Genomic DNA, 57,090 nt, shown 5'->3' with positions numbered 1-57,090 from the left:
AATGGTCGTACGAGTACGACGGACTGCTGCGCAGCATCGCCGATCCCGGGCTGTGCCTGGACTCGCACGCAGACAACGGTGTCGTCCTGCTGCAGCGCTGCGTCGCCGAGAACGCGGCGCGCGGCAAGGACATGCGCTACGACCTCACCGTGCAGGGCGAGTTGCTGCCCCGCCGACGCGACGGACTCGCCGTCACGCCGGCGTCGGACGACCCCGACACCGACGTCGTCGTCAAGGTCCGCGACGGGTCCGACGAGCAGCGCTGGCGCACCGACCCCCCGTCGGACCGCCCCAAGTCGCTGTCGGTCGTGGGCACGTCCGGGCCGTCCGCCCCGCCCGCGAGCGACGGGCCCACGGCCGAGGACACTCCCGCGCGGCCGGGCGAGGAACAAGGCGAGCCGTCCGTCGAGGTGCCGGCCGACCCCGGGCCCACCGCGGCGGAGCCCTACCAGGAGCCGCGCGCCGTGGCCGTCGGCGACGGTGACGGTCTCGACGACGCGAACCCGCAGACCGTGCTGCCCCTCGGCCTGTCCGGACTCGTCGACGACACAGGGCTCCAGGACCGGGAGGCCGTGGCCGCGACCGCACCGTGAGAGCGGCGGCGCGACGGCACCACGAGGGCGCGGCGCGACGCCACGGTGAGGCGCGGCGTGCGCCACGGTGAGGCGCGGCGTGACGCCGACGCCAGGCCGTGGCGCGCCGGCCCCGTGCCGGATCCCGCGCCGCGGCCCCACGGCGCCCGGGCGTCAGCTCTACGAGACGACGTCCCGGGGCGGCTTGCCCGCCACGAAGTCGGCCGCGTTCTGGACGGCCGCCAACGCGATCCGCACCAGCGTCTCGCGCGTGACACCGGCGACGTGCGGGGAGAGCACCACGTTCGGCGCCTTCAGCAGGCGCAGGGCCGGGGTGGGCGGTTCGGGGTCGAACACGTCGAGGCCCGCCCCGGCCAGGGCGCCCGCCTCCAGCGCGTCCGCGAGGGCGTCCTGGTCGATCAGGGCACCCCGCGCGGTGTTCACGACGAACGCCGTCGGCTTGAGCAGCGCCAGCCGCTCGGCGTTGAGCAGGTGCCGGGTCTCGTCGGTCAGGGGCGCGTGCAACGTGACGTAGTCCGAGGTCCGCAGCAGTTCCTCGAGCCCGACGTGGCGGGCCCCGCCGAGCCGGGCCGCGGTCTCCGCGTCGATCGGCCGCGGACCCGCGTACACGATGGTCATGTCGAAGGCGACCGCGCGGCGGGCGACCTCCTCGCCGATGTGCCCGAGCCCGACGATGCCGAGCGTCTTCCCGGACAGCTCGGTGATCGACTGCTGGAGCCGCGGCAGGGCCCAGTCGGCCTCGACGAGGGCGGTGTGCGCGGGGACGAGCTGCTTGGCGAGGGCGAGCATCAGGGCGAAGGTCTGCTCGGCCACGTTCTGCCTCTCGGCACCGCTGGAGCCGATGTTGCAGACCGGGACTCCCTTGGCGCGCGCCGCGTCCAGGTCGACGTAGTCGAAGCCGTGGCTGGCACACTGGATCAGCTCCAGGGCCGGTGCGGCGGCGATGTGCTCGGCGGTCACCGGGGCCAGACCGGTGATGACGACATGTGCCTCGCGCAGCGCGACGGGGTCCTCGTCGGTGGCCTCCACCACGGTCACCCGGGCCTCGCCGGGGAAGACGCCGGCGAGCGCGGCGCCCGCCGTCCGTCCGCCCACGTGCGGCGAGACGACGGCGAGGACGTTCTTCGGGTCGGTCATGGGCTGTCCTCGGTCAGGTCGTCGGGGCCGACGGTGTCCGGGCGGGCGTGCCCGGACAGGGCGAGTGTCAGGTCGAACTCGGCGAGCAGGCAGCGGATGACGTGCTCCACGCCCGCCTGCCCGTCGAGGCCCAGCCCGTAGGCGTACGGGCGGCCGACGAGCACGGCCCGCGCACCGAGCGCGAGCGCCTTGAAGACATCGTCGCCCGTGCGGACGCCGCTGTCGAACAGGACGGTCAGCCGGTCGCCCACCGCTTCCACGACACGGGGCAGCGCGTCGGCGGCGGCCACCGACCCCGCCACCTGCCGGCCGCCGTGGTTGGAGACGACCACGCCGTCCATCCCCGCATCGGCCGCGAGGCGTGCGTCGTCCGGGTGCAGGATGCCCTTGAGGACGATCGGACCGTCCCAGTTCTCACGCAGGAAGGCCAGGTCGGGCCAGGTCTTGCCGGGGTCCGCGAACATGCCCACGAAGTGCATCACGGCCGCGTTCGGATCCTCGTGGACCGGCTTCGCCAGACCCGCCCGGAACGCCGGGTCGGAGAAGTAGTTGGCGGTGCCCACGCCGTGCAGGAACGGCAGGTAGGCCTGATCGAGGTCGCGCGGCCGCCAGGCCAGCAGGGGGGTGTCGAGGGTGACGAGCAGCGCGGTGAACCCCGAGGCCTTGGCCCGGTCCAGGAAGCTGCGGGTGACCTCCCGGTCCTTCGCCCAGTACAGCTGGAACCACCGCTCCCCGTCGCCCATCGCCTCCGCGACCTGCTCCATGGGCGTGCTGGAGGCCGACGACAGGATGTACGGGACGCCCTGCGCCGCGGCGGCACGCGCGGCGGCCGGCTCGGCGCCCGGATGCATGATCGACAGGACGCCCACCGGCGCGAGCGCCAGCGGCGCGGGCAGCGCGCGGCCCAGCACCTCCACGGACAGGTCGCGCTCGTGCACGTCACGCAGCATGCGCGGCACGATCCGGCGCCGGTCCAGGGCCTCCCGGTTGGCGCGTGCGGTACTGCCGCTGCCCGCGCTGCCCGCCACGTAGCCGACCGGACCGGGACCGAGGCGCTGCTCGGTGAGCTCCTCCAGCCGGGTCAGATCGGTGGGCAGCCGGGGTACGGCACCCGTCATTCCGTTCAGATAGATCTCGTACTGGAAGTCGGCCCAATGCTTCGCCATCCGTACGTCCCGCCTCTCGTCCCTGAGACCGCGCTGTACGCCGACGATCCTTGCGACTGTGACAAGGTCCGTCCACCATGGTGCGCACATCGTGCGACTGGGATTATCACCAGGTGACAAACAGCAGGGCGAACCCCGGCTCCGGTCCCGTGCCGAGGGCCGGGTCCGAAGGGCGGCCGGACGCCGCGACGGGCGGGTCCCCCGCGGCCCGGGCCCGGGTCCGGCGCGACATGGTCGCCGATCCGAAGGTCGTGGAGGCGGTCGTCGCGGCCGTCCACGCGCAGGTCCCGGTGTACGCGGCGCTGGACGACAGCCGGCTTCCGGAGGTCCGCGCCATCGCGGCCTGGGGCGTGGACAGACTGCTCCACCTGTGGGTGACCGAAGGCGCCCTGGAACCCGCCGACCTGCGGCGCTTTCGCGGCATCGCGGCGGCCCGCGCGGCGGACGGGCGTCCCGTCCAGGCGGTGCTGCGTGCCTACCGCGTCGCGGCGACGGTTCTCACGGACGAGATCGCGGCCCGCGCTCCGGGGCTGGCGGCGGCCGACGCGTTCGCGCTCGCCCGCATGCTGCTGACCGCTCTGGACACACTCTCCGAGGAGATGGCCACGGCCTACGCCGTGACCAGCGAGGACCTCGCGGGGGACCGCGACCGGGCCCTGCGGCTGCTGCTCGACGACCTGATCGCCGGACGGCACGCCTCGGCGGGCGCGCTGACGGACCGGTCGGCCCGGCTCGGCGTCCAGCTCCCCGAGCCCTACTGCCTGCTGGTCGCGGAGACACAGGACCCGGGCGGCCCGGACCTGTCCTACGAGGCGGCGACGGGACTGCTCGACGAACTCGGTGACACGGGCACCTCACTGTCCACGATCCGCGGCTCCCGCGCCGTACTGATGTTCTCCGCCGCGGCCGTCGGCCGGGCGGGGGCCCTGCTGGCGCGCCGGGCCTGGCGCGGCTGCGCCGTCACCGGCGAGGGCCTGGACCGGGTCGCCGTCGCCCACCGTCTGGCCGCCGACGCCCTGGACACCGCGCCCGCCCACGCCCACCGTCCCGGCGGCCTCCTCACGGACGCCGACGCACAGGTCCTGGCCCTACTCGCCGGCCATCCCGCGGCCGCCCCCGACCACATCGCCCGCCTGGTCCTCGGTCCGCTCACGGACCCGGACCAGCGGCACCTCCTGGTGGCGCTCACCGCGTACATCGACGCGGGTTCGGCGAGCGCCGCGGCCCGCGCCCTGCACCTGCATCCGCAGTCCCTGCGCTACCGCCTGCGGCGCATCCGGGAACTGACGGCCCGTGACCCCCGGGATCCCTGGCACCGGCTGACCCTCGACGTCGCGCGCACCGTCGTGGCGCCGCGGACCTGAGCCGGGGAGCGGCGCGCGCCGGCGAGCAGGGCCGGCGCGCGGGGCGGTGCGGTCAGCCGACGCGGGCGACCGCTCGCACCGGAGCCCCGTCGGCCGCGGGCAGCCGCAGCGGAAAGAGGAAGACCTCGACCTCCCGCGCGCCCACCAGCCGCTCCAGGCCGGTGAGGTTCTCCGCGATGACCCCTCCCGCACCGCACAGGACGCGATGGGCCGGGAGCCCGAAGTCCGCGGGGGGATCGCCGGGCCGGGGTGTGGCGTCGACGCTGAGCGCGTCGACGGCCACGGTGCGGACGCCCGCCTCCACCATCGCCTCGGCCGCCGCCGGGGTCAGCCACGGATGGTCCAGATATCCGGCCGTGCCCCAGTGCGCCGACCATCCGGTGACGAGCAGCAGGATCGAGCCGGGCTCCAGGCGTAGCCGGCTGAGTGCGGGCGTGAGCAGCTCCGGGGTGATCGGTGACCGGGCCGGAAGGCGCCGGACGTCGGCCACGACGGCGCGGCCGCCGAACCGGTCCAGCGGCAGCGCGTCGAGCGTGGGCCACGCGTCGTCGACGTGGTACGGCGCGTCCACGTGCGTCCCGGACTGCGACCCCATGTGCAGGCGCTGGACGTTGACGCCGTCCCGCGAGGCGTGCAGGGCCTGCGAGACCTCGACCTCCGGGTCACCGGGATACACGGGCATCCCGGTGACCAGAGGGACGGACAGGTCCAGCCAGCTCCCCATCAGCGGCTCTCGCCGGCGAGGGCAGGCGCCGGGTCGGCCGCCTCCGCGCCGGGCCCGGTGATCGGCGGCACCGGGGCGTCGACGGTACGGGCGAACCGCGCACCCTCGGGTCCGTACACGGCCCTGGGCTCGGGGAAGATCCGCAGCAGGGCCAGGAAGAGCACCGCGGCCACGGCCAGGGACAGCGGCAGGCTGATGTCGACGCCGTTCGCCAGGTCGCCGAGCGGGCCGACGAACTGGCCGGGGATGTTGGTGAAGAGCACGCCGACCACCGCGGCGACCCACCAGGCCGTCATGCCACGCCAGTTCCAGCCGTGCGCGAACCAGTAGCGGCCGCCGCGCTGACGGCGGTTGAAGACCTGGAGCGCGTCGGGGTCGTACCAGCCCCGCCGGGTGTGGAAGCCGAGGATCATCACGACCATCCACGGGGTGGTGCACGTGATGATCATCGTGGCGAAGGTCGAGATCGACTGCACCAGGTCGAACCCGAAGCGGCCGATGAAGATGAAGGCGATGGAGAGCGCGCCGACCAGGAACGTCGCCTGGACCCGCGACAGCCGCGGGAACACCGACGAGAAGTCGAGCCCGGTGCCGTACAGGGACGTCGTGCCCGTCGACATGCCGCCGATCAGCGCGAGCAGACAGACCGGCAGGAAGAACCAGCTCGGTGAGATGGCGAGCAGTCCGCCCACGAAGTCCGGGGCTGCCGGGTCGACGTACTTCGGCGCCTTGGTCGCGATGATGGAGGCGGTGGCGAGTCCGAAGACGAACGGCAGCAGGGTAGCGAGCTGGGAGAGGAAGGCGGCACCTATGACCTTGCGGCGCGGGGTGTCCGCCGGGATGTAGCGCGACCAGTCGCCGAGGAAGGCGCCGAACGACACCGGGTTCGACAGCACGATCAGCGCCGCACCGATGAAGGAGGGCCAGAACAGCGCCTGCGTCGCCGAGTCGGCCGAGGACGTGAACACACCCGCGTACGACGGATCGAAGTCACCGGCGAAGGCGATCGCGCCGACCAGGAACAGCACGGTCGCCGAGGTCACCGCGATCTTGTTGACGAACAGCATGAAGCGGAAGCCGTACACGCACACCGCGAGCACCAGACCGCCGAAGAGCGCGTAGGCGACGGAGTACGAGAGCGTGCTGCGCTCCAGGCCGAACAGCCGGTGCGCGCCGCCGACCAGGGCGTCGCCGGAGCTCCACACGGAGATGGAGAAGAACGCGACGGCCGTCAGCAGCGACAGGAACGAGCCGACGACGCGCCCGTGCACGCCGAGGTGGGCGGACGAGGCGACCGCGTTGTTCGTGCCGTTCGCCGGCCCGAACACCGCCATCGGGCAGAGGATCAGCGCACCGACGACCACGCCGAGGAGCGTCGCGGCGAGCCCTTGCCAGAAGGAGAGCCCGAAGAGGATGGGGAAGGCCCCGAGGACGCAGGTGGAGAAGGTGTTCGCACCGCCGAAGGCGACCCGGAACAGGTCGAGCGGCGTCGCGGTGCGGTCCGCGTCGGGGATGCGCTCGACACCGTAGGTCTCGACCTCGGTGAGGGACGGCGGGGGAGTGGTCGGGGAGTTGTCGGACAAGAGTGCTCCAGCGAAGTGCCTGTACCCGGACGGGCGGTGGAGCGCGTTGTGGCGCGGTGGGAGGAAGGCCGGTGGCCGCCGCTGGGGTGTGCGGCGTGAGGGGACGCCTTCCTTGAAGGGGTGTGCCGACGCTACGGCGGCCTGTCAAGTGCACACCAGTGGGCGAACCATCCATCCCCCACGGACGCCGTGGATCATTCGTCCACGCCGTGCCGGCCGCCGCCGGGAGGGGGAGAGGCATGGGGTCCGGATCGGCCGGGCGGGTCCTCGCCGTGCGCGGCGAGCCATCCGTGCCAGTGGTGGACGGCGACCGTGATCACCGGGCCGTCCGGCGGCCGGCCGCGGTACTGGGCGTACTTCTCCCGCAGCGCGGCGACCGCCGTTGCGTACGTCTCCCGCGCACCGCCCTGCGGTGCGGCGGGCGGCACGACGCGCGCCTCGCCGTCAGCCCGGACCCACCAAAGGCGGCTCCAGTCCTCGTCGAACACGTCCACGAGCAGACAGACGGCCGGGTGCGCCGCGATGTTGCGCAGCCGCTTCAGCCGCGGGGACCTCTTGGGCTTCCCGTCGACCGCGGTGACGATCTCGTCGCCCAGTACGGCGAACACGACCGGCACCAGGTGCGGGCGCCCCTCGGCGTCCACGGTGGCCAGCCGTGCCACCCGCGCGGTGAGGAAGCGGCGTCGCGCCTCCGTCTCGTCCATGTCCGGCACGGTGAGCCTCCGGTCCTTCCTGCCGGGCGTGCCGGCGATCCCCGACGTGCGGTCGGCGTCCGGACGAGCCCTCGGCCGGAACGGCCAAAACGGCCGAAACGGCCGGAGCGCTGCCGTCCGGTTGTGTCCGCTCCCAGTGTGGCGCGACGGCCGGGAGGAGAGGCCGTCCGTGCGCCGGAGGAGGGAGAACCGGTCACTCGTCGTCGGTGGTGGTGTCCCCCGGTTCGGCGTCCGGGCCCTGCGCCCGCACGCGCTGCACGTGCTCCAGCGACTCGCGCAGTTCCGTGAGCCAGTCGTCGGTGTGGCGCTGCACCAGGCGCACGCACCAGGCGAGGGCGTCGCTCCGGCTGCGGGCGACCCCGGCGGCGACCAGGGTGTCCAGGACCTGGCGCTCGGGCTGGCGCAGCCGCGTCATGACCGGTGCCGCGACGTGCGTGAACAGGGCGCGCGTGGTGCCGCACTCCACGCCCCAGGACACCTTCTTGCGGAACCGGTGCTCCGCCTCGCGCGCCACCGCGATCCGTTCCTCGCGGGTGCGCTCCCTGAATTCCTGGACGCGTGCCTCGACGGCCGCCTCCTTCTCGGCCTCCGATGCGCCGTCGCCGAGCCGGGGTTCGGGGATGCGGCCGACGACCGTGATCTCCTCGCGGTCGACCGTGACCTCCACGAGGCTCTCGAAGAGATCGTCGGGCAGGCGGCCGGCGAACCAGCCGCGCAGCTTGTCGCGTTGCTCCGATGTAATCATGTAATCACCATTACTCCGCGGGCAAAATCGGGCAAGGGGGTCCGCTCGAAGTCCGCTGTGGGCTGAAGGCGTGCTCGGTACGTGGCTCCGCCGGGGGTGCGCACGGAGGCGCCGCGGGAGCCCGGCGCGGGGTGAAGCGGAATGTTTCAGGCCTATTGCCGAGCCACGGAAATCTGGCCATGAGGGCCCGGCGGACGATCAACGGTGGCTCAATTCCGGGGCCCGGGCGTTCGAATTCCGTAACTTCGCGCCACTGTTTCAATACTCAAAGTTACCGAAACGCATGGGGTCGATGTGTGTTTCTCGTGAGGACTCGGCAGACTCGCGCTCGCCGAACCGGCACCCGACCGAGCCGGTTTCGCATTCGATCGAGCGGAAGGATGCACACAATGCCGAACACCGCGCGTTGGGCAGCGACTCTCACTCTGACGGCCACCGCCGTCTGCGGACCCGTCGTCGGTTCCGCCCACGCCGCCCCCGCCGCCGGCCCGTCCGGGCTCTACGCCCCGTCGGCCCTGGTGCTCACCACGGGCCACGGCACCGCCGCGGCCACCGTCACACCGGAGCGGGCCGTCACCCTGAACTGCGCCCCGACGGCCTCCGGCACCCATCCCGCCGCCGTGCAGGCCTGCGCCGAACTGCGCGGCGCCGGCGGCGATCCGGGCGCGCTGACGCTCAGAGACGGCGTCTTCTGTACCAGGCAGTACGACCCCGTGGTGGTCACGGTCGAGGGTGTCTGGCAGGGCAAGCGCGTCTCCTACGAACGCACCTTCGCCAACGAGTGCGTGAAGAACTCCTACGGGACGACCGTCTTCACGTTCTGAGAGACCGGGATCGCGAAGTCCCCGTGAAGAGCGACCGAGGTCCGTGACTGGGGAGTGCGGGCCACGTCGCGGGGACACCACGCGATTTCGCACCGAGGGTCGGCCGGACGGAGTGGGGCCGTCGGCCGGCCCTCGGCATTTGCATGCCCAGGGTCCTTTTCCCCCATGGCTCGCCGGCCGGACTTCCTCGCATCCGTCCCCCAGACATCCCCTCGCCTCCATGCCTGTGACGCGTGCTCACCCGGGGTCGTGCCACGCACCGGGCCGGGGCCACCAGCCGGGCACCGCCCGCCGGTAGCGCTCGTAGTCCGCGCCGAACCGCGCCGTCAGCGCCGGTTCCTCGTACCACCGGGCGAAAGCCGCCATCACCAGCCATGCGATCGCCCCGTACGTCAGGAGGAGCGGTCGCGCGAGCAGCAGGGCCTGCCCGAGGATCGCGGCGACGACCGCCACGTACATCGGGTTGCGGACGTACCGGTACAGCCCGCCCACGACCAGGTGCTCGGGAGGCGCGACCGGCGCCGGGGTGCCGAGACCCTCGCGGACGAAGCGGCCGAAGGCGGTCAGCAGCACGTACGCGCCCGCGGCCAGCGGCAGCAGGCCGAGCGCGCGCACCGGCGGCCACCAGTGACCGGGCCGCCAACCGGTCAGCCACCAGGGGATCAGGACGGCCACGGTGCCCGGCACGAGTGCCAGGAAGAGCGAACTGCCGGCCGCCGCCGCGGATCTGCGCATGCACCCACCATGGCTCCGCGGCCGCGCCCGGGGAAGCCGCTGCGCCGCACGGCGCAGCCCCGTCACCGGTCCGAGTCGCCCGGGATGCCGGCACGGACGCGACACCGTAGCGGTGGAGCATGCGTGCACTGGGCGAGCTGGACGAGCGGCTGTTCACACGGGTGGCGTGGGCGCGGATGCCGGGAGCCGATCCGGTGCTGCGGCGGCTGAGCCACTCCGCCGACCACGGAGTGCTCTGGTTCGGCACGGCGGCCGGGCTCGCGGCGGCCGGCGGTCGCACCGCCCGGCGTGCGGCCCTGCGGGGCGTCGGCGCGCTCGCGCTCGCCTCGCTCACCGTCAACACGGTCGTGAAGTGGAGCACCCGCCGACCCCGGCCGCTGCTCGATCTGGTGCCGACGGTCCGTCACCTGCGCATCCAGCCGCACACCACGTCCTTCCCGTCCGGGCACTCCGCCTCCGCCGCGGCTTTCGCCACCGGGGTCGCCCTGGAGTCCACGCGGTACGGCGCCCTGGTCGCGCCCTGCGCGGCCGCGGTCGCCTTCTCCCGTGTCTACGTGGGCGTGCACTATCCCGGGGACGTGCTGGCCGGGGTGGCGATCGGCGTCGGCGCCGCGGCGCTCACCTGCCGCTGGTGGCCGCCTCGACAGGTCGTCCCGGGCAGACAGCGGCCCGTCGCCGACGCGCCCGCGCTGCCCCGGGGCGAGGGGCTGGTCGTGTTCGTCAACAGCGGGGCCGGCGCCGCCCCCGCCACCTCCCCGCCCCCGGCCGAACGGCTGCGCGCGCTGCTTCCCGGGGCCGAGCTGATCGAGCGGGGCCCCGACGACGATTTCGCCGCACTGCTCGCCGAGGCCGTCGGCCGGGCCGCGGAGAGCGGGGGAGCCCTCGGCGTCTGCGGCGGGGACGGCAGCGTCAACGCCGCCGCCCGCGCGGCGGCCGAACGGGGCCTCGCGCTCGCGGTGTTCCCCGGCGGAACCCTCAACCACTTCGCCCAGGACCTCGGGGTGCCGGACTACGAGGACACCGCGGACGCCGTGGTCCGGGGCGAGGCGGTGTCCGTGGACATCGGTGTGGCGCGCTCGGCCGACGGCGAGGACGTGCGGTTCCTCAACACCTTCAGCATCGGCCTGTACCCCGAACTCGTCCGGATGCGTGAGCGTGCGCAGGAGCGGTGGGGCAAGTGGCCCGCCGCCGCGTTCGCGCTGGTCAGGGTGTTGCGCACCGCGACCCCCGTCGAGCTGAGCCTCAACGGCCGTCCGCGCCGTCTGTGGCTGCTGTTCGCGGGCAACGGACGCTACGTCCCCGAGGGCTTCGCCCCGTCCTACAGGCCGCGGCTCGACGACGGACTGCTCGACCTGCGCGTGGTGGACGGCGACCACCGTCTCGCCCGCACCCGCGTCGTCGTCTCCGCGCTCGCCGGGGCCCTGCACCGCTCCCGGGTCTACGGCGCGGAGCAGGTCCCCTGGGTGCGACTGGAGAACGTCACGGGTACCGACTCCCTCGCGTACGACGGTGAAATCGCGTCGGCCGAGGCGTCGTTGAGTCTGGAGAAGGAACCCGGCGCGCTCGTGGTGTACCGGCCCGCGGTGTCGCACGACGAAGCGGCGCGGCAGGCGCGGCCCGCCGCCGGGACGGCCGTCCCGGGGCGGACGGGCGAGGGGCCGCCGTCTCCCTGCTGACGGCGGCCCCTCGGACCGGGGGTGATCGGTCCGCGACCGATCACATGTGGACGACCGGTGCGGCGTCCGGGTCTTGTTCCAGCTTGCCGCGCCGGTAGAGCAGGAAGGCGATGACGGCGCCCGCCACGAAGAATCCGGCCGACCACCAGAAAGCGGTGGTGTAGCTCTCGATCGTCGACCTGGCCTGGACCAGCTTGTCGGTGGCGTCCTTGCCGGACAGGTAGTTCGTCGCGGCGCTCGCGGCGAGCGTGTTCAGCAGGGCCGTGCCGATCGAACCACCCACCTGCTGCATGGTGTTGACCGTGGCGGAGGCGACTCCCGCGTCCTCCGGGGCGATCCCGCTGGTGGCCAGCGACATGGCGGGCGGCATCACCATGCCGAGGCCCGCGCCGATCAGCAGCAGCTGAGGCAGGACCGCGGTCGAGAAGGACGAGCCGATGCCGATGCCGGTGAGCCAGGCCATGCCGAGCGCGGCGAGCGCGAAGCCGGCGGGGATGACGGCCTTCGGGCCGATGCGCGGCACCAGCACCGTCGTGGAGACCTGGGCCATGACCATCAGGGCAGCCATCATCGGCAGGAACGCCACACCGGTCTTCGTCGGGCTGAAGCCCAGGTTCAGCTGGAGGTAGTAGGTGAGGAAGAGGAACACGCCGAACATGCCGGCACCGGTGATGAGCACGGTGATGAACGACGCGGCACGGTTGCGGTCGAGCAGGACGCGCATCGGCAGCAGCGGGTGCTCGGCGACGTTCTGCCGGCGGACGAACGCGGCCAGCAGGACCACGCCCGCGGCCAGGAAGCCCCAGGTGGCGGGCGAGCTCCAGTCGTGTGTCTCGGCGTTGGAGAAGCCGTAGACCAGCGAGAAGAGACCGGAGGAGACCAGCAGGGTGCCCGGCAGGTCGAGCTTGGATCCGGCCGCGTCGCGGTGGTTGCCCAGCAGCACCCAGCCGCCGGCGAAGGCGACGACCGCGAAGACGAGGTTGACGAACAGGGTCCAGCGCCAGTCGAGCGTGTCGGTGAGGACACCGCCGAGCAGCAGGCCCACCGCGCCGCCGGCGCCGGCGATGGCGCCGTACACGCTGAACGCCTTGGCGCGTTCCTTGGCGTCGGTGAACGTCGTGTTCAGCAGCGAGAGCGCGGCGGGCGCGAGGAGTGCGCCGAAGACTCCCTGCAGGGCGCGGGCGGTGACGAGCATCCCGAAGCTGGTCGCCGCGCCACCGAGCACGGAGGCGGCGGCGAAGCCGGCGACGCCGATGAGGAAGGCGGGCTTGCGGCCGAAGAGGTCCGCGATGCGTCCGCCGAGCAGCAGCAGGGAGGCGAAGGCCAGGGAGTAGGCGGTGACGATCCACTGCCGGTTGCCGTCCGAGAAGCCGAGGTCGGCCTGGGCCGACGGCAGGGCGATGTTCACGATGGTCGCGTCGAGCACCACCATCAGCTGCGCGATGCCGGTGATCGCGAGGATCCACCAGCGCCGGTTCGAGGAGGGCGCGGGCGGTGCTTCCACGGCACCCGCGCGGGTGCCGTCGGCCACGGTCTGAGACATGGGAGAACACTCCGGGGAAGGTCGCTCAGGGATGAGTGCACTAAACGAAACGGTTTCGTACACATCGACATCCAGAGATTAGACCCCGTCGAGCGAAACGGCAACGTTTCGCTAAGTGACCTGAATCGCCCTCGTATGCCTTGACCGGCATATAACCAAGGGGGCATATTGAGCTCATGTCCGAGGCATCCCTGTGGGCCGCGCTCGCCGACCCGCATCGGCGTGCCATCGTGGCGCTCCTCCTGGAGCGCCCGCGCGCCGTCGGTGAGATCGTCGAGGCCTGCGGTCTGAGCCAGCCCAGCACCTCCAAGCACCTTCGGGTGCTCCGCGACGCCGGGCTCGTGCGGGCGCGCCAGGACGCGCAACGCCGTGTCTACGCCCTCGACCCCGCCCCGATGGCCGAACTCGACGCCTGGCTCGCCCCGTACCGCACCCTGTGGAACGAGCGCCTCGACGCCCTGGGCCGGCGCCTGGACGCCGCGGCGGGGGAGCCACCGGACGACCACGACATCCCCTCCCCGAAGGACTGACCGCCATGTCCGCCGAGCGCACCGGCACCTACCTCACCCTGGACGACGGGCGCCCCGCCGTCCGCTTCAGCAGGACCTACGACCACCCCGTCGACCGGGTCTGGCAGTTCGTGACCGACCCCGACGAACTGGCCCAGTGGTTCCCCTCCCGCGCCGAGTTCGAGCTGTGGCCGGGCGGCACCGTCACCTTCAGCGGCGACCCCAACACGGCGGACTCGCAGGGCCGCGTCCTCGCCGTCGACCCGCCCCGGCACCTCTCCTTCGCCTGGGGCGGCGACGAACTGCGCTTCGACCTCGAAGCCCTGGACGACGAGCGCACCCGCTTCACGCTCACCGACGTCCTCGGAGCCGCTGACACCGCCGCGCGCAACGGGGCCGGCTGGGAGGTGTGTCTCGCCGCCCTCGACACGAAGGCCCGCGGCGAACACCCCGAGGGCCCGCACACCGGGGCCGGAGCACCCTGGAAGGAGTTCTACCGCGGCTACCTCGAGGCCGGGGTCCCCTCCGGCGCACCCGTTCCGGGGCTCGACTGAACAGGCGGGCCGCCACAGCCGCGTCCGTTCCCCGGCCTACTGCATCTGCCGTCGCACCAGTTCGTGCAGGCGCCCGCCGGTGTCCGCCAGCAACTGCGCGGGCGGGCCCTGCTGGGCGACCCGCCCGTCCTCCATCACGATGACGCGGTCGGCGTCCATCACGGTCGACAGACGGTGCGCGATCACGACGCGGGTGGCCCGCAGAGCACGTGTGCTCTCGATGACCGTGCGCTGCGTCTCGTTGTCCAGAGCGCTCGTCGCCTCGTCGAAGAAGAGGATCCTCGGACGCCGGATCAACGCCTGGGCGATCATCAGCCGCTGGCGCTGACCGCCGGAGATCGCACCACCGCCGGAGACGATCGTGTGCAGCCCCATCGGCATCCGCCTGATGTCCTCGGCCAGACCCGCCATCTCGGCCGCCGCCATCGCCTCCTCGGGCGTGTACGGCTCGGTGCCGCAGATGCAGTCCAGGATCGACCCGGTGAACGGCTGCGCGTGCTGGAGCACGACACCGCACTGACGGCGCACGGCCGACTGGTCGAGAGCCGCCAGGTCCTGCCCGTCGTACAGGACGCTGCCCGAGACCGGCCTGTCGAAGCCGATGAGCAGGCGCAGCAGCGTGGACTTGCCACAGCCGCTCGGGCCGACGATCGCCACGAACTCGCCCGGGCGGATCTCGAAGGACACGTCGTCGAGGACCAGCGGACCGTCGTCGGCGTAGCGGAAGGAGAGCCGCCGCGCCTCCAGGCCCCCGGACAGGACGCCCGGGCGCGTGTTCGCCGCGCGCACCTCCGGCGCCGCTTCGAGCACCGGCTTGATCTCCTCGAACATCGGCAGCGCGGCAGCCGCCGAGACGAACGCGCCGGTGATCTGGGTGACCGAGGTCAGCAGCATCGTCACCGACGTGCTGAAGGTGAGGAAGTCCGCCGCCGACAGCGAGCCGCGGGCCGGGCCGGCGAGCAGCATGAACATCAGCAGGGTGCACAGCGGCAGGTAGACCGCGCCCATCACCGTGTTCAGGTTCTTGATGCGGCCCACCTTCTGCTGGAGCTCGCGACTGCGCGCGAACTCGCCCGCCCAGGCGGCGTACGCGTAGTTCTCCGCCGCCGCGACCCGCAGCTTGGGCAGCCCCCGCAGGGTCTGGAACGCCTGGTTGTTGAGCTTGTTGCCGAGCACGACCAGGCGGCGCTGCCAGCGCACCTGCCACAGCCCGAGGCCCAGGAACCCGGCCGCGATGACGACCAGCATGGCGATCGCGGCCAGCGCCATGGGAACGCTGTACCAGAGCAGCAGCCCCAGATTCATCGCGCCGACCGTGCCCGCCTGCATGAGTGTCGGGCCGACACCCGCGAGCAGGCGGCGGATGCCGCTGATCCCCATGGCGGCGCTGGCGAGTTCGCCGGTCGACCGGGATGTGAAGAACTTCGTCGGCAGGCGCAGCAGCCGGTCCCACACCGCCGGCTGGAGCGTCGCCTCGATCCGTCCCTCCAGCCGCAGGATCGTGAGGTTCTGCAGCAGCATGAACGCCGCCGACACGACGCTGGTGAGCATCAGGGCCAGACACACCTGCACGATGAGGTCGTGCTGGGCCTTCGGCACGTACTCGCCGAGCACCTTGCCGGTCGCGATCGGCACCAGGGCACCGATCGCGACAGTGACCAGGCCGCTGATCGCGAGCCCGCGCAGATCCCCGCCGGTCCCGCTGAGACAGAACCGCAACAGCCCGAACGGGCTCGGCGTCCGCTCCGGCAGCGGCCGGTAGAACATCACCGCCCGCGGCTCGAACTCCGCCGCGTTGGCCTTCTCGACGGGGGTCTCCCGCCCGGAGGACGGCTGCACGGCCACATAGCCGCCACGCCGCCACAGCAGGGCGACCGGCGCGCCGGACACGGCCCGGTGGCCCACCAGCGGGCCGATGTTGTCGCGCCACCAGCGCCCGTCCAGGCGCACCGCACGCGTGCGGATCCGCGAGGCGAGGGCGATCCGCTCGACCGGGTCGAGCCGGTCGCTCTCGGTGCCGCTCTGCGCGGGCTCCGCGAGATCGATGCCCGCGGTGCGGGCGACCAGCTTGCACGCCGCGTACGTGGCGTCCGCGTCGGCGGCGGTCGGACGCTTCGCCGACGACTTGCCGATGGAGGCCAGCAGGGTCCGGTCCGCCTGGGCACGGACCGCCTCACCGGCCTTGATGCCGGCCGCCGTACGGTCCTCGTGGCTCGCCTCCAGCTGCTCGATCCAGCGGTCCAGCGTGGCCAGCAGCCGGTACTGCTGGTCGACCATGCCCTGCCACACGCCGGGGTCCATCAGCAGATCGGCCGCGGCCTCGGCGCCGTACAGCGAGCCGTACTGGACGCTGCCGGGCGGCACCTGCATCCAGAAGACGTCCTCGTCCGTGAGCGCGGCGGCGTTCTCCGTGGCCATCGGGGCCTGGAAGAGAATGGACAGACTGCGGCCGACCCCGAGGGCGAGGGCGTACTCCAGCGGGCTGGACGTCGGAGGCACGTACTGCGGGTTGCCGTACTCGTCGTAGGACCAGGTCTCCGTGTTGACGGGCTGGTACAGCTCGCGCAGCACGATCCGGTGCACCACACAGTCGCGCAACGGCCGCCCGACGAGCGTGTGCTGGGGGCCCGCGACCGGGCCGAGCAGCAGCGAGCCCGCTTCGAGCCGGCCCAGATGGTGCCAGTGACCCTGCTGCACCGCGTCGACGGCGAACAGGTCCATGGCGCCCGCGGCGACCAGCCACAGCACCTGCGGACCCTCCAGGTCCAGCCGGTTGAGACCGGAGCAGTCGATCGGCGTGCCCATGCCGCCGAGTGCCCCGAGGACGAGGTCCCCCTCGTGGACGCCCTCGTGAACCGTGGTCATCTCATCGCTCCTTGACCAGCTCGGCGTACGGGCCGCCGGCCGCCACCAGGGCGTCGTGCCGCCCGCGTTCCACGATCGTGCCGTGCTGGAGGACCACGATCTCGTCGCTGTCGCGCACCGTGCTCAGCCGGTGCGCGATCACCACACAGGCGCAGCCGCGCTTGCGCAGGTTGTCGATGACGAGCTGCTCGGTCTCCGCGTCCAGGGCGCTGGTCACCTCGTCGAGCACCAGGATGCTGGGCCTGCGCACCAGCGCCCGCGCGATCTCCAGACGCTGGCGCTGGCCGCCGGAGAAGTTGTGCCCGTCCTGCTCGACCCGGCTGTGGATGCCGCCCGGCCGGCGCGTCACGACGTCGTACAGCGCCGCGTCCTGGAGGGCGGACACCACCGCGTCGTCCGGGATCGACGGGTCCCACAGTGCGATGTTGTCGCGCACGGTGCCCTCGAAGAGGAAGACGTCCTGGTCGACGAAGGAGACGGAGGCGGCGAGCGCGCCGCGCGGGATGTCCTCCAGCCGCTGCCCGTCTATGCGGATCGTGCCCTCCCAGGGGGCGTACAGGCCCGAGATCAGCCGGGAGACCGTCGACTTGCCGCTCCCGGAGCCGCCGACCAGCGCGACCTGCTGGCCCGGCCCCACCGTCAGCGAGAATCCGCTGAGCAGCGGCTTGTCGAGCGGGCTGTAGCCGAACGTGATGTTCTCCAGTTCGACATGGCCGTGCAGCCGGCGGGTGGACTCGCCGGTGCCGGGGCGTGCGTAGAGCGGGTCGGCCTGGAAGTTCTCCACGTCCTTGAGCCGGGCGACGTCGGCCGCGAAGTCCTGGATGCGGCCCGCGACACCGTTGAGCCGGGTGATCGGCGCCGTGAAGCGGGTCACCAGGGCCTGGAAGGCGACGAGCAGGCCGACGGAGATGTGCCCCTCGACGGCGCGCAGCCCGCCGATCCACAGGATCAGCGCGGAGTTCAGCGTCGCGAGCGTCGGCGCGACCACCCCCAGCCACGCGCTCGGCACACCGAGGCGCTGCTGCTCCTCCAGCGTGGTGGCGTGCTGCCCGGCCCACTTGCGGAAGTAGCCGTCCTCGCCGCCGGTCGCCTTCATCGTCTCGATGAGCTGGAGCCCGGTGTAGGCCGTGTTGGTCAGCCGCGCGGTGTCCGCGCGCAGCTTCGCGGTACGCGTCGCGCGCATCCGGACCACCACGCGCATCGCCACCACGTTGAGCAGCGCGACACCGATCCCGACGGCCGTGAGCTGCGGGTCGTACGTGTAGAGCAGCACCGCGTAGAGCACGACCACGATCGCGTCCACGCCCGCCGCGGCGAGGTCGCGGGCCAGTGTCTCGGACACCGCGTCGTTCGACTGGAGCCGCTGCACCAGGTCGGCCGGACTGCGCTGGGAGAAGAAGGTGACGGGCAGTCGCAGCAGGTGCCGCAGGAAGCGGGCGCTGCTCAGTGTCGAGGAGATGATGCGCCCGCGCAGCAGATTCGCCTGTTGCAGCCAGGTCAGCAACACCGTGAGCAGCACCGAGGCGCCCATCGACGCGAACAGCACGCCCAGCAGCGAGGTCTGGCCGCCGATCAGATACGTGTCGATGTAGGTCCGGCTGAGCGCGGGCAACGCCGCGCCGACCGCCACCAGCAGGAGGCTCGCCAGCACGGCCGCCGGCATCGTGCCCGAGGTGCCCCGCAGCCGGGCCGGCATGGCGCCCAGCACCCCGGGCCTGCGCCCGCCCCTGCGGAAGTCCGGCCCCGGCTCCATGACCAGGACGACACCGGTGAAGCTGGTGTCGAAGTCCTCCATGGGGACGAAACGCCGTCCCTTGCCGGGGTCGTTGATGTGCACGCCGCGCCGGCCGAAGCGTCGCCCCATGCCGTCGAACACGACGTAGTGGTTGAACTCCCAGAACAGGATCGCGGGCGCCTTCACCTCGGCGAGGGCGACCGTGTCCATCTGCATGCCCTTGGCCGTGAGGCCGTAACTGCGGGCCGCCTTGAGGAGGTTGCTGGCGCGGGAGCCGTCCCGCGAGACACCGCACGCGATGCGCAGCTCCTCGAGCGGTATGTGCCGGCCGTAATGGCCGAGCACCATGGCGAGGGAGGCCGCGCCGCACTCCACGGCCTCCATCTGGAGCACGGTGGGGGTGCGCACCGTCCTGCGCCGCCCCTTGGGGACCGGCCGCTTGGGCGCGGGCGCGCGGCGTCTGCCCCGCACCGGCGGGGGGAGCGTGTCCTGGGGAGCGGTCACGGCAGGAGCCAATCGACGGGTCGCTGATCGGCCATGCGGATCGAACCCGTGGCCAGGGTCATGGAGGTGAGCGCGTACGGCGGTCCGTCCGCCGAGGACCACTTCAGGCCGCTCTTCGTGGCGGACGAACGGTCGAGGCGCACCAGGACGGCCACCGGGCGGCCCTTCTTGGTGAACTGCTCGCCGAGCTGGCTGTCGCCGAGGTAGGCCGCGATCTGCTGCTGGGTCTGCACCGTCCGGCCGACGGACTTCACATGGCCGCGCAGCACTCCGTACTGCTGGGTCGGCACCGACTGGACGCTGAGGTCGACGGCGGCGTTCGCGGGAATGGTGGCGGCGTTCTCGGCGGGGACGTAGACGGTCGCGTAGAGCGGGTCGTCCGCGTGGGCGACCTTCTCGACGGCCGCGACGTTCGCGCCGGTCGAGATGATGGCGCCGATGGTGGCGACGAGCCCGGTGATCCGGCCCGCGGCGACGGTACGGACGACGGCTGTCTCGCCCTGGGCGGTCCGCACCTTCAGCACGGGGGCGTTCGCGGGGAGCCGTTCGCCCTCCTTGGCGAGGACCGCGGTGACCTGGCCGGCGACGGGGCTCTGCAGCACGTAGCTGCCCTGCCCGTGCGTGAGGACGGCCGGTGCGCCGACCGTGGAGGTGACGGTGCCCGTGACGGCCCAGACGGAGGCCGCCGCCATGGCGACGAGCGTCACGGAAAGGACGAGCCAGCCCTGCGGGCGGGCGAAGCGCACCGGAAGGTCGAGCTCCTCCGGCGACTGCAGCTTGGCGAGGGCCTGTTGGCGGAACTGCACGGGACTTCCCTCACCTGTTCGAGAGGTTCACGGCATCCGAGAGTCCCGGAACCGGGAAGCGGTTCCGGGACTCAACGGTGTGAAACGGGATCAGAGACCCGCGACCAGGCCGGTGACCGGGGCGGTGTTCAGGCCGGTCACGCCCTCGACGGTGCCGACGGCCGTGCCCACGAGGCCGGAGACCGGGGCAACGCCGTCGACCAGGCCGGTCACGGTGCCGACAGCGTTCAGCGCCAGGCCGCCGGAGACGTTGTCGAGGTCGGCGTCCGAGATCTCGGCGGTCTCAACACGGGGGGTGGAGTTCATGATGGAACTTCCCTTCGTATGGATATTTCATAAGGGGGGAGCGGCCCCCTCTGGGGACAGATGACGGCCGCCGCCGCGGGGCTGCGACACCCGTTTCCAGGCGTCGGTCGCGACCTCCGCGGTGCAACGGATCAAAGCACGGTCGCGGGGCACGCTTCCAATCAACCAGGGCTCTCACCTGGGAACTTGAGTGCGTGACAGGTTCAACCGTGCAGGTGTGCGCACGTCTTTGCGGCGACTTCTTCACATGCTGCGCGGCATCCATTCGTGCACGCGCTTGCCGTCCGTGGACCGAATGGGACAGTCCCGTCGCAATGGCGCGGAGGGGGGCGCGCGGCTGTGCAGATCTCTCGCACGCGGTGACTTGGTTGCGTAATGGATGTGCAGATTCGCTGAAGCCGGGATTCCGCTCGTGCGTGAAGACGATCCGTTACTGATCGGTGGCGGAACGTGTCGGCGGGTTCGCGGGCGCGTTCGGCCGGGCGAACGGGCGTGTGCCGCGCGGCCTCGGGACGGTGTGCCGCGCGGCGTTCTGCCGGATGCCGCGCGGCCCTGGGAGGGAGAACGGGGCCGGCTCTGTGGGGGGTGCGCGGCTCCGCGAGGGGGAGCGGCGAGTGGGGTCGGTGAGGGGGAGCGGCGAGTGGGGTCGGTGAGGGGGCGCGCGGCTCTGCAAGGGCGGCCGGGCGGTCCCGTGACGGAGTGTCGGTCGGGGCTCCCGGCCGCCGGCATGCTCAGCCCAGCAGCGCGTACACCGTGCTCGCGCGCGCGGCGACCTCCCCGGACCCCTCGGCGGCCATCGTGATGTCGGCGAAGGCCATACGGCGGCCGAGCTTGGTGAGGACCGCCTCGACCAGGACGTCCGCGTCCGTCACCGCCCGCTGGAAGCTCGTGGACTGCTGCACCGTCGTCATCGGGACGAACGCGCCGCGTGCCGCCGACACCGCGATCACGGTCGCCGTGTCGGCGGCGGCCATCAGCGCCTGCCCCGACAGGGAACCGCCCTCCCGGGACAGTCGCGCGGACCACGGCAGCCGCAGGACGGCGCGGCGGTCGCCCAGCTCCGCCACGGACAGGCCCAGATCCAGGACCCAGGGGGCGAAGTTGTCGTCGAGGATCTTGTCGGCTTCGGCAAGGTTCAGCGTCATACGGGGCATTGTTCCCCGACTCGCTGGCCGAAGTGGCCCTTTGCCTGGCATTCCGCGCCTTCGAGTCGCCTGGATCCTGCCATTTGCAAAGGCAGTTGAACGCCACCGGCGGCACACGCGTATCAACCACCATCCAGGCGCCCCCCAGTCAGCTGCCGGACGGCGGCATCGACCCCGTCCCCAGGAGGTCAAGAGTTGAGTCACAAACGGATACCCAAGCGCAAGGCCGCCATCGCGGCGGGAAGCGTGGCGGCGCTCGGAGCTGCGGCCCTTCTGCTGCCCAACGCCAACGCGTCCCAGTCGAACGGGGACGACGCCACCCCGAGGACGTTCAAGGCGGGGGATGTCGCGGACGTCGCCTCTCAGCTCGCTTCGCAGCTGGGCCAGTCCTTCGCGGGCTCCTACTACGACGCGGGCAAGCAGCAGCTCATCATCAACGTCGTCGGTAACGACAGCAACGTCGTCAACCGGATCGAGAAGGCCGGCGCGGTCGCGAACGAGGTGCAGAACAGCACGGCCGAACTGAAGGCCGCCGCCAGAACGCTCAAGACGGACGCGACGATCCCCGGCACCGCGTGGGCCGTCGACCCGAAGACCAACGAGATCCGCGTCACCGCCGACTCGACCGTCACGGGCGGCAAGTGGGACACCCTGGAGTCGACCGTCAAGGGTCTCGGCTCCGGCGTGGCCACCATCAAGAAGTCCGCCGGCACCTTCAAGACGTTCGTCGACGGCGGCGACGCCATCTTCGGCGGCGGTGCGCGCTGCTCCCTCGGCTTCAACGTCACCGCGGGCGACGGCAGCCCGGCCTTCCTGACCGCGGGCCACTGCGGTGTGGCCGCGGCCCAGTGGTCCGACTCCCAGGACGGCGCGCCGATCGCCACCGTGGACCAGGCCACGTTCCCGGGCGACGGCGACTTCGCCCTCGTCAAGTACGACGACCCCAACACGCAGGCCAACAGCGTGGTCAACGTCGGCAACGGCCAGTCCGTCGAGATCACGCAGGCCGCGGACGCCACCGTCGGGCAGCAGGTCCTCCGGATGGGCAGCACGACCGGTCTCAACGACGGCAACGTCACGGGGCTGGACGCCACCGTCAACTACCCGGAGGGCACGGTCACCGGCCTCATCCAGACCGACGTCTGCGCCGAACCGGGCGACAGCGGCGGCTCCCTGTTCACCCAGGACGGCAGCGCGATCGGTCTGACCTCGGGCGGCAGCGGCGACTGCACCAGCGGCGGCGAGACCTTCTTCCAGCCGGTCACGACCGCGCTCCAGGCGGTCGGCGCCACCCTCGGCGCCGGCGGCGCCGGAGCGGGCGACGCGGGTGCGGGTGATGCGGGTGCGGGTGATGCCGGGGCCGGTGACGCGGGTGCCGGCACGGTGGACCCGAGCGCGGGCGCCGGCGATCAGTCGGGCGCCGGTGACGAGGCCGGTGGCGCGGCCGACCAGACCGGCGGCGGCGAGCAGGCCGGTGCGGGCGACCACGCCGGCGGGGCCGCCGACCAGAGCGGCACCGGCATGGACGACGGCTCGGGTCTGGTGAGCTCGCAGCCCTGACCCGGACGGCGAGCAGCCCCGTCGGTTCGGGAACACGAGAACCCCTGACGGCTGACGGTCGTGGACCACGAGCACCACCGACCCTCCGGGGACACGGGAACCACTGACCGGCGGGGGACACGGGAACCACTGACCGGCCGGGAACAGCCGTCCCGGCCGGCGGTGACAGCGGTCCGGCCCTCCGGCGGGAGGGCCGGACCGCTGCGTGTACGGGTACCCCGCGGAGTCCGCCGCCTCAGTCGTGGTCCCGTGCCCGCAGCAGGAGCAGCGCCACGTCGTCGAGCCGTTCCCGGGACTCCGTCCCGCCGTGCCGTACGAGGCTGTCCGCGAGCGCGTCGAGCGGCTGGTCACCGGTCTCGCCGAGCCGCCGGCCCAGGTCGGCGAGGGAGTCCTCGATGTCGACGCCGGGCGACTCGATCAGTCCGTCGGTGTAGAGCGTGAGCAGCGAGCCGGGTGCGAGGGGGACCTCCGTCGTCGGGTACCTGGCGTCGGCGTCGATCCCGAGCAGGGGCCCGCCGGCCAGGTCCAGCACCCGGACCTTCCCGTCCGGCCGCCGCAGCAGGGGCGGCGGGTGACCCGCGCGCGCCATGACGGCCACCTCGCGCGCGGGGTCGAGGCTCAGGTAGAGACAGCTGGCGAAGAGGTCGACGCCCAGGTCGATCAGCAGCCGGTTGGTGCTGCGCATCACCTCCTCCGGCGGCTGGCCCACGGTCGTGTACGCGCGGACGGCGGTACGGATCTGCCCCATCAGACCCGCCGCGGTCACGTTGTGCCCCTGGACGTCGCCGATCACCGCCGCGGCCCTTCCCTGGGAGGGCACCAGGTCGTAGAAGTCCCCACCGATGTCCATGCCCCGGGCCGCCGGGAGGTAGCGGGCCGCCGCGTCGATCGAGGGCAGCACGGGCAGCGAGTGCGGCAGCAGCGCCTCCTGCAGACCGTGGGCCAACTGGTGCTTGGCGTCGTACAGGAGGGCTCGCTCCAGCGCCTGCGCGACGAGACCGCCCAGACTGGTCAGGACGGCGCGCTCGTCCGCGGGGAAGGGGTGCGGCTGCGCGTACGCCAGGACGCAGGTGCCCACCGGCCGACCCGAGGCCACCAGCGGCAGGTACGCCCACGCGGCCATCCCGTCGGGCGTCTTGCTCCGGGCCGGGTAGAGGCGCTCCAGCTGCGCCCGCGAGCCGAAGAACGCGGGAGCCCCGGTCTTCAGCGCCTGCGTCCCCGGCGTCGGGGCGGTGAGCGGCACCCCGTCGATACGGTCCACGACCCGCGGGTCCGGGTATCCCCGGTGCCCGAGCACGTGCAGCCGCCCGGCCCGTGCGGCGAGGACGATCAGCGCCTGGCTGCCGACCGCGGGCGCGATCTCGTCCGCGACCAGCTGCACCACGTCCTGCACGCCCGCCGCCTGGGTGAGCGCGCTCGCCAGGCTCAGCACGTGGGAGATGGTCACCAACCGCGGCGTGCCGTCGCCGGGCTGCGGGCCGGCCCGGGTCATCTCGGACACCGCGCGGGCCCGTGAGATCCGTACGCTCAGACCGGTCGTGCTCGGATACAGCCGGAACGACAGCCATTCGCCCGGCGGCCGCAGCGCCACGAACGAGGTGACGTGCTGGCTGAGCAGCGCGGCACGGTAACGGTCCTCGTACACCGGGTCGTTGAGCCACGGCACGGACGCCCACAGCTGGGTGCCCAGCAGCCGGTCGACCGGCAGGCCGAGCAGCTCCGCCGTCGCCGGGTTGGCGAAGCTGACCCGCCCGTGCAGGTCGAGCGCGCACAGCCCGTACGGCAGCCGCGCCACCATGCGGGTCGCCTCCAGCGTGCCGAGGGTGTCGGCCATGGTTCCCGCGGACGGTGTCAGCAGGTCCGGTTCGGGGGGCACCGGCCGGCGTTCCTTGGCGGCACGCTCCAGGCGCAGTGCGAGCCGGTCGCAGGCGGCGGTGAGCTGGACGCGTTCACGGTCGGACAGGTCCGGCGGATGCGAGCCGGGCCAGGTCACGAAGACCGCGCCGTACGCCGTGTGCTCGGTGACCACCGGCATCGCCGCGAGCGCGAAGGGATAGGGAAGCACCACGGCGATCCGGGGATAGCGGCGGGCCATCTCCTCCTCGCCGCACACCCAGATCAGCCGCCGGTTCCGCACGGCCTCGGCCACCGGGATCGGCGCGCTCAGCCCCACCCGCTCCCACGGAGCCGCGAATGCCCGGGGCAGCCCCGCCATCACGGCCATCTCCAGCACCGGCTCGTGGTCCGCGAGCAGGTACACCGCTCCGGAGTGCGCGTGGACGTCGTCCATCATCGAGGTCAGCGTCAGCGACAGCAGTGGGCGTCCGACCGGCGCCGGCCTGCTCGCCGGTGCCTGCCTGGCCCCCTGCCAGTCGGACACGCCGACCACCTCCTCGCGGGGCCGTACGACTGCTCAGGTGACCAGGCTCTCTCCTGGCGGCGTATCGCGCACGGCGAGCGTGCCCGGCGGGTGGGCGCGGCTGTACCCACGACGGGCGCGGCCATGCCCCCTGCTTCGAAGCAGGAGGTGGCGCGTGGGTGCTCCCCATGCGCCCCCGCGCACCCTCTTGGCCGGTTCTTCGCGCCCATGAACGGTCGCGAACGCCAACAATGGGCACGCGCTCAGGACGACAACGCCGTCGATCGGTCACCTGGAGGAGCCGACGTGATCCGGGTACTACTCGTGCACGACGCATGTCTGGTGCGGCAGGTACTCGCGGAATGGCTGCGCCGAACGCCCGACCTCGGGGTGTACGACACTCCGTGGCGCAGCGCGCCCGGCCACGTCCGCTCGCTCGGGCCGGACGTCTGCGCCGCCGATCTGGACTGCGCCGACACGTACGGCATACCGCCGCTCGCCGAACTGTGCGGGCGAGGAGCGGGGTCCGCGGCGCCGCGGCTTCTCGTGCTTGCCCGTGCGAACAGGCCCGGCCTGCTCAGGCGGGCCGCCGAGGCGGGCGCCCTCGGCTATGTCGACAAGGAGGGCTCGCCGGAGCGGCTGGTGTCGGGGATACGCCGCGTCGCCGAGGGGGAACGTTTCGTCGACGACTCACTGGGCTTCGGGTTCCTCAAAGCGGCGCAGATGCCGCTGACCCGGCGCGAGCTGAGCGTGCTCTCCCTCGCCGCCGCCGGAGCCTCCATCGCCGAGATTGCGGGAAATCTCCATCTGTCCCACGGGACCGTGCGCAACTACATGGCGGCGATCACGCGCAAGACCGGGGCCCGCAACCGCATCGACGCCATCAGGATCTCGCGGGGCGAGGGGTGGCTGTGAGCCCGCAGGCCCGCCGCCGATCAGGTCGCGGTAGAGCGACGAGCGATCCAGCAGGTCCTCGTGCGACCCGATGTCCACGCGCCGTCCGTCCATGACCAGCACGCACCCGGCACGACGGGCCGAGCCGGCACGGTGGGCGACGACCACGAGCGTGCCACCGGGACGCGCGGCGAAGGCGCGCTCCGCACGTTCCTCCGCCACCGGATCGAGGTGACAGGTCGCCTCGTCCAGCAGCGCGAGCGGTGCGTACGAGAGATACGCCCTGGTCAGCGCGATCAGCTGGCGTTCGCCCGCGGACAGGGCGGCCGGGTCGACCTCGGCCGAGGGACCGCCCAGCCGGTCCAGCAACCCGTCCAGCCCGACGGTCCGGACGGCCGCCCGCAGCTCCGCCTCCGGTACCGGGTCCGGCCGCAGGTACCCCAGGTTCTCGGCCAGCGTTCCCGTGAAGACGTAGGCCTCCTGGGGGATGAGGACGCGTCGCCCGGTGGCCGCCTCGCCCCGCACCGGGTGGCCGTGCACCCGGATCTCGCCGCGCATCGGCTCCAGGAGCCCCGCGACGAGGCCGGTAAGTGTCGACTTGCCGATTCCGCTGGGACCCACGACGGCCAGATGCGTCCCGTGGGGGAGCCGCAGGTCGAGGTTCTCGATGACGGGAGCGCTGCCGGGACCGTAGGCGAAGGTGACCCCGGTGAGGTGGAGGGCGGCCCCGGTGGTGTCCTCCGGCGCGCACCCGGCGCGGCTCGGGCCCTTTCGCGCGGGACCGGTGCGGCTCGGGTGCTGACGCACGGGCCCGGTGGGTTCGGCAGGATCCGGCCGGGGCCCGCGGGCCCCGCGGGGCCGCGGGAGCGACGCCGGGGTGGCCGGAAAGGACGGTGCGGCCGGTGCCTCGGGCTCCGTCGACACGGCGGGCGGGGCCAGGCGCTGGAGGACGACGGCCAGGCGGGAGCCGCTGGTGCCCAGGCCGTGGACCAGATTCTGCAGCGCGGGGAGCAGCGACTGGGCGACACAGGAGAGGGCGCCGACGAGTGCGCCCGCGGTGACACCGTGCGCCAGCAGCCACGGGGCCGTGACCAGCAGCAGGACGAGGGGGAGCTGCCCGCCGACGGTCAGGGACGCCACGCGCAGCACGCCCCAGCGGGCCAGCGAACGGGCCGCCCGCGTCTCGGAGTCGACGCGCGTACCCAGCTCGGCGCCCACCCGGGCCTCCGCGCCGGCCGCGGTGACGTCCCGCAGCCCCGCGCACACGACGCCCAGCCGGGAGGCGAGCTCCTCGTCCGCGAGGAGGAACGTCCGCTGCCGGCGCGCCAGCGGACGCAGCGTCACCACGAACAGGGCCACTCCGGCCGCCAGCGGCGGCGCGACGACCAGCAGGAGCAACGGGTCGAGCGAGCACAGCCCGACCAGCGCCCCCGTGGACGTGAACAGGAACGAGCGCGAGACCATCACCAGACCGGCGAAGGTGTCCCGGGCGATCTCCACCTGCTGGGTCAGCCCCGACAGCGCCGCGCCGTCCCCGTCCCGCACGCCCCGCCCCACGACGTTCCGTACGAGCCCGTCCCGGAGGGGTTCGACCAGCGCGGCGACGGCCCGGTACACCCGGCTCGTGCCGTACGCCCCGGCCAGCACGGCGAGTGCGGCGAGCGTGAGCCAGCCGAGCCCGACGTCCGAACGCCCCGCCAGGTACCCGTCGTCCAGGGCCCGCGCGGGCGCGTATCCCATGAGGAAGGTCTGTCCGGTCTCCACCACCGACCAGGCGGCCAGCCGCACGACCACGGGCCACCGGGCGCCCAGGAACCGCAGCCCGCGCCGGTAGTCGCGGGTCACGGCCGCTCCTCCCCGTCCCGTGCCGCAGGGGAGGTCCGGCGCGCGCCGCCGTCCCGGTGCCGTCCGGCGGCGAACAGGTCGCGGTACCCGGCCAGTCGCCACAGCCGTTCGTGTGGTCCGTACGCGCGGACCCGGCCACCGTCCAGCCACACCACCGCGTCGGCCCGCGCGGCGGTGGACACCCGGTGCGCGACGATCAGCCGGCTGCTCCCGGGAGCGGGCCGGAACAGGGCCTCGGCGATGTGGTGCTCGGTGACCGTGTCGAGGCTCGACAGGGCGTCGTCGAGGATCATCAGGCGGGCGTCCTGGGCGAACACCCGGGCGAGGCCCAGGCGTTGGGCCTCGCCACCGGAGAGCGGGGCATCGGCGCAGCGGGTGGCGTACCCCGCGGGCAGCCGGCGCACGAAGGTGTCCGCGCGGGCCGTGCGGGCCGCCGCCACCACCCGGTCCCGGGACGGCGCGGGCAGGGCGAGGCCGATCGTGTCCGCGACGGTGTCACCGAGCAGGGCGGGGCGTTCGAAGGCGTGGCCGACCGCTCCGCGCAGCTCGTCGCGGGTCAGTTCGCGCAGGGGCACCCCGTCGAGCAGGACCTCACCGTCGTCCGGATCGGCCAGCCGGCCCGCGAGCGCCGCGAGCAGCGACTTGCCGGACCCGGACCGACCGACCACGGCCAGCGTGGACCCGCCCGGGACGACCAGGTCGATCCCGTCGAGCACGACACGCCCGGCACGCCGGACGCTCACCCCGCGCAGCTCCAACCGGCCTTCCCCTGAAGGAAGTTCACTGCTTCCGTACGGGATCGGCGGCTCCTCCAGCAGCTCACCGAGCCGCCGCGCGGCCGCGCGCGCTCGGACCAGCCCGGACAACTGCCCGACCAGCACGCCCACTCCGGTGGCGAGCACCGCGTACCGGGACGCGGCGAGGACGTCACCGACCGACAGTCGGTGGCGTACGAGCAGGACACCGGCGACGGCCAGCACTCCGATCTGCAGGAGCGGGGCGACGGCGACCGCCTGTGCGGCGGCGCGCCCCTGGACCTGCCACATCCGGCGGCCCTCCCGGGCGAGTTCGGGCAGCGGGCGCAGGATCCGTTCCGTCTCCCGGCCGGCGGTCCCGCCGGCGGCGATCGTACGGAACCCGCCGAGCGCCTCGGCCAGACCCGCCGCGATCCGGCCCTGGGCCTCCTGGTAGCGCGCCACGCAGCGCGACGAGTCGCGGGCGAAGGCGCGCAGGAGCAGCGTGAGCACCGGGGCTCCCGCGAGGAACACCGCGGCGAGCAGGGGATCGACGAGCCAGAGCGCCCCGACGGCACCGAGGGGGGCGGCCAGTGCGGCCAGCAGCGCGGCGGCGGTGGCGGGCGCCGTCCCGGCGTGGGCGGCGTTGCCGACCAGGCGTGCCACGAGATCACCCGGTCCGAACCGGCCCGCGGCCCTCGGTCCGACGGCCAGCACGTGCCCTGCGAGCAGTGTGCGCAGCCATGCGGTGCCGCGGGCGTTCGTGGTCGCCGAGAGGACCGTCTCGACGGCGTCGAGCACGGCGAGCAGCAGGACGAGGGCGGCACACGCGAGTACCCAGGGGGTGGCCCGGCCGCCGCCGGGTCCGGTGAGCAGGAGATCGACGGCCCGGCCCAGCGCGGCCGGCAGCAGCAGGCTCGCGGCCGCGGCGGCCGTGGTCGTGAGGAAGAGGGCCGTGCAGCGGGCTCGGCTCTGCCGGGCCGTCGCGCGCGGCAGCCGGGCCGCGGAAGTCGTACGGATGTCGTCCGGAGTGGTCACGCGGCGGAGCCCCTCGCATTCCCGGCGCGGCGAAGGACCCCGGACGGCCCCTCCCCACGGAGGGGAGAGCGCCGCCCGGGGCCGTGCCCGCGCAGTGACGTCAGAGACAGAGCAGCACGCTCGCGGCGGAGATGCAGGAGAGCAGGCTCACCGTGCTCGCGCCGCCGCCGCCCGTGTGCTCGTCGGACTCCATCGTCTGCAGGTCGAGAAGTGCCATCTCGTGTCCTTTCCCTTGGTCGGGGACGGGGTGTCGGGCCACGGCTCCGCCACGTCGCGCAGCCGTGTGTGGTTCACGACTCCGTCGTGTCGCGGAGCCGCGTGCGGGGGCCGCCGTCGAGCGGCGGCAGGAACGGCAGTCCGGAGGGGACCTCGTCGCCCAGGGCCGCGCCCAGTGCGAGCAGGCACCCTGCCGTTCCGGTGCCCAGGTCCATGGAGAGCCGCATCATCTGATGTCCGGGGAAGGCCAGCCGGCCTCGGTACGCCATCGCGAACCAGCCGAGCCCCGCCACCTGTTCGGCGAGCCGCTCGGGGCGGGCCCCCGGCACGTCGGTGCGGCCGAGGTGCAGGATCATCCCGGCGCGGCCCTGGAAGAGACCCGGCTGCGCGTAGAACCGCGAGGTCGCGGCGGTCAGGACGGCGGCGCGCGCCCGCTCGAACTCCGGCGGCGCGCCGTCGGGCGCGAGCGCCGCGTAGTCGTCGAGGACCATGCCCAGCCCGGCGCTGCCGTCCCCGAGATAGGGGAGCGTGCGCCAGCCCTCGTCGACCTCCAGGCCGCCGCCCTTCTGGACGACACAGCGGTCCAGGTCGAGCCGCAGTGCCGCGGCGGCCGCGTCGAGGAGCCCGGGGTCGCCGGTGGCCTCGTACCGCCGCAGCAGGAACAGCGCCGGGCCGCTCGCGCCGCGCAGCAGTCCGGCGCGCCGACGGGGAGCGTCGGGCCGTGCCTCGGCCAGCCGTCCGACGAGCAGGTCCGCGGCCTGCGCGGCGTGCCGTCCGAGCTCCGGTTCGCCGGTCGCGCGGGCCAGATGACCGAGGACCAGGCCGAGTCCGGCGAGTCCGCCGTGCAGGCCGGACGACAGGTTCTGCCATCGTTCCGCGAGGATCCGCTCGACCAGGTCGAGCGCCCGCCGACGGTGGCCCAGCCGGTCGAGGACGTACGCGACGCCCGCGAGCCCGTCGTACAGGCCGAGCGGGGTGCCGACCGGCGGGGGATCGGTGTGGTCGAGCAGCCAGCGCTCGCCCGCCTCGTAGCGGCCCGCCCCTGTCACGGCCAGCGCGTACAGCACGCCGGCGGCTCCGTGCGCGAGTCCCAGCCCGCCGCCGTCGGAGAACTGCGCGATGTCCCCGGGGAAGAGCCGGTCGTCGCGTTCCGGAGTGGCCGACGCCAGGATCGCCGCGGTCATCGAGTCACGGCTGCGGGGCCAGTCACCGGGGTCGGGGAGCGAGGAGACCGGTCCCCGGAGGGAAGCCGCGGACGGAGGCGCGCCCGCCCCTCGCTCCCCGGGGACCGGCGTGGACGGGCCGGCGTGGTCACCGCCGCTCCCCGCGCCCGGCGCGCGCCGGCCACGATCGTCGTCCGTCGTCCCGGAGACGGCCTCCGCGGGGGCCCGACGGCCGCGATCGTCGCCCGTGATCTCGCGGACGGCCTCGGCCAGGAACTCCTCGGGCACGTCCGGGAACTGCCCGGCGATCACCTCCGCCAGATGGGCGGCCTTGTGACGGTCGACCACGAAGAGCGTGGTGACCGGCATGAACAGCGCGAGCCGCAGACAGGCCAGCGCGTACCGGTCCACGGCGGCGCCCGTCCGGTCCGGCGGCGCGAAGAAGCCCGGGTGCGCGACCACCTGACGGCCGTTCTCCTCGACCGGAGCCGCGGCCTCGAAGTCCAGCAGGCACACGGACTCCTCGTCGGGCGCGACCATGATGTTGAAGACGTGCAGGTCGTTGAAGACGATCCCGCGCCCGTGCACCGCCCCGACGGCCGCCTCGACGGCACGGTGGATGCGCAGCGCCCACGCGGTGTACGAGGCGACGGCCGCCGGGTCGGGTTCCGGGGTGAGCAGCGGGTGCCGCTCGGCGAAGTACGCGTTGAGGGGCCGCCCCTCGACGAAGTCCATGACCAGGAAGCGGTGGTCGCCCAGCGTGAACCAGTCCCGTACCTCCGGCACCACGCCCAGCCCGGACACCCGCTCCAGCGCGTACTTCTCCCGCTCCAGGCGGGCGATCGCGTCGGCGCCGTCCGCGGCGAGCCCGGCGTGCGGCCGGCCCTCCTTCAGGACGACCTTGCGCCCGTCACGGACGTCCGTGCCGGCGTACACCCCGCCGCCGTTGGAGAAGTGCAGGGCCTTCTCGATGCGGTACGGCAGTTCGCCGACGGTCGTCGTGTTCCGGGCCGCGAGCTGCGGCTCCAGGAAGGCGGGCAGGGTCACCCACTCCGGTACCTGGAACGAGGGCTGCCGCCGGTCCGGCACGAGCCGTCCCCCGCCGTCGCGCACGGCCGGGACGAGCGTGCCGCGCTCGTCGACGACGAAGGAGCGCGCGAAGGCGCCGTACCGCACGTAGAGCGGCCCCTCGTTCCAGCGCAGGTCGGTCAGGACGTACGGCCCCTCGAAGCCCTCCAGCAGGTCGCCGAGTTCGCGCAGCAGTTGGTGGAGCCGCTCGTCGTCCGCCGGATAGACGGTCACGAACTTCCCGCTCGTGTCGCGGGCGGCGTACTTGGCGTTGCGCAGATGCAGCAGATGCGGACCCGGCACGAACTTGAAGGGGATCTGCCGGGGCACGCAGTAGTCCCACACGATCCGGGCGATCTTCTCCGCGTTGTCCCGGGTGGCCGAGACGTGGACCTTCCAGCCCTGGGCCGGCCCCGGCAGCGGAGCGCCGTCCCGGTCGACGGGCGTCAGCGTCAGCCAGTCGCCGATCCGCGCCGCGCGCCAGCCCGCCGGCACCTCGCGCATCGCCGCCCGGTACGCGGGAGCCGCGCTCCCACCGCCGCCGGACAGCCGGTCCGGAGTCTCGTAGAAGTGTCTGTCGGCCAGCGCGTAGACCTCGTACCGCTTGTCCATGCCATGTCCCCCTCGGCCCTGTGCCACCGAGCCTTCCAGCCGGCCGGGGGCACGGACAGTCACGCCTGTCACCAGACCACCGTGCGGAACGCATGCGTCAAGACCTGTTCGAGCGCGTTCGATCGCCGGGGTCCCGGCGCAGGCCCGACAGGTCCGGAACGGTCACAGGGGCTGCGCGAGCGCTCCGGAAGCGCTGTAATGACGGACGTGGTCAGTGAGGGCGCTACGGGACGCAGAACGCGAACGCCGCGTGCCGAACTTGCCCTCAAGACGCTCGCCGCCGATCTGGACCCGCGGGAGCGGCTGCGCCGCGTCCTCGAACAGGCGCTCGTCTTCACCCCCGCGACCTTCGTCGCCGTCTACGCGCCGGGGCCGGGCGGTGACGAACTGCACCTCGCCGAGTCCGCCGGAGTGCCCAGAACGCTGTACGGACTGCGCGACCGCTACCCCCTGTCCGACGGATCCCCGGCGGCCGAGGCACTGCGCTCCGGCCGGCCCCGTCTCCTCGGGCCCGGGGAACTCGCCCGCTGCGCCGACGCCCCGCGGCTGACGTCCCAGGACATCTCGCTCGCCGCGCACCCCCTGCGGGACGGCGGCTGTCTGATCGCCGTCACCGAGGACCAGGACGGCTTCGGCGGCGAGGACCGCGACTGCCTGGGCCTGGTCGCGGACGCCGCCGTCTGTCCGCCGCCCGCCGAGGCCGAGGGCGCCGAGGAACTGCCGACCAGCCAGTTCAGCCTCTCCATGGACACCGGGCACGTCGAGGTCGACGACGACGTGCTGCACCTGTTCGGACTGGACCCCACCGACTTCGACGGCAAGGTGGAGACGCTGCTGTCGATGACCGTGCCCGAGGACCTGCCCTCACTGATGTCCACAGTGGAGGCGGACCACATGTCCATCGGCGACCGGGAGCTGGAGTTCCGCATCCTCCAGCCCTCCGGCGGGCACAAGTGGCTCCGGATGCGCGCACGACTGCTGCCCGCGGCCGAGGGCGGCTCCGCGCGCCTCGTCGGCACCGTCTCCGACGCCTCGAAACTGCGGGCCGGCGTCAACGACGTGACGCGCGTCCAGCGGCTCGCCGCCGCCCTGGCGACCGCCGGCACCGTCCGGGACGTCGGCAAGGCCGTGGTCGCGGCCCTGCGCAAACCCCTCCAGGCCGACCGGATCGCCCTCGCGGAGCTGGAGGGCGACCGCCTCGTCGTCACCGTCCTGGACCCGCCCGAGCCCGAGTACTGGCCCGAGCTGTGGCGCACCGAATGGCGCACGGAGTGGCCCGACGCCCCGGTCCGCGCGATGCCGACGCTCGCGACCGCCCTCAACGAGGGCCGGCTGGCGGTCTGGCCCGCCGGGGCACCCCTGGAACCCGCGCTCGCCGAGGTCGGCCCCGGCGGCCTCGCCGTGCTGCCGCTCCCCGCGGGCGGACGCATGGCCGGAGCCTGCCTCATCGGCTGGGACACCCCTCACGAGTTCAGCCCCGAGGAGCGCGCCCTGCTCACCGCGTCCGCGGGACTCGCCGGCCAAGCCCTCGTGCGCGCCCACGCCTTCGACGCCGAGCACGAACTGATCGGCATGCTCCAGCGCACCCTGCTCCCGCGCCGTCTGCCACGGCTGCCGGGCGCGGTCGCCGTCGCCCGCTACCTGCCGACCACGGCGGGCCTGGAGGTGGGCGGCGACTGGTACGACGTGATCCCGCTGCCCGACAACCACGTCGCCCTGGTCATCGGCGACGTCCAGGGACACAACGCGTCCGCCGCGACCCTGATGGGCCAGATGCGCACGGCCCTGCGCGCCTACGCCGTCGAGGGCCATCCCCCTGACGTCGTGGTCTCGCACGCCAACCGGCTCCTGATGGACCTGGAGACCGACCTCTTCGCCACCTGCTGCTACGTCGACGTCGACATGGAGGAGGGCTCCGCCTGGTACGTCCGCGCCGGGCACCTCCCGCCGGTGCTGCGTCACCCGGACGGCAGTACCGAGGTCCCCGAATCGGAGACCGGGCCCCCGTTGGGCGTCGTCGCGCAGGCCGACTTCCCGATGAGCCCGCTGCGTTTCCAGCCCGGCACGATCGTCGCGCTGACCACGGACGGGCTCGTGGAGTCCGTCGAGATCGACATCGAGGACGGCCTGGACCGGCTGGCCAGGGGCCTCGCGGCGTCCGACCCCGGCCACCTCGGGCTCGTCGCCGACGGACTGCTGGCCCACGCCAACCGCAGCGACGACGTCGCCCTGCTCCTGATGCGCTACGACGGCATGGCCCGGCGCCCGCTCCGCGAGAGCTGGACCATCTGGCGTGTCCCCGAAGCGGTCCGGCACGCCCGGCGCTTCACCAAGCGGACGATGCGGTCGTGGGGCGTCGACGACGAGATCGACGCCGTGCTCCTCGTCGTCTCCGAACTCGTCACCAACGCGCTCGTCCACACCGGCGGCCAGGTCAGACTCGACCTCACCCTCATCAACCACCGGCTGCGGATCGCCGTCGCCGACAACTCGCCGCGCACCCCGATCAAGCCCACCAGCATCGGCTGGGAGGCCACCGGAGGCCGCGGCATCCTCCTGGTCGAGGCGATGTCGGCGGCGTGGGGGACGGTGCCGGTGAGCGGCGGCAAACAGGTGTGGAGCGAGATCCTGCTCGGTGAGTGACGGGCGCGGAGGGAGTGCGTCTGTCCGACGGCGGGTGGCCCGCGGACGGTGTGCGCATGATTCCTGGTCGGGACACGTGGAGGGCGTGCGCCTGCCTTTCGGTGGGTCCGCCGTCCGCCGTCCGACGCGGGTGCGGTGGCCCGTGGACGATGTGCGCGTGCTTCCCCGCGGGTGACACCCTGGCTGCGTGCGCCTCCTGCTGATGTCCGACACCCACCTCCCGAAGCGGGCGAGACAGCTTCCCGCCGCGCTCCTGGCCGAACTCCCGCGCACCGACGTCGTCGTGCACGCGGGCGACTGGGTGGACACCGCCACCCTGGACCTGCTGGAGGACCGCTCCCGCACCCTCATCGGCGTGTACGGCAACAACGACGGACCCGCCCTGCGCGCCCGCCTCCCCGAGATCGCCCGCGCCGACCTGGGCGGCCTGCGCCTAGGAGTGGTCCACGAGACCGGTGCCGCCAAGGGCCGCGAGCAGCGCTGCGCCGACCGCTTTCCCGACCTCGACGTCCTGGTCTTCGGGCACAGCCACATCCCCTGGGACACGACCGCGGCGACGGGTCTGCGCCTGCTCAACCCGGGCTCCCCGACGGACCGCCGCCGCCAGCCCGACTGCACGTACATGACCGCGACGGTCACGGACGGGCGGCTGGCCGAGGTGACCCTGCACCGGCTGCCGCCGCGCACGCCGGGCTCCGGGAGCTGAGCCGCCCGGCCGACGGCACCGCCCGGGGCGAGCGCGGCAACCGGTCAGTGGCGCCGCGCCCGCCGTCGTATGCGCAGGAGCACCAGGACCGCCACGACGGCCGCGGCGACGGGCGCGAGACGTTTGACGACCGGCACCCCCGCCGTGCCGAACAGGTCGATCGGCTCCGCCTCCGGACGCGCCGTCACCGCCGGCCCGTCGAACCGTCCGGCCCCGGCGGGCGGGGCGGCCCCGGACCCGGCGGCGGAGCCGAGCCCGGCCTCCGATGCCGCCGGCCCCGGGACCGGTGACCGCTCCGCACCGCCCAGCCGTTCCGCGAGACAGTCGGCGAACCGCCCGACCAGCCTGTCGCCCACCTCCGCCAGCACGCCCCGCCCGAACTGCGCAGGCCGTCCCGTCACCGTGAGATCGGTACGGACCGACACGAGCGTGCCGTCCGCCCGTCCGTCGAGCGTGCCCGTGACCCGGGCCCGTGCCGTGCCCTGGCCGCGGGTCTCCTTGCCGGTGGCGACCAGCACCAACCGGTGGGCCTCCTCGTCCTGTTCCTCGAAGACCGCGCTGCCCCGGTACGTCAGGGTGATGGGCCCGACCTTGACCTTCACCGAGCCGGTCACGGTCTTGCCGTCGTACTCCTCCACCGTCGTGCCCGGCATGCAGGGGGCGACGCGCTCGATGTCGAGGAGCGCGTGCCACGCCTCCTCGACCGGAACGGGGACCGTGAACTCGTGGTGCAGCTCCATCATTTCCTCCTGGACCGGAATCGCGCGGAGCCCGCCGGGACCCGGCTACCTCGGATGAATCGCCCCGGCCGTCGCCGTGAGGGGCGTCCCGGTGCCGCCCCAGCGCAGCGCGACGATCTCCGCGGCGACGGACACGGCCACTTCCTCGGGCGTGCGCGCGCCGAGGTCGAGACCGACGGGTGAACGCAGCCGGGCCAGTTCACCCTCGGTCAGGCCGGCCTCGGCCAGCCTTTCCATGCGTTCGTCGTGCGTACGACGGCTGCCCATCGCGCCGATGTACGCGGCCGGCCGGCGCAGGGCCTCCTCCAGCAGGGGCACGTCGAACTTCGGGTCGTGGGTGAGGACGCAGATCACGGTGCGTGCGTCGGTCGTCGTCCCGCCCAGATAGCGGTGCGGCCAGTCGACGACGACCTCGACCCCCGGCGGGAACCGCTTCGGCGTGGCGAAGACCGGGCGCGCGTCGCACACGGTGACGCGGTAGCCGAGGAAGTCGCCGATGCGGGCGACCGCCGCCGCGTAGTCGATCGCGCCGAAGACCAGCATGCGCGGCGGCGGCGCGAAGGAGTGGAGGAAGACGCTCACCGCGTCCTCGCGGCGCTCGCCGTGCGGGCCGTAGTGCCGCTGTCCGGTGGCGCCGAGGGCCAGTTCGCCCCGCGCGTCGGCGGTGACGGCGACGTCCAGGCCGGTCGTGCCGAGCGAGCCGGCCACCCCGGCGGCCCTGGCTGTCTCCGCGTCGGACCGCGCAGCCGCGCCCGTGCCCGCACCCGCGCCCGAGCCCTGCGCCACCGCCGCCCCCGAGTCCGACGCCGGGCTCGGTTCGGATTCGGTGTCCGGCCACACGGCGAGCGTGGCGCCGCGCGGCGCCGGTCCGTCGATCACCGTCGCGACGGTCACGGGGCGGCCCGCGGCCACCGACTCGGCCACCGCCGCGAAGGCCGGGTCGTCGGCCGGCGACACCCGGCGGACGAGCACCGTGATCTCGCCGCCGCAGGTGAGCCCGACGGCGAACGCGTCCTCGTCGCTGTATCCGAAGGTCTCCAGCCGCGCCTCGCCCGACGCGACGACCTCCCGCGCGAGTTCGAAGACCGCGCCCTCCACACAGCCGCCGGACACACTGCCCACGACCTCGTCGCCGGGACCGACCGCCATGGCCGCGCCGGGGTCGCGGGGCGCGCTCCGGCTGACCGCGACCACCGTGGCGAGTCCGAAGGGGGACCCGGCGGCGTACCACTCGTGCAGCGCCGGGAGGATCTCACGCATCGTGCGCTCCCTCCACCGTGGGACACGTCTCCCTCAAGGGTCCGCTCCTCTCACCACCGCCGCCAGACGCTCCAGCGCGGCCAGGCTGTGCCCCTCGACGAACGCGTCCACGCTCGGCAGCGCGGCCGCCATCCCGGCGGCCAGGGGTGCGTAACCGGGGCGGGCCTTGCGCGGATTCGCCCAGATCACCCGGTGCGCGAGCCGGTGCAAGCGTCGCATCTGCCCCGCGAGCAGGGCCGGATCGCCACGCTCCCAGCCGTCCGAGAGCAGCACCACCACCGCCCCGCGCGCCATGCCGCGGCTGCCCCAGCGGTCGAGGAAGCCTCGCAGCAGTTCGCCGAGCCGGGTGCCGCCGCGCCAGTCGGGCACGGCCGCGGCGAGGGCCGCCATCGCCGTGTCGGGATCGCGGTGCCCGAGTTCCCGTGTCACCCGGGTCAGCCGGGTGCCGATCGTGAACACCTCCGTGCGGGTGCCGCGCGAGGCGGCGTGCGCGAACCTCAGCAGCGCGTCCGCGTACGGGCCCATCGAACCGCTGACGTCCACGAGCAGGACGATCCGCCGCGGGCGCTCCACCCGGGTGTGCCGCAGCAGCCGGGCCGGTTCGCCGCCGCGCCGCAGCAGCTCCCGGACCGTGCGCCGCGGGTCGACGTCGCCGAGTCGCGACGGGTGCCGCCGGGCGGAGCGCCGCGTCTCGCCGCGCGGCCGGAACGCGGCCAGCAGCCTGCGCAGTTGCTCCCGCTCGGCCGCCGTCAGCCCGGCGATGTCACGATGGCGCAGTACGTCGGCCGGGTCGGCCCGCACGGGGGTGGGCACGGCGGCGTCCGGGCCGGACCGGGTCGCCCCACGCGGCAGGACCCCGGGGGCCCGGACGACCGTCCTTCGCCGGGGCGGCGGAACGGGGCGTGGGGGCCGGCCGCTCGTGTCCCGCTCGGCGAAGTACGCGGCGAAGACCCGGTCGTAGCGCTCCAGGTCGTCCTGGCTTCCGCAGAGGGTGAGCCGCCCCGCCCAGTACACGTCGAACCGTCCGGCCGGGTCGAGGAGGGCGAGCGCGCCGAGCAGGGCCTGCACACGGTCGGGTCCCGCGTCGACCCCGGCCGCGCCGAGAGCCCGCGCGAAGCCCACGAGCACCGCGGTGGCGTCGACACCGCCGACCGGTGCGCCCGACGGCGGGGCACCGGCACCTCCGGGAGCGTACGGGCGCCATGTGCCGGTGCCGCCGCCCGGCACGGCCTGCCGTCGGGGCCCGGCACGGCCGGCGCGCGGGTCGGTGCCGTCCACGTCGTCTCACCCCTCCCGTGCCGCGAGGATCGCCGAGAGGTCCAGTCCCCGGGCCCGGTCGGCGTCCTCGCGGTACTTGAGGGCGGAGCCCAGCGTGACGACGGCCAGTTCGGCGTCCACCTCGGTCGCGCCCAGCGCGTGCAGGGCCCGTGCCCAGTCGATCGTCTCCGCGACGCCGGGCGGTTTGAGGAGGTCCTCGGAGCGCAGCGCCTGCACCAGCGCGGTGACCTGCTCGGCGAGCCGGTCGGTGACCTCGGGCAGTCTCCTCCTGACGATGGAGAGCTCGCGGGCGAAGCCGGGATGGTCGAACCAGTGGTACAGGCACCGTCGTTTCAGGGCGTCGTGCACCTCGCGGGTGCGGTTGGAGGTCAGAACCACGACGGGCGGCGACTCGGCGCGCAGCGTGCCCAGTTCGGGGATGGTGACCGTGTACTCGGACAGCAGCTCCAGCAGGAACGCCTCGAACTCGTCGTCAGCGCGGTCGACTTCGTCGACGAGCAGCACGGACGGCTGTGTCTCCAGCGCCCGCAGGAGGGGTCGCGCGACGAGGAACCTCCGGTCGTACAGCTCGGCTTCGAGCCGGTCCGCGTCCGTGACGCCCGCCGTCTCGGCGGCCCGCAGATGCAGGAGCTGGCGCGGGAAGTCCCAGTCGTACAGCGCCTGGGACGCGTCGATGCCCTCGTAGCACTGGAGCCGGATCAGCGGCGCGCCGGTCGCCTCGGCGAGGGCGGACGCGAGCGCGGTCTTGCCCACGCCCGCGTCGCCCTCGCAGAACAGCGGCCGGTGCAGCCGCAGTGCCAGGAAGCACGCCACGGCCAGCCCGTCGTCGACGAGGTACCCCGTCTTCTCCAGGCGGGCCCGCACGTCGTCCGGACCGCTCGGGCCGTCCGTGGTCATGGCGGCGATGGGCTCCTCACCCCATCCCGGCGGCGGCGAGCACCGCGCGCCGGGTGAGCACCCGGGCGAGGTGCGTACGGTACTCGGGGGATGCCGACGGGTCGGACGAGGGACGGGTGCCGTCCGCCGCCGTCTCGGCCGCCCGGCGCACCGCCCCCACCGCGGTGGCGCCCTCCAGCGCCTCCTCGGCGGCCTCGGCGCGCAGTGGCGTCGAGCCCATGTTGGTGAGGCCGATCCGTGCCTCGGCGATCCGCCCGTTGTCGCGTCGGACGAGTGCGGCCACCCCGACGACCGCCCACGCCTGCGCGACGCGCTGGAACTTCTCGTAGTGGAAGCCCCAGTCGTCGCGGGCCGGGATCTCCACCTGCACCAGCAGTTCGTCGGGCCGCAGCGCGGTCTGGAGGTAGTCGACGAAGAACTCACGGGCCGGGATGGACCGCCGGCCGCCCGGTCCCACGGCGACGAGGGTCGCGTCCAGCGCGAGGATCACGGCGGGCAGGTCGCCGGCCGGATCGGCGTGCGCGAGGGATCCGCCGAGCGTGCCACGATGGCGCACGGCCGGGTCCGCGACGGTGGCGGTGGCCGCGGCGAGCAGCCCGGCGTGCCGGCGCACCCGCGGGTCGCGGACGACGTCGTGGTGGGTGGTCATCGCTCCGATGACCAGGGTGCCTTCGTCCTCGCGGATCCCGCGCAGTTCCGGTATCCGCCCCACGTCGACGACGAGCTCGGGGAACGCCAGCCGCAGGCGCAGCAGTGGCAGCAGGCTCTGCCCGCCGGCCAGCACCTTCGCGTCCTCGCCAGCGTCGGCGAGCGTGCGCACCGCCTCGTCGACGCTGGTGGGCCTCGTGTACTCGAATGCCGGGGGAATCATGCCGACGCCTCCTTCGCGGACTCCGCGGACGCGGTGGGGCCTCCGGAGGAGTGCCCGTCGGGCCGCGCGGCGCGGAGGGCCTCCCAGACCCGCTGCGGGGTGCAGGGCATCGCCACCTCGCTCACCCCGAGCGGACGCAGCGCGTCCACGATCGCGTTGACGACGGCGGGCGTCGAGGCGATGGTGCCCGCCTCGCCGACTCCCTTGGCTCCCAAGGGATTTGACGTCGCTGGGGTCTCCGTCCGGTCCGTCACGAAGGTGGGCAGGTCGGCCGCGGAGGGCACGAGGTAGTCGGCCATCGTGCCGGAGACGAGGTTGCCCTCGTCGTCGTAGACGGCCTCCTCGTACAGCGCCTGCGCGATGCCCTGCGCGATCCCTCCGTGCACCTGGCCTTCGACGATCATCGGGTTGACGACCCGCCCGACGTCGTCGACGCTGACGTACGAGCGGATGGTGGTCCGCCCGGTCTCGGTGTCGACCTCGACGGCGCACAGGTGTGTGCCGTGCGGGTAGGAGAAGTTGTCCGGGTCGACGAGGTGCTCCGCGTTGATGGTGGGTTCCATGCCGTCGGGCAGGTCGTGCGAGGAGAACGTCTCGAAGGCGATCTCCTGGATGGACCTGCGCGCCTCGGGCGATCCCTTCACCGAGAACACGCCGCGCGTGAAATCCAGGTCGTCCTCGCTCGCTTCGAGCAGGTGCGCGGCCACCTTCCGCGCCTTCTCCACCACCTTCTCGGCGGCGTGGTGGACGGCGGCCCCGCCCACCACGAGCGATCGCGAGCCGTAGGTGTCCATGCCCTGCGGAGCCGCCTTGGTGTCGCCGTGCACCACCTCGACGTCCTCGAAGGGCACCCCCAGCACGTCGGAGGCGATCTGGCTCCAGCAGGTCACATGCCCCTGTCCGTGCGGGCTGGTGCCGGTGACCACCTCGACCTTGCCGGTCGGCAGCATACGGATGCTCGCCGCCTCCCAGCCCCCGGCCGCGTACCGCAGATCGCGGAGCACCCGGCTCGGCGCGAGCCCGCACATCTCGGTGTAGGTGGACACTCCGATGCCCAGACGCACCGTTTCGCCGCTCTCGTTGCGCTTGCGCTGCTCGGCGCGCAGTTCGTCGTACCCGAAGAGCGCGAGCGCCTTGTCCGTGGCCGCTTCGTAGTTGCCGCTGTCGTACGTGAGTCCCGCGATCGCCGTGTAGGGGAACTCCTCGTGGCCGATCCAGTTGCGGCGGCGCAACTCGACCGGGTCCAGGCCGAGTTCCACGGCCAGCTCGTCCATGATCCGTTCGATGGCGTACGTCGCCTCGGGGCGTCCCGCGCCACGGTAGGCGTCCGTCGGCGTGCGGGTGGTGAACACACCGGTGCACGTGAAGTCGTACGCGTCCATCTTGTAGATGGCGGGGTACATGAACGCGCCGAGGATCGGGATGCCCGGGGTGACGAGCATCAGGTAGGCGCCCATGTCGGCGAGCAGGTCGACCTTGAGGCCGAGCAGCCTGCCCTCCCGGGTGGCGGCGATCTCCACGTCCTGGATCATGCCGCGGCCGTGGTGGGTCGCGAGATAGCCCTCGGACCGCGACTCGGTCCACTTCACCGGCCGTCCGAGACGACGGGCGACGGCGAGGGCGAGGGCCTCCTCGCCGTACACCTGGAGTTTGGAGCCGAAGCCGCCGCCCACGTCCGGGGCGATCACGCGCAGCTTGTGCTCGGGGACCCCGGTGACCGTGGCCAGCATGATCCGCAGGATGTGCGGGATCTGGGTCGCGGAGTGGACGGTGTACTCGCCGGACGCGGCGAGCGGTGTGACGACGACCGAGCGCGGTTCCATCGCGTTGGGGATGAGCCGCTGTTGCACGTAGCGCCGGCGCAGGACGACGTCGGCGCGGTGCCGCACCGCCGGGTACTCCTCGCCGGTGGCCAGCGGCCACACGTAGCAGCGGTTGGTGCCCTTGTCGGAGTGGACCAGCGGCGCGTCCTCGGCGAGCGCGGCCTCCAGGTCGAGGACGGGCGGCAGTTGCTCGTAGTCGACCTCGACGGCCTCCAGCGCGTCGGCGGCGGCGTACCGGTCCCGGGCCACGACGACCGCCACCGGGTCACCGGCGTAGCGGACCTCGTCGACCGCGATCGGCGGGTGGTCGGGCAGCACCATGTCCTCGGTGACGGGCCAGGCGCAGGGCAGCGAGCCGAGGCCCGCGGCGAGGTCACGGCCGCTGAACGCGGCGACGACGCCGGGCTGTTCGAGCGCGGGCGATACGTCGATCCGCCGGATACGGGCGTGTGCCATCGGGCTGCGCAGGATCGCCAGATGGAGCAGCCCGTGGACGTCGATGTTGTCGGTCCAGGTGGTCTGGCCGGTGACGAGGTGGGCGTCCTCCTTGCGCGGCCGGGACCGGCCGACCTCGCGTTCGGTGACCTGGTCGCTCATGTCGTGGCCTCCTGTCCGGAGGCGGCGAGGACCGCGCGCACGATGTTCTGGTAGCCGGTGCACCGGCAGAGGTTGCCCTCCAGTGCCTCCCGCACCTCCTGCGGGTCGGGCGCCGGGTTCTCGCGCAGGAGATCGCGGGCAGCCATGATCATCCCAGGGGTGCAGTAGCCGCACTGGAGCGCGTGCCGCTCGTGGAACGCCTTCTGCAGCGGATGCCACTCCCCGTCCCGGGCCAGGCCCTGGACGGTGGTCACCTCGCCCGAGTCGGCCTGGACCGCGAGCACCGAGCAGCTCTTCACCGTCTCCCCGTCGAGGTCCACCGTGCAGGCCCCGCAGTTGGAGGTGTCGCAGCCGATCGGGGTGCCGGTCATGCCCAGCCGGTCACGCAGATAGTGGATCAGCAGGAGACGGGGTTCCACCTCGTCCTCGTACGTCGTGCCGTCCACCTTCACCGAGATACGGGTCATGTGCCCTCCCAGGGAACCGTGCGAGGGAATGGGTGCAGGGCGGCAGCCGCCCGAGCGGACATCGGCCGCCGACGTGATGGGCGTCACTCTAGGACCGTGTTCCGGGTCGGGGGAGTGCCGCGGCAGGCATTTGTTGAGCGTTAATCCGTTGCCGTCGCCCGCTGTCCTCTGCTGCACTGCTCGGGACGCGTCCACAGGATCGAGGAGCAGCAATGCGCACACCGTTCATGTCCACCCAGGAAGGAACCACTCCCACTTCGAAGGACATGACACCCGGTGCACTTGCTGAACCTGGGAATTCTGGCGCACGTAGACGCCGGTAAGACGAGCCTGACCGAGCGGCTGCTGCACTCGGTCGGAGTCATCGACGAGATCGGCAGCGTCGACGACGGCAGCACCCAGACCGATTCCCTCGCGCTGGAGCGACAGCGCGGCATCACCATCAGATCCGCCGTCGTCTCCTTCGCGATCGACGACGTCACCGTCAATCTCATCGACACCCCCGGTCACCCGGACTTCATCGCCGAGGTGGAGCGGGTGCTCGGCGTCCTCGACGGCGCCGTCCTCGTCGTCTCGGCGGTGGAGGGCGTCCAGGCGCAGACCCGCGTCCTGATGAGGACGCTGCGCCGGCTGCGCATCCCGACGCTGATCCTCGTGAACAAGATCGACCGGAGCGGCGCACGGTGCGCGCACGTCCTGGAGCAGATCACCGAGCGGCTCTCACCGGCGATCGTCCCGATGGGCGAGGCCGTCGCCCCGGGCACGCGCGCGGCCCGCTTCACCCCCTTCGGCGACGACCGGCTGCGCACCCCGCTGCTCGACCTGCTGGCGCGGCACGACGACGAACTGCTCGCGGCCTATGTCGAGGGCGACGTCACGGCCGGCCGGTTGCGCGCCGATCTGGTTCGGCAGACCGGGCGGGCCCAGGTCCACCCGGTGTTCTTCGCCTCGGCCGTGACGGGCGCGGGAATCGGCGAACTGATCGGCGGCATCAAGGAGTTGCTGCCCGCCGCCGAAGCCGACGGCGGGGGCCCGGTCTCGGGAACCGTCTTCAAGGTCGAACGCGGAGCGGCCGGGGAGAAGATCGCGTACGCGCGGATGTTCTCCGGGACGCTGCGCACCCGCGACCGGCTGACCATCGGCCGCGGCGAGGAGGCGAAGGTCACCGCCATCAGCGTCTTCGACCGCGGGACCGCCGTCCGTGAGGACGCCGTGGCCGCCGGCCGGATCGGCAAACTGTGGGGGCTCGGCGGCATCCGGATCGGCGACGCCATCGGTGTGCCGCGCACGACCGCGGCCGGACACCACTTCTCGCCGCCGACGCTGGAGACCGTCGTCGTCCCGGCGAGCCCGGCCGACCGCGGCGCACTGCATCTCGCCCTCACCCAGCTGGCCGAACAGGACCCGCTGATCGACGTGCGGCACGACGAGGTGCGGTCGGAGGTCTCCGTGTCGCTCTACGGGGAGGTGCAGAAAGAGGTCGTCCAGGCCACGCTGGCCGACGAGTTCGGTCTCGACGTCACATTCCGTGAGACCACGCCGCTGTGCATCGAACGGCCCGCGGGCTCGGGCACGGCGGTCGAGTTCAACAAGAAGGACCCCAATCCGTTCCTCGCGACCGTCGGACTGCGCATCGACGCCGCGCCGGTCGGTTCCGGCGTCTCGTTCGGGCTGGAGGTCGAACTCGGCGCCATGCCCTACGCGTTCTTCAAGGCGGTCGAGGACACCGTCCGCGAGACGCTGGGGCAGGGACTGCACGGCTGGGAGGTCACCGACTGCACGGTGACCATGACGCACTGCGGGTACTCGCCCCGGCAGAGCCACGCCCACCAGGGCTTCGACAAGAGCATGTCCAGCACGGGCGCCGACTTCCGCGGGGTGACCCCGCTGGTGGTGATGAACGCGCTGCGCCGGGCCGGCAGCCAGGTGTACGAGCCGATGCACCGGTTCGTCCTGGAGGTCCCGGCGGACACGCTCGCGGCGGTGCTGCCGCTGTTGGCGAGCGGGCGTGCCGTGCCGCGGACGACGGAGGTGCGCGGGGTGGCCTGCGTTCTGGAGGGCGTCGTCCCGGCCGCCCGGGTGCATGGACTGGAGCAGCAGCTGCCGGGGCTGACCCGGGGCGAGGGCGAGCTGGAATCGGCCTTCGACCACTACGCGCCCGTCGCTCGCGGCGCGGTCCCGGACCGGCCGCGCACCGACCTCAACCCGCTGGACCGGAAGGAGTACCTGCTGAACCTGACGCGCCGGGTCGGTGGATGAGAGGTGCGGGGCACGGCCGGCCCCGGGGCACGGCCGTACCCCGCACCGGGGCCGGCGGAACGGTCAACCGGCGGACGGTCCCGTCCAGTTCGCCTCCACATGGCCGAGGCGCACGCGCTGCGGGTGGTCGCCGACCGCTACCGACACCCTCTTCTGTCCGGTGGCGAAGTCGATGGCGGTGACCTGATCGGCACCGCTCTCGGAGACGACACAGTCCTTGCCGTCGCCGCTGACGGTCGCCCAGTACGGCTTGGACGCGGTGACGAGCGGGCCCTCCTGGAGGGTGTCGCGGTCGACGACGGTGGCGTAGTCGTCCATCGTGCCCGCGACGCACAGCTTGGTGCCGGAGGGGTTCATCGAGATGCCGTGGTGGCGGGAGTCGTTCACCCACGTCGTACGGTCGGTGCTGGTGGCGGGGTTCTTCGGGAGGGTCTTCACCCGGGTGATCCGGTCGGAGGCGACGTCGTACTCCAGGAAGCCGTTGAAGAACGACACCTGGAAGTAGAGCTTGGACTCGTCGGGCGAGAAGACGGCGGGGCGGACCGCGTCCGAGTAGTCCTTGAGGCCGATCGCGTCGAGCCGCTCGCGCATGTCGATCACCTTGACCTGCCGGAACGTGGTCGCGTCGACGACGGTGATCCGCCGGTCGCCCTTCGTCCAGTCCAGCCACGGGTCGTCGAGAGCGGTGTTGACGTCGCCGATGGCCATGTTCCAGATGTACTTGCCGTCGCGCGTGAAGATGTTCTCGTGCGGCTTGTCCCCGGTGGCGAAGGAACCGAGCTGTCTGCCGGTGGTGATGTCGAGGACGTGCACGGTGTTCGCGGTCGACGCCGAGACCGCCACGCGCGTGCCGTCGGGGGAGACGGCCATGTGGTCGGAGCGGTAACCGGACACGGGGAAACGCCAGTTGATCCGACCGCTGGCCAGGTCGATCGAGACGACGTCGGCGAAGCTCGGGCGGGAGACCACCACGGACCTGCCGTCGGGCGTCGAGTACATGTCGTCGACGAACTGGTCGTGGCCCTCGCCGACGCCGTTGCGGATGGCCATGAAGTAGATCCACTTGATGGGGTCGGCGTTGATCGCCGCGAGCCGCTCGGCCTTGTCCGGGATGACGTCGACACGGCCGATCTTCGCGAAGTCGCCGGTGGAGCGGATGACGTCGGCGGTGCCGTCCCAGTTGTTGCCGACGAACATCACCTCACGCAGGCCGGCTGCCGACGCCTGCGCCGAGTCCGTGCCGGCGGCGGTCGCCGTGCCGCCGAGCGTGAAGGTGAGTGTGAGGGCGGCGGCCAGAGAACAGAGGTGTCCGGGTCTGAGGACAGACATGGGTGGGTCCTTGTCGTTGTGGGGAGTGCGGGTGGCTTGGGCATGACAAGGGAAAATCTGAACACGCCCGCGTTCAGAGTTGACTTACTGGAAAGTAAGGAGGGGGTGGCTCTCTCCACAAGGGTCCGTACACGACAAAATCGTCAAGAGTGAACGACGCGTCGGCGCAGGGGCGCACCTGGGCGCCGGAGAGCGGGGACGCTGCAGCGGTGAGTGCCGGAGCGGCTGGGGAGGCGGGCATGACGGGCAGGCTCAGACAGCCGACCGGCCGGTACGGGGGCAGGACCGCCGCGGAGCGGCAGGCCGATCGGCGCCGCCGCTTCATGGACGCCGCGCTTCAGCTGTTCGGTGACAGTCCCGGCTTCCGGTCCACCACCGTCGCCGCGCTGAGCGAGGCGGCGGGCCTGTCCACGCGCCAGTTCTACGAGGAGTTCCACACGCTGGAGGACGTGCTGGCGGCCCTGCACCTCCAGGTCAACGACTGGGCGGAGGAAGCGGCGCTGGCCGCGCTGGCCGGCGCCGGGGACCTGCCGCTCGCCGAGCGGGCCACCGCGATCTTCCGCGCGTACGCGGCGAACGTGACGGGTGACCCGCGCCGCATCCGCATCACCTTCGTCGAGATCATCGGTGTGAGCCCGCGGCTGGAGGAGCAGCGGCTGGCCCGCCGCGCCCGCTGGGTGGACTTCATCTGCGCGGAGGCCGCCACCGCCGCGGCACGCGGGGAGGCGGCCGCGCGGGACTACCGCATCGCCGCCACCGCCTTCATCGGAAGCGTCAACGGCCTGCTCCACGACTGGCGCGCGGGCTGGGTGGACGCCACGCTCGACGAGGTGGTCGAGGAACTGGTCCGACAACTCCTCGCCATCCTGCGTCCGGCGGGCTGGCCGCCGACCGAAGCCCTCTAGGGGGTCCCTTCCGTGCCGGAGGCCGTTTGCTCGTGGCTCGTCGTTCCCGGGACGCCGGTCCAGGAAGGTGGGACCGTCGCCCACCCGGCGTTCAGCCCGTCAGCCGGCCGATCGCGTCGGCGACCGGCCCCACCCCGTCCTCCGCGCCGATGCGCGCGGCCAGCGCGGTGGCGCGCCGTCGGTACGACGGATCGCCGGTGGCCCGCACCAGCGCCGCCGTGAGCCGTGCCGCGCTGAAACCGCGCAGTGGCAGGGTGCCCGGTGACACACCGAGAGAGACGAGCCGGGTGGCCCAGAACGCCTCGTCGAACTGGATCGGCACGGGCACCGCCGGGACCCCGGCCCGCAGACCGGCAGCCGTCGTGCCCGCCCCGGCGTGATGCACCACCGCGGCCATCCGGGGGAAGAGCCGTGAGTGCGGGACCTCTCCGACGGTGAACATGTCGTCGCCCTCGGCGTGCAGTTCGCCCCAGCCCCGCTGGATCACCCCGCGCAGCCCGGCCGCTCGCAGGGCGCGGACGACCTGTGCGCTCAGCCGGCCGGGGTCGGGCACCGTCGCGCTCCCGAGGCCAACGAAGACCGGGGGAGGGCCGGAGTCAAGGAAATCCACCAGAGCGGCGGGCAGTTGCGCGTCGGCGCCGTCGTACGGCCACCAGTACCCGGCGACGTCGAGCCCGGCCCGCCAGTCGCGCGGGCGGCGCACGACGTGCGGGCTGAAGCCGTGGTGCACGGGCCAGCTCTGCCGTTCGCGGGCGCGGCGCGCGGCACCGGGCCCGAGGCGCGGCAGGCCGAGCCGCCCCCGCAGCGTGCGCACGGTCTCGGCGAAGACCCGTTCCACGGCCATGTTCACCCCGTGTCCCGCGGCCCGGTTCACCGCGGGACCCCACGAGCGGACCCCGGTCACGGGAGGCGCGAAGTCCCCGGTCGGGGCCAGCGGCTGGAGATAGACACCCATGCTCGGCAGAGACAGCCCCTCGGCGACGGTGTGCCCGAGCGGAGCCAGCGAACCGGACAGCAGGAGCACGTCGCCGGCGTGGGCCGCCTCGACGAGGTCGTCGGCCATCCGCCCGACCAGCGCCCGCGCCATCCCGACGAGCCGGATCAGCTTTCCGGCCCCCGTGGCGCTGCGGTGCAGCCCCCGTCCGCGGGTGGATTCCAGTTCGGCGCGGGGATCGACGGGCAGGGCGTGGAAGCCCACGCCCGAGCCGGCCACCAGATACTCGAAGCACCCGTGCGTCACCAAGGTGACCTCGTGTCCGGCGCGCGCCAGTCCGTGCCCGAGGCCGGTGTAGGGCGCCACGTCGCCCCGCGACCCCGCGGTCATGATCGCTACTCGCACGACGGCCAGTATGGCGGGGTCCGAGACCGATGGACCCTCACCTTCCGGCCGCGATGCGGTGTTTCCCGCCCTCCGCGGCACCGTGCGCCCCCCGCCGTGCCCCGGCGCGCCGCTGTCCCGGCGCGACGCACGCCGAACGGGAGGGCCTCGGTGCGGCCCGCCGGCCGGACCGGTCGGCCCATCGCATGATGAATTGATTCGGCCATGGCGCAAAATCGCTCTAGCTCCCCTGTGAACCGGGTGATCGAATCGGTCCTCGATTGAACAGAGTGGTGGGGTGGCTTGCGTGACTGCGGTGTCGTACGTGGATGTGCATCGGCAGATGGCCGCGGAGATCGAGGGGGAGCGGGAGGCCGCGCTCGGGCTGCTCGGCCCGTCCGCCCCGTCCGTCCGGGCCGTCGTGGCCGCGCTCCTGCGGCACCGCACCTTCAAGTACCCCCTGTCGGTGCTGCCGCTGATCGTCCACGCCGCCGAGACCGGCGCGCTGGAACCGGCCCTTCCGCTGGCCGTCGTCCATGACCTGTGGTGGACCTCGGCCTGCTGCCTCGACGACCTCGCCGACGGTCAGGGAACCTTCGCCGTCGGCGACCTCGACGAGAGCGACGCGCTGCTCGCCACCGTGATCGGCGGAACGCCCCTGCCCCTGCTGGTCGTCCAGTCGGAACGGATCCCGGAGCAGGTGCGCGGCGCCCTGTCGGCCGAGGTCGTGCGGTGCTGGATCGGCGCGACCGAGGGCCAGTTGAGAGACCTCCACGGAGACGCGGCCACCGCCACCCGCGCGTCGGTGGCCGCCGTGTACCTGGGGAAGTCCGGCGCCCCGTACAGCATGATCACCACCATGGCCGCGGAGCTGGCCGGCGCCGCGAAGCCGCGTGTGGAGCTGTGGCGCGAATTCGGCGACGTGTTCGGGATCCTCTGGCAGATCTTCAACGACCAGGAGGACATCCTGTCCGGTCGCGACGAGGACCTCCTGAACGGCACCGTGACCTATCTGCTCGCCTGCGCGCTGGAAGAGACCGTCCCGCATTCCACCGCCCGCGTCCTCGCGTTGCACACCGCCGCGCGGAACTCGCCGCAGGCCCGGTCGGAACTGACCCACGTGCTGCTCGCGCCCGCCGTGCTGCGTCGCTTCGCGCGGGACATCGACGAGTTCCGCCACCGGGCCCACCGCATTCTGGACGAACTCGGCGGCGACCAGGCCTTCGTGCCCGTCCTGCGCGACCTCGTGGACCGGTCGTCCGTCATGCGTCTCGAGCCGCGTGCCGTCACGGAGACCGCGATGGCGCTCTAACCCCTCGCCCTCGTCAGCAGCAGGACGGCCGGCGACATCAGGGCGAGGGCCGTGCAGATCAGGACACCGGCGCACCAGCGCCGCCGCAGTCGGCGGTACCTGTCCTCGTACTCGGCCCGCAGCTCGCCACCGCGTCGCGCGACGTGCTGCCAGGAACGCCGGGCGAGGACCAGGTGCTCCGCCGCGTAGCGCTCCTGCACCTCCGCGCGCTGGGTGTCCGACAGCCAGGGCAGTGACCGGGCGAAACGCTCCGCCTCCGCGCGCCCCTCGGCACGGGCGGCCTCGACGAGCAGATGGCCTTCGAGCTCACGTATCAGCGGCGACACGTCGAGCGGCCGGTCGTCCATGGCGGTCACGGGAGTTCCCTTCCGGCGGACGGCAGAGGCAGGTCCGCCACCGCGATGCCGGGATGGTGCAGGTCGAAGGCCGGGGATTCGGAGCGGATCCGCGGCAGGGTGAGGAAGTTGTGCCGCGGCGGCGGGCAGGACGTCGCCCACTCCAGAGAGCGGCCGTAGCCCCACGGGTCGTCGACGCCGACCGGCTTGCCGTACCTGGCGGTCTTCCAGACGTTGTAGAAGAACGGCAGGAACGAGAGTCCGAGGAGGAAGGACGAGAGGGTCGACACCGTGTTCAGTGCCGTGAGCCCTTCCACCGCCAGGTAGTCGGGGATCCGGCGCTGCATGCCATTGGCACCCAGCCAGTGCTGCACCAGGAACGTGCCGTGGAAGCCGGCGAACAGCGTCCAGAAGGTGATTTTCCCGAGGCGCTCGTCGAGCATCTTGCCGGTCATCTTCGGCCACCAGAAGTGGAAGCCGGAGAACATCGCGAAGACGACCGTCCCGAAGATCACGTAGTGGAAGTGCGCCACCACGAAATACGAGTCGGACAGGGGGAAGTCCATCGGCGGCGAGGCGAGCATCACGCCGGTCAGACCCCCGAAGACGAACGTGACGAGGAAACCGGTCGCCCAGAGCATCGGTGTCTCGAAGGACAGGGAGCCCTGCCACATCGTTCCGATCCAGTTGAAGAACTTCACACCCGTCGGAACGGCGATGAGGAACGTCATGAAGGAGAAGAACGGGAGCAATACACCACCTGTGACGTACATGTGGTGGGCCCACACCGTCACGGACAGACCGGCGATCGCGATGGTCGCGCCGATCAGGCCCATGTAACCGAACATCGGCTTGCGCGAGAAGACCGGGACGACCTCGGAGATGATCCCGAAGAACGGCAGCGCGATGATGTACACCTCTGGATGGCCGAAGAACCAGAAGAGGTGTTGCCACAGCAGCGCGCCCCCGTTCGCCGCGTCGAAGACATGCGCACCGAATGCACGGTCCGCCTCCAGCGCGAACAGGGCCGCCGCGAGGACGGGGAACGCCAGCAGCACCAGCACACCGGTCAGCAGCACGTTCCACACGAAGATCGGCATGCGGAACATCGTCATGCCCGGAGCGCGCATGCAGATGATGGTGGTGATGAAGTTGACCGCGCCGAGGATGGTGCCGAAACCGGACAACGCCAGACCCATGATCCACATGTCGGCGCCGATACCCGGCGAGCGGACCGCGTCCGACAGCGGGGAGTAGGCGAACCAGCCGAAGTCCGCCGCGCCCTGCGGGGTGAGGAAACCGCCCACCGCGATCGTCGAGCCGAAGAGGTACAGCCAGTACGCGAACATGTTCAGCCGCGGGAACGCCACGTCGGGCGCGCCGATCTGCAGCGGCATGATCCAGTTCGCGAAGCCGGCGAACAGCGGCGTCGCGAACATCAGCAGCATGATCGTGCCGTGCATCGTGAACGCCTGGTTGAACTGCTCGTTCGACATGATCTGCAGACCGGGCCGGGCCAGTTCGGCGCGCATCAGCAGCGCCATGACACCACCGACGCAGAACAGCGCGAACGACGTCACCAGATACAGCGTGCCGATCGTCTTGTGGTCCGTGGACGTCAGCCACTTCACCGCGGCCCGTCCCGGACGCCGTGCGCGCGGGCCTGCGGATGCGGGCGGCGCCGTCACCGTGTTGCTCTCCATGCCCCGCCTGTGTCCGGGCCTCGCCGCACCGTCACAATGGGACGACGCGACGAGCGTCACACCGAAGGGTGTGACACCCGCCCACCTGCCGGACACAGACGGATCATGAGCAACGACGAGACCTTCGCCGCTGCCTATCGCGAGCACTACTGGGCGGTCACCCGCTACGTGGCGAGGCGACTGGACGGCCGTGGCAGTGATGTCGAGGAGGTGGTGGCGGAGGTCTTCACCGTCGCCTGGCGGCGCCGGTCCGACCTGCCGCCCTCTCCTCTCCCCTGGCTGTACGGGGTGGCACGCCGCTGCCTGGCCAACGCGGTACGCGGATACGGACGCCGCCGCAGGCTGCTCGACCGGCTCGGCAACGACGAGAGCGCGCACGGCGCACAGGTGGTGGCCGGCCCCGGCTCCGACACGCCGGGCGACTGGGTGCACGAGGCGCTGGCCCGGCTCTCCCCGGCCGACCAGGAAGTACTGCGCCTCACCGCCTGGGAGGAACTCGCCGTCGACGAGGTCGCCGTCGTCCTCGGCTGCGGCAGCCGCGCCGCCGCGATGCGCCTGCACCGTGCCCGCCGCCGGCTCAGAGCCGAGATCGACCGTCTGCAGATCACCCCCGTGGCCACCGGCACCGCAACGCCCCGCCGCGACATCCCGAAGGAGCCCGGCCATGGCTGACGAACTCGAACTCCTGCGCCGCGCCGACCCGGTCCCGTCCGCCGACCCCCGCTTCGGCGACCGCCCGCTCGACCAGTACGCCGAACACCGGCTCGACCTGCTCCTGCACGGCGGCGACCGCGGGCTCGACCGCCTCCCGCACGGCGGCGAACGCCGGCCGCGCCCCCGGCACCTGCGCCGCTGGACCTGGGGCCTCGGCTCCCTGGCGGCGGCCTGCGCGGTCGTCCTCGCCCTCACCCTCATGCTCTCGGGCTCGGCCACCGCGCCCGCCGTGGCCGCACCGCGCCCGCTGGTCGTCGACGCCGGCTCCGCCCCCGTGCCGCTCGACCGGATCGCCGGCCGCGCCGCGGCCGCCGGCGACACCCTCCGGCTGGTCCAGGGCACCCATCTCCAGGCATGGAGCCTCGCCATGACGTCCGGCCCCGGCGCCCGGCCGCCCGTCACCCTGCCCGAGGAGCGCCTCGTCCGCTGGAAGGCCGACGGCAGCCACACGGAACTCGTCGTGGCCACCGACCCGCGCCGTCCGGGAAGGCCGGTCGTCACGGACGCCGATCCCGTGCCCCGCACCGTCGAGGACGGGCACGTCCTCAGCAGGCGGACCTATCCGCCGAGTTGGAGCGACGCCCCGCCCGTCGCCCGGCCGCCGCACGACGCCGTACGGCTGCGCGCCTACCTGGACGAGATCGACCGCACCGGCTCCCTGGACACCCCCGGACTCCTCGACGCCGTCGCCGGACTGCTGGACAACTGGACGCTCGGCACCCGGGAGAACGCCGCGCTGGTCCGGATCCTCGCCGACGCGCAGGGCCTGCGCCCGGCCGGTGCGGTCACCGACCGGCTGGGCCGCGGGGGACAGGCGTACGTGTACGACGACCGGGCGCACTCCGTCCGGCGGATGCTGGTGCTCGACCCGGCCACGGGTGCCGTCCTCGGTCTGGAGGAGACCGTCACCCGGGACGATCCCGAGTTCGGGGTGAAGGCCGGGGACGTGCTCTCCTACCGCGCGTGGATGCGCTGACCGTGCCGCTCAGACGCCCGGCCGGCGTTCGGCCGCCGCCACGGTCTGCTCCAGCAGGATCGCGATGGTCATCGGGCCGACGCCGCCCGGCACGGGCGTGATCAGCCCGGCCCGCGTGACGGCCGTGTCGAAGTCGACGTCGCCCACGTTGCCCGGGTTGTACCCCGCGTCGATCACGACGGCACCCGGCTTGACGTCCTCGCCGCGGATCAGCCGGGGCCGGCCCACCGCGGCCACCACGATGTCCGCCTCGCGCACGACCGACGACAGGTCCTTCGTGCGTGAGTGGCAGTACGTCACCGTGGCGTCCCGTCCGAGGAGGAGCATGCCGACCGGCTTGCCCAGGATCGCGCTGCGGCCCACCACGACCGCCCGCTTGCCCGCCGGGTCGACGCCGTACTCGTCGAGGAGCCGCATGATGCCGCCGGGTGTGCAGGACACGAAGCCGGGCAGGCCGAAGCTCATCGCCGAGTACGAGCTCAGCGTCACGCCGTCGACGTCCTTGCGCGGGTCGATGGCCTCGAACGCCGCCCGCTCGTCGATGTGCGGTCCGACGGGGTGCTGGAGCAGGATGCCGTGCACGGTGGGATCCTCGGAGAGCACGCGGAGCGTGCCGACCAGTTCGGCGGTCGTCGTGGCGGCCGGCAGGGCGACGTGCCGGGACTCGATCCCCGCCTTGCGGCAGCGGTTCTGCTTCATGCGCACGTAGGTGACCGAGGCGGGGTCCTCACCGACGAGCACCGTCGCCAGACACGGGGCCGCACCCGTGCGGTCCTTCAGGTCGGCGGCGCGCTTCGCGGTGTCCTCGACGATCCGGCGCGCGAGAGCCGTGCCGTCCATGAGCTGGGCCTGGGACATGAGCTGCTCCTCCTGAGCGCTGCTGACGATCGCCCAGGCGCGCGGCAAAGACCCGTTCGTCAGGCCGCTCCCCGGTGGTACTCCACCTCAGCGCCAGTCACGGCCCGCCGACCAGGGTAGCTCCCGCGGGTGACCTGCCCGCGGCCGGTTCGGCCCGCTGGAGGAGGCGGGCCGCGTCACCCGTACCCACGACGCGGGCGGCCGGCGCCGGGACGGGTGCGGCTCACCGGCGCCGGAGGGGCAGCCTTCGAACGGAGCGCGGTGCCGGAGGACGAGCACGGGACCGGGCCGCGCGTAGCGCCGAGCCCAGCAGCGAGGCGGACAGTCGCAGACCTGCCGCGGAGACGGGTCGCGGCAGTCGAGGGGGGCGCGGGCGCGATCGGCCCATCCCCACACGCGCCGAGAAGGTCCAGGTCAGACGCGAGGTGATCTGGACCTTCGGCCAGTGCCTTTCTACTCGTCCCATGCCTGGAGCAGCGTCTGGTCGACGATCTTGCCGTCACGCAGCGACATCATCGACGTGCTCAGCACCTTCACGCCGTCCGCGTACTCGCAGGACTCGGAGAAGGCGACGTGGTCGCCCTGGACCACGCACTGCTCCAGCTTGTGGGTCATGTCCCGGCTGTAGACGTCGTCGAGCATCTCGGCGATCTCGCCGCGACCGTGTTTCACCATCGGGTGGCTGGGCTGGGTGTTGCGGTCGACGATGCGCAGTTCGGCGTCGTCGGCGTAGAGCGACAGCAGATCCGTCGCACTGTGTCCTTCAATGGCTCGGCGCAGCGCTTCGGTGTCGAAGGCGGGGCCTAGCGAGGTGCCCATGATGACCTCCTTGAAGGCCGCGGCCCGTCGAGGAGCGGGTCGCGAAGGGCCTCATCTCCGAGACTCCTCCGCCGCACGGTCCTCGGCAAGCGCAGCCGCTCCGATGAGCCTCTCGGGTGAGCGGAGCGCGACGGCCGTGTCCGCGGGGGGACCGGCGCCGTTGCAGAAAGCATGATCTCAACACGACGTATGGTCGCCGCCATTGGTCTCGCCGTCGGAGTCACCGGACTCGCCGCGCCGATGGCGAGCGCGGCGGGCTCCGAGGCCGCGGACGCGGGGAAGCTGAACCCCGTCGCCGAACTCGACTCCCTCGCCCTGAGCTCCATCCCTGCCGAGCAGCAGGCCTCCATGCCGCTGCCGTCCCGCCAGCTCGCGGGCCTCAACCGGCTGAACGACCTGAACCAGCTGCACCAGGTGACCGACCTCGCCGCGCCCGTCATGGGTGTCGTTCCGGCCGTCGAGGGCTAGTCCCAATGCCGTGTAGTTAGCGTTGGGCGTTGGGCGTCAAGGGGTGCGGGTGGTCAGGATGTCGATGCTGATGGTGGCCTTGTAGCTGGTCCTGTC

General features: G+C 72.8%; 46 protein-coding genes, 1 pseudogene and 1 riboswitch (1 of these 48 only partly in view). Of the genes and pseudogenes, 16 read left to right on the top strand and 31 right to left on the bottom strand.

Annotation, left to right across the window (positions count from 1 at the left end; all coding sequences use genetic code 11):
• A protein-coding gene (locus ACZ4IF_RS21120; RefSeq protein WP_467564902.1) for an RICIN domain-containing protein crosses the window boundary here: on the top strand, positions 1-593 show its 3' end. 1,369 nt of this gene lie to the left of the window's left edge; only the last 593 of its 1,962 coding nucleotides appear in the window; its start codon lies beyond the left edge, outside the window; it ends in the stop codon at positions 591-593.
• A 159-nt stretch (positions 594-752) separates the two neighbouring features.
• Here the strand turns inward: ACZ4IF_RS21120 and ACZ4IF_RS21115 are convergent, their stop codons facing one another.
• Positions 753-1,730, bottom strand: coding sequence for a 2-hydroxyacid dehydrogenase (locus ACZ4IF_RS21115; protein ID WP_467564900.1), 978 nt, complete (start codon positions 1,728-1,730; stop codon positions 753-755).
• Positions 1,727-2,896, bottom strand: coding sequence for a lactate 2-monooxygenase (locus tag ACZ4IF_RS21110; protein ID WP_467564898.1), 1,170 nt, complete (start codon positions 2,894-2,896; stop codon positions 1,727-1,729). Before ACZ4IF_RS21110 ends, ACZ4IF_RS21115 begins: the two co-directional genes overlap by 4 nt.
• Before the next feature lie 113 nt (positions 2,897-3,009).
• Here ACZ4IF_RS21110 and ACZ4IF_RS21105 point away from each other — a divergent pair, with 113 nt between their 5' ends.
• Positions 3,010-4,260: a PucR family transcriptional regulator gene (locus tag ACZ4IF_RS21105; RefSeq protein ID WP_467564896.1), complete on the top strand. Its 1,251-nt coding sequence runs from the start codon at positions 3,010-3,012 to the stop codon at positions 4,258-4,260.
• 52 nt (positions 4,261-4,312) lie between these two features.
• Here ACZ4IF_RS21105 and ACZ4IF_RS21100 read toward each other — a convergent pair whose 3' ends face one another.
• The 4 genes from ACZ4IF_RS21100 to ACZ4IF_RS21085 all read right to left on the bottom strand — a co-directional run bounded on the left by ACZ4IF_RS21100 (position 4,313) and on the right by ACZ4IF_RS21085 (position 8,025).
• A complete protein-coding gene (locus tag ACZ4IF_RS21100; protein ID WP_467564895.1) occupies positions 4,313-4,984 on the bottom strand; it encodes a cyclase family protein in 672 nt (223 codons plus the stop codon).
• Positions 4,984-6,567, bottom strand: a complete 1,584-nt coding sequence (locus tag ACZ4IF_RS21095) for a purine-cytosine permease family protein (RefSeq protein WP_467564893.1) — start codon at positions 6,565-6,567, stop codon at positions 4,984-4,986. The genes ACZ4IF_RS21100 and ACZ4IF_RS21095 overlap by 1 nt, the downstream gene beginning before the upstream one ends.
• 194 nt (positions 6,568-6,761) lie before the next feature.
• Positions 6,762-7,271: a TIGR03668 family PPOX class F420-dependent oxidoreductase gene (locus ACZ4IF_RS21090; RefSeq protein ID WP_467564891.1), complete on the bottom strand. Its 510-nt coding sequence runs from the start codon at positions 7,269-7,271 to the stop codon at positions 6,762-6,764.
• A gap of 202 nt (positions 7,272-7,473) precedes the next feature.
• Positions 7,474-8,025, bottom strand: coding sequence for a hypothetical protein (locus ACZ4IF_RS21085; RefSeq protein WP_467564889.1), 552 nt, complete (start codon positions 8,023-8,025; stop codon positions 7,474-7,476).
• Positions 8,026-8,414: 389 nt separating this feature from the next.
• Between ACZ4IF_RS21085 and ACZ4IF_RS21080 the strand changes: the two genes are divergently transcribed.
• Complete coding sequence (locus ACZ4IF_RS21080) at positions 8,415-8,849, top strand: protease inhibitor (RefSeq protein ID WP_359499695.1); 435 nt, start codon at positions 8,415-8,417, stop codon at positions 8,847-8,849.
• Positions 8,850-9,086: 237 nt separating this feature from the next.
• Here ACZ4IF_RS21080 and ACZ4IF_RS21075 read toward each other — a convergent pair whose 3' ends face one another.
• On the bottom strand, positions 9,087-9,584 hold the full coding sequence (locus tag ACZ4IF_RS21075; protein ID WP_467564887.1) for a methyltransferase family protein: 498 nt from the start codon (positions 9,582-9,584) through the stop codon (positions 9,087-9,089).
• Between the two features lie 119 nt (positions 9,585-9,703).
• On the opposite strand from ACZ4IF_RS21075, the gene ACZ4IF_RS21070 reads away from it, so the two are divergent.
• Positions 9,704-11,260, top strand: coding sequence for a phosphatase PAP2 family protein (locus tag ACZ4IF_RS21070; protein WP_467564885.1), 1,557 nt, complete (start codon positions 9,704-9,706; stop codon positions 11,258-11,260).
• Positions 11,261-11,300: 40 nt separating this feature from the next.
• On the opposite strand, the gene ACZ4IF_RS21065 is transcribed toward ACZ4IF_RS21070, so the two are convergent.
• Positions 11,301-12,803, bottom strand: a complete 1,503-nt coding sequence (locus ACZ4IF_RS21065) for an MFS transporter (RefSeq protein WP_467564883.1) — start codon at positions 12,801-12,803, stop codon at positions 11,301-11,303.
• 176 nt (positions 12,804-12,979) lie between these two features.
• On the opposite strand from ACZ4IF_RS21065, the gene ACZ4IF_RS21060 reads away from it, so the two are divergent.
• Positions 12,980-13,333, top strand: a complete 354-nt coding sequence (locus ACZ4IF_RS21060; protein WP_467564881.1) for an ArsR/SmtB family transcription factor — start codon at positions 12,980-12,982, stop codon at positions 13,331-13,333.
• 5 nt (positions 13,334-13,338) lie between these two features.
• Complete coding sequence (locus ACZ4IF_RS21055) at positions 13,339-13,866, top strand: SRPBCC family protein (RefSeq protein WP_467564879.1); 528 nt, start codon at positions 13,339-13,341, stop codon at positions 13,864-13,866.
• 36 nt (positions 13,867-13,902) lie between these two features.
• On the opposite strand, the gene ACZ4IF_RS21050 is transcribed toward ACZ4IF_RS21055, so the two are convergent.
• From ACZ4IF_RS21050 to ACZ4IF_RS21030, 5 genes are all read right to left on the bottom strand, one after another.
• Positions 13,903-16,731 carry an NHLP bacteriocin export ABC transporter permease/ATPase subunit gene (locus ACZ4IF_RS21050; RefSeq protein WP_467564877.1) on the bottom strand — a complete coding sequence of 943 codons (2,829 nt, stop codon included), beginning with the start codon at positions 16,729-16,731 and terminating at the stop codon, positions 13,903-13,905.
• A gap of 1 nt (position 16,732) precedes the next feature.
• The gene (locus ACZ4IF_RS21045) at positions 16,733-18,970 is read right to left on the bottom strand and encodes an NHLP family bacteriocin export ABC transporter peptidase/permease/ATPase subunit (protein ID WP_467564875.1); all 2,238 of its coding nucleotides are present in this window, start codon (positions 18,968-18,970) and stop codon (positions 16,733-16,735) included.
• The gene (locus ACZ4IF_RS21040) at positions 18,967-19,776 is read right to left on the bottom strand and encodes a hypothetical protein (protein ID WP_467564873.1); all 810 of its coding nucleotides are present in this window, start codon (positions 19,774-19,776) and stop codon (positions 18,967-18,969) included. The genes ACZ4IF_RS21045 and ACZ4IF_RS21040 overlap by 4 nt, the downstream gene beginning before the upstream one ends.
• A gap of 90 nt (positions 19,777-19,866) precedes the next feature.
• Entirely contained in the window at positions 19,867-20,082 is a 216-nt protein-coding gene (locus ACZ4IF_RS21035; protein WP_345652421.1) for a type A2 lantipeptide, read from the bottom strand.
• Between the two features lie 731 nt (positions 20,083-20,813).
• Positions 20,814-21,227, bottom strand: coding sequence for a PaaI family thioesterase (locus ACZ4IF_RS21030; protein ID WP_028798595.1), 414 nt, complete (start codon positions 21,225-21,227; stop codon positions 20,814-20,816).
• A 195-nt stretch (positions 21,228-21,422) separates the two neighbouring features.
• Here ACZ4IF_RS21030 and ACZ4IF_RS21025 point away from each other — a divergent pair, with 195 nt between their 5' ends.
• Positions 21,423-22,787 (top strand): S1 family peptidase, encoded by a 1,365-nt coding sequence (locus ACZ4IF_RS21025; RefSeq protein WP_467564870.1) that lies wholly within the window; start codon positions 21,423-21,425, stop codon positions 22,785-22,787.
• 235 nt (positions 22,788-23,022) lie between these two features.
• Here ACZ4IF_RS21025 and ACZ4IF_RS21020 read toward each other — a convergent pair whose 3' ends face one another.
• Positions 23,023-25,176: a SpoIIE family protein phosphatase gene (locus ACZ4IF_RS21020; protein WP_467564868.1), complete on the bottom strand. Its 2,154-nt coding sequence runs from the start codon at positions 25,174-25,176 to the stop codon at positions 23,023-23,025.
• A 276-nt stretch (positions 25,177-25,452) separates the two neighbouring features.
• Between ACZ4IF_RS21020 and ACZ4IF_RS21015 the strand changes: the two genes are divergently transcribed.
• Positions 25,453-26,061 carry a LuxR C-terminal-related transcriptional regulator gene (locus ACZ4IF_RS21015; protein WP_467564866.1) on the top strand — a complete coding sequence of 203 codons (609 nt, stop codon included), beginning with the start codon at positions 25,453-25,455 and terminating at the stop codon, positions 26,059-26,061.
• Positions 26,062-26,337: 276 nt separating this feature from the next.
• Here the strand turns inward: ACZ4IF_RS21015 and ACZ4IF_RS21010 are convergent.
• From ACZ4IF_RS21010 to lanKC, 4 genes and pseudogenes are all read right to left on the bottom strand, one after another.
• A pseudogene (locus ACZ4IF_RS21010) lies at positions 26,338-27,504 on the bottom strand (ATP-binding cassette domain-containing protein); the annotation flags it as partial.
• 377 nt (positions 27,505-27,881) lie between these two features.
• Complete coding sequence (locus ACZ4IF_RS21005; RefSeq protein WP_467564864.1) at positions 27,882-29,657, bottom strand: ATP-binding cassette domain-containing protein; 1,776 nt, start codon at positions 29,655-29,657, stop codon at positions 27,882-27,884.
• A 100-nt stretch (positions 29,658-29,757) separates the two neighbouring features.
• Positions 29,758-29,874 (bottom strand): SapB/AmfS family lanthipeptide, encoded by a 117-nt coding sequence (locus ACZ4IF_RS21000; RefSeq protein ID WP_028798592.1) that lies wholly within the window; start codon positions 29,872-29,874, stop codon positions 29,758-29,760.
• 73 nt (positions 29,875-29,947) lie between these two features.
• Positions 29,948-32,716 carry a class III lanthionine synthetase LanKC gene (gene lanKC, locus ACZ4IF_RS20995; protein ID WP_467564862.1) on the bottom strand — a complete coding sequence of 923 codons (2,769 nt, stop codon included), beginning with the start codon at positions 32,714-32,716 and terminating at the stop codon, positions 29,948-29,950.
• A 198-nt stretch (positions 32,717-32,914) separates the two neighbouring features.
• On the opposite strand from lanKC, the gene ACZ4IF_RS20990 reads away from it, so the two are divergent.
• Both ACZ4IF_RS20990 and ACZ4IF_RS20985 read left to right on the top strand, forming a co-directional pair.
• Positions 32,915-35,359 carry a SpoIIE family protein phosphatase gene (locus ACZ4IF_RS20990; RefSeq protein ID WP_467564860.1) on the top strand — a complete coding sequence of 815 codons (2,445 nt, stop codon included), beginning with the start codon at positions 32,915-32,917 and terminating at the stop codon, positions 35,357-35,359.
• A gap of 187 nt (positions 35,360-35,546) precedes the next feature.
• Complete coding sequence (locus tag ACZ4IF_RS20985) at positions 35,547-36,065, top strand: metallophosphoesterase family protein (RefSeq protein WP_467564858.1); 519 nt, start codon at positions 35,547-35,549, stop codon at positions 36,063-36,065.
• Positions 36,066-36,109: 44 nt separating this feature from the next.
• Here the strand turns inward: ACZ4IF_RS20985 and ACZ4IF_RS20980 are convergent, their stop codons facing one another.
• The 7 genes from ACZ4IF_RS20980 to ACZ4IF_RS20950 are packed head-to-tail and all read right to left on the bottom strand — an operon-like array spanning position 36,110 to position 43,998.
• Positions 36,110-36,805 (bottom strand): SRPBCC family protein, encoded by a 696-nt coding sequence (locus ACZ4IF_RS20980; protein WP_467564856.1) that lies wholly within the window; start codon positions 36,803-36,805, stop codon positions 36,110-36,112.
• A 45-nt stretch (positions 36,806-36,850) separates the two neighbouring features.
• Positions 36,851-38,065: an XdhC family protein gene (locus ACZ4IF_RS20975; protein WP_467564854.1), complete on the bottom strand. Its 1,215-nt coding sequence runs from the start codon at positions 38,063-38,065 to the stop codon at positions 36,851-36,853.
• Between the two features lie 33 nt (positions 38,066-38,098).
• On the bottom strand, positions 38,099-39,343 hold the full coding sequence (locus ACZ4IF_RS20970) for a vWA domain-containing protein (RefSeq protein WP_467564852.1): 1,245 nt from the start codon (positions 39,341-39,343) through the stop codon (positions 38,099-38,101).
• A 6-nt stretch (positions 39,344-39,349) separates the two neighbouring features.
• A complete protein-coding gene (locus tag ACZ4IF_RS20965; protein WP_467564850.1) occupies positions 39,350-40,240 on the bottom strand; it encodes an AAA family ATPase in 891 nt (296 codons plus the stop codon).
• Positions 40,241-40,256: 16 nt separating this feature from the next.
• Positions 40,257-41,111 carry an FAD binding domain-containing protein gene (locus ACZ4IF_RS20960; protein ID WP_467564848.1) on the bottom strand — a complete coding sequence of 285 codons (855 nt, stop codon included), beginning with the start codon at positions 41,109-41,111 and terminating at the stop codon, positions 40,257-40,259.
• A complete protein-coding gene (locus tag ACZ4IF_RS20955) occupies positions 41,108-43,531 on the bottom strand; it encodes a xanthine dehydrogenase family protein molybdopterin-binding subunit (protein WP_467564846.1) in 2,424 nt (807 codons plus the stop codon). The genes ACZ4IF_RS20960 and ACZ4IF_RS20955 overlap by 4 nt, the downstream gene beginning before the upstream one ends.
• Entirely contained in the window at positions 43,528-43,998 is a 471-nt protein-coding gene (locus ACZ4IF_RS20950) for a (2Fe-2S)-binding protein (protein ID WP_359499653.1), read from the bottom strand. Before ACZ4IF_RS20950 ends, ACZ4IF_RS20955 begins: the two co-directional genes overlap by 4 nt.
• Positions 43,999-44,274: 276 nt before the next feature.
• Here ACZ4IF_RS20950 and ACZ4IF_RS20945 point away from each other — a divergent pair, with 276 nt between their 5' ends.
• Positions 44,275-46,257 (top strand): GTP-binding protein, encoded by a 1,983-nt coding sequence (locus ACZ4IF_RS20945; RefSeq protein WP_467564844.1) that lies wholly within the window; start codon positions 44,275-44,277, stop codon positions 46,255-46,257.
• A 63-nt stretch (positions 46,258-46,320) separates the two neighbouring features.
• Here the strand turns inward: ACZ4IF_RS20945 and ACZ4IF_RS20940 are convergent, their stop codons facing one another.
• Positions 46,321-47,586: a YncE family protein gene (locus tag ACZ4IF_RS20940; protein ID WP_467564842.1), complete on the bottom strand. Its 1,266-nt coding sequence runs from the start codon at positions 47,584-47,586 to the stop codon at positions 46,321-46,323.
• A gap of 239 nt (positions 47,587-47,825) precedes the next feature.
• Between ACZ4IF_RS20940 and ACZ4IF_RS20935 the strand changes: the two genes are divergently transcribed.
• Positions 47,826-48,491, top strand: a complete 666-nt coding sequence (locus tag ACZ4IF_RS20935; RefSeq protein ID WP_467564840.1) for a TetR/AcrR family transcriptional regulator — start codon at positions 47,826-47,828, stop codon at positions 48,489-48,491.
• A gap of 91 nt (positions 48,492-48,582) precedes the next feature.
• Here the strand turns inward: ACZ4IF_RS20935 and ACZ4IF_RS20930 are convergent, their stop codons facing one another.
• Positions 48,583-49,815, bottom strand: a complete 1,233-nt coding sequence (locus ACZ4IF_RS20930) for a glycosyltransferase (RefSeq protein ID WP_467565322.1) — start codon at positions 49,813-49,815, stop codon at positions 48,583-48,585.
• A 301-nt stretch (positions 49,816-50,116) separates the two neighbouring features.
• Here ACZ4IF_RS20930 and ACZ4IF_RS20925 point away from each other — a divergent pair, with 301 nt between their 5' ends.
• Positions 50,117-51,121, top strand: a complete 1,005-nt coding sequence (locus tag ACZ4IF_RS20925; protein ID WP_467564838.1) for a polyprenyl synthetase family protein — start codon at positions 50,117-50,119, stop codon at positions 51,119-51,121.
• On the opposite strand, the gene ACZ4IF_RS20920 is transcribed toward ACZ4IF_RS20925, so the two are convergent.
• Positions 51,118-51,468 carry a hypothetical protein gene (locus ACZ4IF_RS20920; RefSeq protein WP_467565320.1) on the bottom strand — a complete coding sequence of 117 codons (351 nt, stop codon included), beginning with the start codon at positions 51,466-51,468 and terminating at the stop codon, positions 51,118-51,120. The two genes, ACZ4IF_RS20925 and ACZ4IF_RS20920, sit on opposite strands and share 4 nt — an antisense overlap.
• Before the next feature lie 5 nt (positions 51,469-51,473).
• Positions 51,474-53,159, bottom strand: coding sequence for an aa3-type cytochrome oxidase subunit I (ctaD, locus tag ACZ4IF_RS20915; RefSeq protein WP_467564836.1), 1,686 nt, complete (start codon positions 53,157-53,159; stop codon positions 51,474-51,476).
• A gap of 105 nt (positions 53,160-53,264) precedes the next feature.
• Here ctaD and ACZ4IF_RS20910 point away from each other — a divergent pair, with 105 nt between their 5' ends.
• Positions 53,265-53,831: an RNA polymerase sigma factor gene (locus ACZ4IF_RS20910; protein WP_467564834.1), complete on the top strand. Its 567-nt coding sequence runs from the start codon at positions 53,265-53,267 to the stop codon at positions 53,829-53,831.
• Positions 53,824-54,849 (top strand): CU044_5270 family protein, encoded by a 1,026-nt coding sequence (locus tag ACZ4IF_RS20905; RefSeq protein ID WP_467564832.1) that lies wholly within the window; start codon positions 53,824-53,826, stop codon positions 54,847-54,849. Before ACZ4IF_RS20910 ends, ACZ4IF_RS20905 begins: the two co-directional genes overlap by 8 nt.
• A gap of 9 nt (positions 54,850-54,858) precedes the next feature.
• On the opposite strand, the gene ACZ4IF_RS20900 is transcribed toward ACZ4IF_RS20905, so the two are convergent.
• Positions 54,859-55,707, bottom strand: a complete 849-nt coding sequence (locus ACZ4IF_RS20900; protein WP_467564830.1) for a bifunctional 5,10-methylenetetrahydrofolate dehydrogenase/5,10-methenyltetrahydrofolate cyclohydrolase — start codon at positions 55,705-55,707, stop codon at positions 54,859-54,861.
• Between the two features lie 24 nt (positions 55,708-55,731).
• Positions 55,732-55,818, bottom strand: a riboswitch (ZMP/ZTP riboswitch).
• A 342-nt stretch (positions 55,819-56,160) separates the two neighbouring features.
• Positions 56,161-56,526: a nuclear transport factor 2 family protein gene (locus ACZ4IF_RS20895; RefSeq protein ID WP_028804205.1), complete on the bottom strand. Its 366-nt coding sequence runs from the start codon at positions 56,524-56,526 to the stop codon at positions 56,161-56,163.
• 171 nt (positions 56,527-56,697) lie between these two features.
• On the opposite strand from ACZ4IF_RS20895, the gene ACZ4IF_RS20890 reads away from it, so the two are divergent.
• The gene (locus ACZ4IF_RS20890; protein ID WP_467564827.1) at positions 56,698-56,994 is read left to right on the top strand and encodes a hypothetical protein; all 297 of its coding nucleotides are present in this window, start codon (positions 56,698-56,700) and stop codon (positions 56,992-56,994) included.
• Positions 56,995-57,090 lie beyond the last annotated feature (96 nt).

Source organism: Streptomyces sp. NPDC025784, assembly GCF_055558435.1.
This window is presented reverse-complemented; position numbering and strand designations above follow the sequence as displayed.

Bases quoted from the DNA above. Each gene is read 5' to 3' on its own strand.
- ACZ4IF_RS21115 (WP_467564900.1), bottom strand. From the start codon at position 1,730: ATGACCGACCCGAAGAACGTCCTCGCCGTCGTCTCGCCGCACGTGGGC.
- ACZ4IF_RS21110 (WP_467564898.1), bottom strand. From the start codon at position 2,896: ATGGCGAAGCATTGGGCCGACTTCCAGTACGAGATCTATCTGAACGGA.
- ACZ4IF_RS21100 (WP_467564895.1), bottom strand. From the start codon at position 4,984: ATGGGGAGCTGGCTGGACCTGTCCGTCCCTCTGGTCACCGGGATGCCC.
- ACZ4IF_RS21090 (WP_467564891.1), bottom strand. From the start codon at position 7,271: ATGGACGAGACGGAGGCGCGACGCCGCTTCCTCACCGCGCGGGTGGCA.
- ACZ4IF_RS21085 (WP_467564889.1), bottom strand. From the start codon at position 8,025: ATGATTACATCGGAGCAACGCGACAAGCTGCGCGGCTGGTTCGCCGGC.
- ACZ4IF_RS21080 (WP_359499695.1), top strand. From the start codon at position 8,415: ATGCCGAACACCGCGCGTTGGGCAGCGACTCTCACTCTGACGGCCACC.
- ACZ4IF_RS21075 (WP_467564887.1), bottom strand. From the start codon at position 9,584: ATGCGCAGATCCGCGGCGGCGGCCGGCAGTTCGCTCTTCCTGGCACTC.
- ACZ4IF_RS21070 (WP_467564885.1), top strand. From the start codon at position 9,704: ATGCGTGCACTGGGCGAGCTGGACGAGCGGCTGTTCACACGGGTGGCG.
- ACZ4IF_RS21065 (WP_467564883.1), bottom strand. From the start codon at position 12,803: ATGTCTCAGACCGTGGCCGACGGCACCCGCGCGGGTGCCGTGGAAGCA.
- ACZ4IF_RS21060 (WP_467564881.1), top strand. From the start codon at position 12,980: ATGTCCGAGGCATCCCTGTGGGCCGCGCTCGCCGACCCGCATCGGCGT.
- ACZ4IF_RS21055 (WP_467564879.1), top strand. From the start codon at position 13,339: ATGTCCGCCGAGCGCACCGGCACCTACCTCACCCTGGACGACGGGCGC.
- ACZ4IF_RS21050 (WP_467564877.1), bottom strand. From the start codon at position 16,731: ATGACCACGGTTCACGAGGGCGTCCACGAGGGGGACCTCGTCCTCGGG.
- ACZ4IF_RS21035 (WP_345652421.1), bottom strand. From the start codon at position 20,082: ATGAACTCCACCCCCCGTGTTGAGACCGCCGAGATCTCGGACGCCGAC.
- ACZ4IF_RS21030 (WP_028798595.1), bottom strand. From the start codon at position 21,227: ATGACGCTGAACCTTGCCGAAGCCGACAAGATCCTCGACGACAACTTC.
- ACZ4IF_RS21000 (WP_028798592.1), bottom strand. From the start codon at position 29,874: ATGGCACTTCTCGACCTGCAGACGATGGAGTCCGACGAGCACACGGGC.
- lanKC (WP_467564862.1), bottom strand. From the start codon at position 32,716: ATGGACAAGCGGTACGAGGTCTACGCGCTGGCCGACAGACACTTCTAC.
- ACZ4IF_RS20990 (WP_467564860.1), top strand. From the start codon at position 32,915: ATGACGGACGTGGTCAGTGAGGGCGCTACGGGACGCAGAACGCGAACG.
- ACZ4IF_RS20980 (WP_467564856.1), bottom strand. From the start codon at position 36,805: ATGGAGCTGCACCACGAGTTCACGGTCCCCGTTCCGGTCGAGGAGGCG.
- ACZ4IF_RS20975 (WP_467564854.1), bottom strand. From the start codon at position 38,065: ATGCGTGAGATCCTCCCGGCGCTGCACGAGTGGTACGCCGCCGGGTCC.
- ACZ4IF_RS20965 (WP_467564850.1), bottom strand. From the start codon at position 40,240: ATGACCACGGACGGCCCGAGCGGTCCGGACGACGTGCGGGCCCGCCTG.
- ACZ4IF_RS20960 (WP_467564848.1), bottom strand. From the start codon at position 41,111: ATGATTCCCCCGGCATTCGAGTACACGAGGCCCACCAGCGTCGACGAG.
- ACZ4IF_RS20955 (WP_467564846.1), bottom strand. From the start codon at position 43,531: ATGAGCGACCAGGTCACCGAACGCGAGGTCGGCCGGTCCCGGCCGCGC.
- ACZ4IF_RS20950 (WP_359499653.1), bottom strand. From the start codon at position 43,998: ATGACCCGTATCTCGGTGAAGGTGGACGGCACGACGTACGAGGACGAG.
- ACZ4IF_RS20940 (WP_467564842.1), bottom strand. From the start codon at position 47,586: ATGTCTGTCCTCAGACCCGGACACCTCTGTTCTCTGGCCGCCGCCCTC.
- ACZ4IF_RS20935 (WP_467564840.1), top strand. From the start codon at position 47,826: ATGACGGGCAGGCTCAGACAGCCGACCGGCCGGTACGGGGGCAGGACC.
- ACZ4IF_RS20930 (WP_467565322.1), bottom strand. From the start codon at position 49,815: ATGACCGCGGGGTCGCGGGGCGACGTGGCGCCCTACACCGGCCTCGGG.
- ACZ4IF_RS20920 (WP_467565320.1), bottom strand. From the start codon at position 51,468: ATGGACGACCGGCCGCTCGACGTGTCGCCGCTGATACGTGAGCTCGAA.
- ctaD (WP_467564836.1), bottom strand. From the start codon at position 53,159: ATGGAGAGCAACACGGTGACGGCGCCGCCCGCATCCGCAGGCCCGCGC.
- ACZ4IF_RS20910 (WP_467564834.1), top strand. From the start codon at position 53,265: ATGAGCAACGACGAGACCTTCGCCGCTGCCTATCGCGAGCACTACTGG.
- ACZ4IF_RS20905 (WP_467564832.1), top strand. From the start codon at position 53,824: ATGGCTGACGAACTCGAACTCCTGCGCCGCGCCGACCCGGTCCCGTCC.
- ACZ4IF_RS20900 (WP_467564830.1), bottom strand. From the start codon at position 55,707: ATGTCCCAGGCCCAGCTCATGGACGGCACGGCTCTCGCGCGCCGGATC.
- ACZ4IF_RS20895 (WP_028804205.1), bottom strand. From the start codon at position 56,526: ATGGGCACCTCGCTAGGCCCCGCCTTCGACACCGAAGCGCTGCGCCGA.
- ACZ4IF_RS20890 (WP_467564827.1), top strand. From the start codon at position 56,698: ATGATCTCAACACGACGTATGGTCGCCGCCATTGGTCTCGCCGTCGGA.